Annotated in this window: 61 protein-coding genes, 1 tRNA gene and 1 riboswitch (2 of these 63 cut by a window edge); of the genes, 35 read left to right on the top strand and 27 right to left on the bottom strand. The window is 48.5% G+C overall.

Annotation, left to right across the window (positions count from 1 at the left end; all coding sequences use genetic code 11):
* Positions 1-349, bottom strand: partial view of an NAD(P)H-hydrate dehydratase gene (locus IPL17_RS19100; RefSeq protein WP_345308676.1) — the 5' portion only. Its footprint begins 1,271 nt before the window's first position; the window shows 349 of its 1,620 coding nt (coding positions 1-349); it begins with the start codon at positions 347-349; the stop codon falls past the left edge of the window.
* A gap of 113 nt (positions 350-462) precedes the next feature.
* On the opposite strand from IPL17_RS19100, the gene IPL17_RS19095 reads away from it, so the two are divergent.
* Positions 463-936, top strand: a complete 474-nt coding sequence (locus IPL17_RS19095) for a toll/interleukin-1 receptor domain-containing protein (protein WP_345308675.1) — start codon at positions 463-465, stop codon at positions 934-936.
* A 67-nt stretch (positions 937-1,003) separates the two neighbouring features.
* On the opposite strand, the gene IPL17_RS19090 is transcribed toward IPL17_RS19095, so the two are convergent.
* From IPL17_RS19090 to IPL17_RS19080, 3 genes are all read right to left on the bottom strand, one after another.
* Positions 1,004-1,402, bottom strand: coding sequence for a hypothetical protein (locus IPL17_RS19090; protein WP_345308674.1), 399 nt, complete (start codon positions 1,400-1,402; stop codon positions 1,004-1,006).
* A gap of 166 nt (positions 1,403-1,568) precedes the next feature.
* Positions 1,569-3,512 (bottom strand): aldehyde ferredoxin oxidoreductase family protein, encoded by a 1,944-nt coding sequence (locus IPL17_RS19085; protein WP_345308673.1) that lies wholly within the window; start codon positions 3,510-3,512, stop codon positions 1,569-1,571.
* Positions 3,513-3,589: 77 nt separating this feature from the next.
* Complete coding sequence (locus IPL17_RS19080) at positions 3,590-4,000, bottom strand: SCP2 sterol-binding domain-containing protein (protein WP_345308672.1); 411 nt, start codon at positions 3,998-4,000, stop codon at positions 3,590-3,592.
* Positions 4,001-4,165: 165 nt separating this feature from the next.
* Here IPL17_RS19080 and IPL17_RS19075 point away from each other — a divergent pair, with 165 nt between their 5' ends.
* From IPL17_RS19075 to IPL17_RS19060, 4 genes are all read left to right on the top strand, one after another.
* Positions 4,166-5,074: a transporter substrate-binding domain-containing protein gene (locus tag IPL17_RS19075; protein WP_345308671.1), complete on the top strand. Its 909-nt coding sequence runs from the start codon at positions 4,166-4,168 to the stop codon at positions 5,072-5,074.
* Positions 5,075-5,151: 77 nt separating this feature from the next.
* A complete protein-coding gene (locus IPL17_RS19070; RefSeq protein WP_345308670.1) occupies positions 5,152-6,000 on the top strand; it encodes an amino acid ABC transporter permease in 849 nt (282 codons plus the stop codon).
* A gap of 1 nt (position 6,001) precedes the next feature.
* Positions 6,002-6,763, top strand: a complete 762-nt coding sequence (locus IPL17_RS19065; protein WP_345308669.1) for an amino acid ABC transporter ATP-binding protein — start codon at positions 6,002-6,004, stop codon at positions 6,761-6,763.
* Complete coding sequence (locus IPL17_RS19060) at positions 6,764-7,528, top strand: arginine deiminase family protein (RefSeq protein WP_345308668.1); 765 nt, start codon at positions 6,764-6,766, stop codon at positions 7,526-7,528. It abuts the gene before it with no gap.
* Between the two features lie 88 nt (positions 7,529-7,616).
* On the opposite strand, the gene IPL17_RS19055 is transcribed toward IPL17_RS19060, so the two are convergent.
* Positions 7,617-7,698, bottom strand: a tRNA-Leu gene (locus IPL17_RS19055).
* Positions 7,699-7,762: 64 nt separating this feature from the next.
* Between IPL17_RS19055 and plsX the strand changes: the two genes are divergently transcribed.
* The 4 genes from plsX to IPL17_RS19035 all read left to right on the top strand — a co-directional run bounded on the left by plsX (position 7,763) and on the right by IPL17_RS19035 (position 13,450).
* On the top strand, positions 7,763-8,782 hold the full coding sequence (gene plsX / locus IPL17_RS19050; protein ID WP_345308667.1) for a phosphate acyltransferase PlsX: 1,020 nt from the start codon (positions 7,763-7,765) through the stop codon (positions 8,780-8,782).
* Positions 8,783-8,887: 105 nt separating this feature from the next.
* A complete protein-coding gene (locus IPL17_RS19045; RefSeq protein ID WP_345308666.1) occupies positions 8,888-9,583 on the top strand; it encodes a hypothetical protein in 696 nt (231 codons plus the stop codon).
* 202 nt (positions 9,584-9,785) lie between these two features.
* Positions 9,786-12,581: a helicase C-terminal domain-containing protein gene (locus IPL17_RS19040; protein ID WP_345308665.1), complete on the top strand. Its 2,796-nt coding sequence runs from the start codon at positions 9,786-9,788 to the stop codon at positions 12,579-12,581.
* A gap of 5 nt (positions 12,582-12,586) precedes the next feature.
* The gene (locus tag IPL17_RS19035) at positions 12,587-13,450 is read left to right on the top strand and encodes a carotenoid biosynthesis protein (RefSeq protein WP_345308664.1); all 864 of its coding nucleotides are present in this window, start codon (positions 12,587-12,589) and stop codon (positions 13,448-13,450) included.
* 105 nt (positions 13,451-13,555) lie between these two features.
* Here IPL17_RS19035 and dcd read toward each other — a convergent pair whose 3' ends face one another.
* Positions 13,556-14,110, bottom strand: coding sequence for a dCTP deaminase (dcd, locus tag IPL17_RS19030; protein ID WP_345308663.1), 555 nt, complete (start codon positions 14,108-14,110; stop codon positions 13,556-13,558).
* Between the two features lie 148 nt (positions 14,111-14,258).
* Between dcd and IPL17_RS19025 the strand changes: the two genes are divergently transcribed.
* Together IPL17_RS19025 and IPL17_RS19020 are read left to right on the top strand one after the other, a co-directional pair.
* A complete protein-coding gene (locus tag IPL17_RS19025) occupies positions 14,259-14,849 on the top strand; it encodes a hypothetical protein (RefSeq protein WP_345308662.1) in 591 nt (196 codons plus the stop codon).
* 90 nt (positions 14,850-14,939) lie between these two features.
* Positions 14,940-15,761 (top strand): DUF1684 domain-containing protein, encoded by an 822-nt coding sequence (locus tag IPL17_RS19020; RefSeq protein ID WP_345308661.1) that lies wholly within the window; start codon positions 14,940-14,942, stop codon positions 15,759-15,761.
* Positions 15,762-15,840: 79 nt separating this feature from the next.
* Here the strand turns inward: IPL17_RS19020 and IPL17_RS19015 are convergent, their stop codons facing one another.
* The 5 genes from IPL17_RS19015 to thrC all read right to left on the bottom strand — a co-directional run bounded on the left by IPL17_RS19015 (position 15,841) and on the right by thrC (position 20,783).
* Positions 15,841-16,710, bottom strand: a complete 870-nt coding sequence (locus IPL17_RS19015) for an energy-coupling factor transporter transmembrane component T (protein WP_345308660.1) — start codon at positions 16,708-16,710, stop codon at positions 15,841-15,843.
* A 61-nt stretch (positions 16,711-16,771) separates the two neighbouring features.
* Positions 16,772-17,722 carry an ECF transporter S component gene (locus IPL17_RS19010; RefSeq protein WP_345308659.1) on the bottom strand — a complete coding sequence of 317 codons (951 nt, stop codon included), beginning with the start codon at positions 17,720-17,722 and terminating at the stop codon, positions 16,772-16,774.
* 80 nt (positions 17,723-17,802) lie between these two features.
* Complete coding sequence (locus tag IPL17_RS19005) at positions 17,803-19,425, bottom strand: ABC transporter ATP-binding protein (protein WP_345308658.1); 1,623 nt, start codon at positions 19,423-19,425, stop codon at positions 17,803-17,805.
* A 108-nt stretch (positions 19,426-19,533) separates the two neighbouring features.
* Positions 19,534-19,698: a YqaE/Pmp3 family membrane protein gene (locus IPL17_RS19000; RefSeq protein ID WP_345308657.1), complete on the bottom strand. Its 165-nt coding sequence runs from the start codon at positions 19,696-19,698 to the stop codon at positions 19,534-19,536.
* 53 nt (positions 19,699-19,751) lie between these two features.
* Complete coding sequence (gene thrC, locus IPL17_RS18995; protein WP_345308656.1) at positions 19,752-20,783, bottom strand: threonine synthase; 1,032 nt, start codon at positions 20,781-20,783, stop codon at positions 19,752-19,754.
* Between the two features lie 170 nt (positions 20,784-20,953).
* Between thrC and thrB the strand changes: the two genes are divergently transcribed.
* Positions 20,954-21,841: a homoserine kinase gene (gene thrB, locus IPL17_RS18990; RefSeq protein ID WP_345308655.1), complete on the top strand. Its 888-nt coding sequence runs from the start codon at positions 20,954-20,956 to the stop codon at positions 21,839-21,841.
* 47 nt (positions 21,842-21,888) lie between these two features.
* On the opposite strand, the gene IPL17_RS18985 is transcribed toward thrB, so the two are convergent.
* The 9 genes from IPL17_RS18985 to IPL17_RS18945 all read right to left on the bottom strand — a co-directional run bounded on the left by IPL17_RS18985 (position 21,889) and on the right by IPL17_RS18945 (position 31,644).
* Entirely contained in the window at positions 21,889-22,746 is an 858-nt protein-coding gene (locus tag IPL17_RS18985; RefSeq protein ID WP_345308654.1) for a TerC family protein, read from the bottom strand.
* Between the two features lie 117 nt (positions 22,747-22,863).
* The gene (locus IPL17_RS18980) at positions 22,864-23,190 is read right to left on the bottom strand and encodes an SCP2 sterol-binding domain-containing protein (RefSeq protein WP_345308653.1); all 327 of its coding nucleotides are present in this window, start codon (positions 23,188-23,190) and stop codon (positions 22,864-22,866) included.
* 22 nt (positions 23,191-23,212) lie between these two features.
* On the bottom strand, positions 23,213-24,394 hold the full coding sequence (locus tag IPL17_RS18975; RefSeq protein ID WP_345308652.1) for an acetyl-CoA C-acyltransferase: 1,182 nt from the start codon (positions 24,392-24,394) through the stop codon (positions 23,213-23,215).
* A gap of 75 nt (positions 24,395-24,469) precedes the next feature.
* A complete protein-coding gene (locus IPL17_RS18970; RefSeq protein WP_345308651.1) occupies positions 24,470-26,866 on the bottom strand; it encodes a 3-hydroxyacyl-CoA dehydrogenase/enoyl-CoA hydratase family protein in 2,397 nt (798 codons plus the stop codon).
* 2 nt (positions 26,867-26,868) lie between these two features.
* Positions 26,869-28,125, bottom strand: coding sequence for an acyl-CoA dehydrogenase family protein (locus tag IPL17_RS18965; RefSeq protein ID WP_345308650.1), 1,257 nt, complete (start codon positions 28,123-28,125; stop codon positions 26,869-26,871).
* A 14-nt stretch (positions 28,126-28,139) separates the two neighbouring features.
* On the bottom strand, positions 28,140-29,237 hold the full coding sequence (locus IPL17_RS18960; protein ID WP_345308649.1) for an acyl-CoA dehydrogenase family protein: 1,098 nt from the start codon (positions 29,235-29,237) through the stop codon (positions 28,140-28,142).
* Positions 29,238-29,271: 34 nt separating this feature from the next.
* A complete protein-coding gene (locus IPL17_RS18955) occupies positions 29,272-29,832 on the bottom strand; it encodes a TetR/AcrR family transcriptional regulator (protein WP_345308648.1) in 561 nt (186 codons plus the stop codon).
* A 124-nt stretch (positions 29,833-29,956) separates the two neighbouring features.
* A complete protein-coding gene (locus IPL17_RS18950; RefSeq protein WP_345308647.1) occupies positions 29,957-30,493 on the bottom strand; it encodes a hypothetical protein in 537 nt (178 codons plus the stop codon).
* A gap of 215 nt (positions 30,494-30,708) precedes the next feature.
* The gene (locus IPL17_RS18945) at positions 30,709-31,644 is read right to left on the bottom strand and encodes a hypothetical protein (RefSeq protein ID WP_345308646.1); all 936 of its coding nucleotides are present in this window, start codon (positions 31,642-31,644) and stop codon (positions 30,709-30,711) included.
* 172 nt (positions 31,645-31,816) lie between these two features.
* Between IPL17_RS18945 and IPL17_RS18940 the strand changes: the two genes are divergently transcribed.
* The 8 genes from IPL17_RS18940 (at position 31,817) to IPL17_RS18905 (ending at position 36,503) form a co-directional block, all read left to right on the top strand.
* Entirely contained in the window at positions 31,817-32,596 is a 780-nt protein-coding gene (locus tag IPL17_RS18940; RefSeq protein ID WP_345308645.1) for a prolipoprotein diacylglyceryl transferase family protein, read from the top strand.
* 61 nt (positions 32,597-32,657) lie between these two features.
* A complete protein-coding gene (locus tag IPL17_RS18935) occupies positions 32,658-33,122 on the top strand; it encodes a hypothetical protein (protein ID WP_345308644.1) in 465 nt (154 codons plus the stop codon).
* A 41-nt stretch (positions 33,123-33,163) separates the two neighbouring features.
* Positions 33,164-33,547, top strand: a complete 384-nt coding sequence (locus tag IPL17_RS18930; RefSeq protein WP_345308643.1) for a YtxH domain-containing protein — start codon at positions 33,164-33,166, stop codon at positions 33,545-33,547.
* A 74-nt stretch (positions 33,548-33,621) separates the two neighbouring features.
* The gene (locus IPL17_RS18925; protein ID WP_345308642.1) at positions 33,622-34,230 is read left to right on the top strand and encodes a methyltransferase domain-containing protein; all 609 of its coding nucleotides are present in this window, start codon (positions 33,622-33,624) and stop codon (positions 34,228-34,230) included.
* 1 nt (position 34,231) lies between these two features.
* Positions 34,232-34,873, top strand: a complete 642-nt coding sequence (locus IPL17_RS18920) for a hemolysin III family protein (protein ID WP_345308641.1) — start codon at positions 34,232-34,234, stop codon at positions 34,871-34,873.
* Positions 34,874-34,950: 77 nt separating this feature from the next.
* Positions 34,951-35,553 (top strand): hypothetical protein, encoded by a 603-nt coding sequence (locus tag IPL17_RS18915; protein ID WP_345308640.1) that lies wholly within the window; start codon positions 34,951-34,953, stop codon positions 35,551-35,553.
* Positions 35,550-36,332 carry a hypothetical protein gene (locus IPL17_RS18910; protein ID WP_345308639.1) on the top strand — a complete coding sequence of 261 codons (783 nt, stop codon included), beginning with the start codon at positions 35,550-35,552 and terminating at the stop codon, positions 36,330-36,332. The genes IPL17_RS18915 and IPL17_RS18910 overlap by 4 nt, the downstream gene beginning before the upstream one ends.
* 9 nt (positions 36,333-36,341) lie before the next feature.
* Positions 36,342-36,503, top strand: coding sequence for a hypothetical protein (locus tag IPL17_RS18905; RefSeq protein WP_345308638.1), 162 nt, complete (start codon positions 36,342-36,344; stop codon positions 36,501-36,503).
* Positions 36,504-36,583: 80 nt separating this feature from the next.
* Here the strand turns inward: IPL17_RS18905 and IPL17_RS18900 are convergent, their stop codons facing one another.
* Complete coding sequence (locus IPL17_RS18900) at positions 36,584-38,299, bottom strand: bifunctional metallophosphatase/5'-nucleotidase (protein ID WP_345308637.1); 1,716 nt, start codon at positions 38,297-38,299, stop codon at positions 36,584-36,586.
* Positions 38,300-38,453: 154 nt separating this feature from the next.
* Positions 38,454-38,536, bottom strand: a riboswitch (cyclic di-GMP riboswitch).
* A gap of 214 nt (positions 38,537-38,750) precedes the next feature.
* On the opposite strand from IPL17_RS18900, the gene IPL17_RS18895 reads away from it, so the two are divergent.
* Both IPL17_RS18895 and IPL17_RS18890 read left to right on the top strand, forming a co-directional pair.
* Entirely contained in the window at positions 38,751-39,368 is a 618-nt protein-coding gene (locus tag IPL17_RS18895; RefSeq protein WP_345308636.1) for a response regulator, read from the top strand.
* The gene (locus IPL17_RS18890) at positions 39,355-40,227 is read left to right on the top strand and encodes a DinB family protein (protein WP_345308635.1); all 873 of its coding nucleotides are present in this window, start codon (positions 39,355-39,357) and stop codon (positions 40,225-40,227) included. Before IPL17_RS18895 ends, IPL17_RS18890 begins: the two co-directional genes overlap by 14 nt.
* A 45-nt stretch (positions 40,228-40,272) precedes the next feature.
* Here the strand turns inward: IPL17_RS18890 and IPL17_RS18885 are convergent, their stop codons facing one another.
* Together IPL17_RS18885 and IPL17_RS18880 are read right to left on the bottom strand one after the other, a co-directional pair.
* Positions 40,273-41,244 (bottom strand): hypothetical protein, encoded by a 972-nt coding sequence (locus IPL17_RS18885; protein ID WP_345308634.1) that lies wholly within the window; start codon positions 41,242-41,244, stop codon positions 40,273-40,275.
* Positions 41,245-41,366: 122 nt separating this feature from the next.
* A complete protein-coding gene (locus IPL17_RS18880; RefSeq protein WP_345308633.1) occupies positions 41,367-42,404 on the bottom strand; it encodes an SIS domain-containing protein in 1,038 nt (345 codons plus the stop codon).
* A 118-nt stretch (positions 42,405-42,522) separates the two neighbouring features.
* On the opposite strand from IPL17_RS18880, the gene IPL17_RS18875 reads away from it, so the two are divergent.
* The 7 genes from IPL17_RS18875 (at position 42,523) to IPL17_RS18845 (ending at position 48,656) form a co-directional block, all read left to right on the top strand.
* Positions 42,523-43,194, top strand: a complete 672-nt coding sequence (locus IPL17_RS18875) for a metal-dependent transcriptional regulator (RefSeq protein ID WP_345308632.1) — start codon at positions 42,523-42,525, stop codon at positions 43,192-43,194.
* A gap of 14 nt (positions 43,195-43,208) precedes the next feature.
* Positions 43,209-43,799, top strand: coding sequence for an isoprenylcysteine carboxylmethyltransferase family protein (locus IPL17_RS18870; RefSeq protein ID WP_345308631.1), 591 nt, complete (start codon positions 43,209-43,211; stop codon positions 43,797-43,799).
* Positions 43,800-43,807: 8 nt separating this feature from the next.
* Positions 43,808-44,812, top strand: coding sequence for a FeoA domain-containing protein (locus IPL17_RS18865; protein ID WP_345308630.1), 1,005 nt, complete (start codon positions 43,808-43,810; stop codon positions 44,810-44,812).
* A 105-nt stretch (positions 44,813-44,917) separates the two neighbouring features.
* Entirely contained in the window at positions 44,918-45,754 is an 837-nt protein-coding gene (locus IPL17_RS18860) for a FeoB small GTPase domain-containing protein (protein ID WP_345308629.1), read from the top strand.
* 103 nt (positions 45,755-45,857) lie between these two features.
* Positions 45,858-47,255, top strand: coding sequence for a nucleoside recognition domain-containing protein (locus tag IPL17_RS18855; RefSeq protein WP_345308628.1), 1,398 nt, complete (start codon positions 45,858-45,860; stop codon positions 47,253-47,255).
* Between the two features lie 51 nt (positions 47,256-47,306).
* Positions 47,307-48,242 carry a cation diffusion facilitator family transporter gene (locus tag IPL17_RS18850; protein WP_345308627.1) on the top strand — a complete coding sequence of 312 codons (936 nt, stop codon included), beginning with the start codon at positions 47,307-47,309 and terminating at the stop codon, positions 48,240-48,242.
* Positions 48,243-48,245: 3 nt separating this feature from the next.
* Positions 48,246-48,656 (top strand): acyl-CoA thioesterase, encoded by a 411-nt coding sequence (locus IPL17_RS18845; protein ID WP_345308626.1) that lies wholly within the window; start codon positions 48,246-48,248, stop codon positions 48,654-48,656.
* 36 nt (positions 48,657-48,692) lie between these two features.
* Here IPL17_RS18845 and IPL17_RS18840 read toward each other — a convergent pair whose 3' ends face one another.
* The 4 genes from IPL17_RS18840 to IPL17_RS18825 all read right to left on the bottom strand — a co-directional run bounded on the left by IPL17_RS18840 (position 48,693) and on the right by IPL17_RS18825 (position 51,914).
* Positions 48,693-49,625 (bottom strand): alpha/beta hydrolase, encoded by a 933-nt coding sequence (locus IPL17_RS18840; protein ID WP_345308625.1) that lies wholly within the window; start codon positions 49,623-49,625, stop codon positions 48,693-48,695.
* A gap of 15 nt (positions 49,626-49,640) precedes the next feature.
* On the bottom strand, positions 49,641-50,615 hold the full coding sequence (locus IPL17_RS18835; RefSeq protein ID WP_345308624.1) for an aldo/keto reductase: 975 nt from the start codon (positions 50,613-50,615) through the stop codon (positions 49,641-49,643).
* Positions 50,616-50,698: 83 nt separating this feature from the next.
* A complete protein-coding gene (locus IPL17_RS18830) occupies positions 50,699-51,118 on the bottom strand; it encodes a hypothetical protein (RefSeq protein ID WP_345308623.1) in 420 nt (139 codons plus the stop codon).
* A 76-nt stretch (positions 51,119-51,194) separates the two neighbouring features.
* Positions 51,195-51,914, bottom strand: a complete 720-nt coding sequence (locus tag IPL17_RS18825) for an alanyl-tRNA editing protein (RefSeq protein WP_345308622.1) — start codon at positions 51,912-51,914, stop codon at positions 51,195-51,197.
* 180 nt (positions 51,915-52,094) lie between these two features.
* Here IPL17_RS18825 and IPL17_RS18820 point away from each other — a divergent pair, with 180 nt between their 5' ends.
* The 6 genes from IPL17_RS18820 to IPL17_RS18795 form a co-directional block, all read left to right on the top strand.
* Positions 52,095-53,021, top strand: coding sequence for an ATP-binding cassette domain-containing protein (locus IPL17_RS18820; protein WP_345308621.1), 927 nt, complete (start codon positions 52,095-52,097; stop codon positions 53,019-53,021).
* An 11-nt stretch (positions 53,022-53,032) separates the two neighbouring features.
* Positions 53,033-53,779, top strand: a complete 747-nt coding sequence (locus tag IPL17_RS18815; protein WP_345308620.1) for an ABC transporter permease — start codon at positions 53,033-53,035, stop codon at positions 53,777-53,779.
* Positions 53,779-54,684 (top strand): GldG family protein, encoded by a 906-nt coding sequence (locus IPL17_RS18810; RefSeq protein ID WP_345308619.1) that lies wholly within the window; start codon positions 53,779-53,781, stop codon positions 54,682-54,684. Before IPL17_RS18815 ends, IPL17_RS18810 begins: the two co-directional genes overlap by 1 nt.
* A gap of 23 nt (positions 54,685-54,707) precedes the next feature.
* Positions 54,708-55,376 carry a hypothetical protein gene (locus IPL17_RS18805; RefSeq protein ID WP_345308618.1) on the top strand — a complete coding sequence of 223 codons (669 nt, stop codon included), beginning with the start codon at positions 54,708-54,710 and terminating at the stop codon, positions 55,374-55,376.
* A gap of 3 nt (positions 55,377-55,379) precedes the next feature.
* Positions 55,380-56,039 carry a DUF4340 domain-containing protein gene (locus IPL17_RS18800; RefSeq protein WP_345308617.1) on the top strand — a complete coding sequence of 220 codons (660 nt, stop codon included), beginning with the start codon at positions 55,380-55,382 and terminating at the stop codon, positions 56,037-56,039.
* Between the two features lie 174 nt (positions 56,040-56,213).
* Positions 56,214-56,909, top strand: partial view of a sigma-70 family RNA polymerase sigma factor gene (locus tag IPL17_RS18795; RefSeq protein WP_345308616.1) — the 5' portion only. Its footprint extends 522 nt past the window's final position; the window shows 696 of its 1,218 coding nt (coding positions 1-696); it begins with the start codon at positions 56,214-56,216; its stop codon lies beyond the right edge, outside the window.

The raw sequence follows: 56,909 nt of genomic DNA, 5'->3' as shown, positions 1-56,909 counted from the left end.
AGCACATGCCCAGCGCGGAAAAGTCCTTATCAGTTTCCGCGAAGGTCACTTCCCCACCCGCCTCAACGAAACGAGTCACCAGGTCATCCTTCTTCTTGCGCTTGACCACATACGCGCGCGCATGCCAGCCTTCCTCCACAAGATGAGTCAACGCGACAAGCGTATCGCCGCCATTGTTGCCAGGACCGACAAGACCCAGCACTTCCTCCCACTCATCATCGAACGCGATCTCGTTGACAATTTCCGCAAGCCCGCGGCCTGCGTTTTCCATCATCTCGGCATAAGGCAAGCCGTTTGCATCTGCTTCTTTTTCAATCTCGCGCATCTGCGCGACGGTTACGAGTTTCATGAAACTCTCCTCAAAAGATGAAATAAAATCCAAAAAGTGCAACGTTATTATAATCGCAGGGAATGAATGGAATTGCTGTATAATTCGTGCAATCCTTTTCGCGGGAAAATCTCATGCTCACCCCCCAACCCTTGCGTGTTTTTCTATGTCATGCCTCTGCGGACAAGCCTGCTGTCCGCAAACTTCACCGTTATTTAAAACAACGAGGCATCATTCCATGGCTAGATGAACTTGACCTGTTGCCAGGTCAAAAGTGGGAGATCGAAATTCCCAAAGCATTGTTTTCATCAGACGTCATACTTGTTTGTCTGTCAAAAAATTCAGTGACAAAAGAAGGTTACGTTCAAAAAGAAATCACTTTTGCGTTGGATAAAGCCAGCGAAAAATTAGAAGAAACAATTTTTATCATTCCAACAAAGTTGGAAGAATGCGAAGTCCCGCAACGCTTGAGAGACTATCAATGGGTGGATTTATTCCGCAATGACGGCTACAAGCGATTAATGCAAAGCCTGAAAAAACGCGCTATTGATCTAGGCCCAAGTGTACTGCCGATAATAGATGATACACAAAAATCAAACCGATTGTAAATCAAGAGGAGCAACCAGCATATCTCTCTGAAAAAAATCGCAGGGAGATTTCCAGCCCAATTTCACTTCAAGTTGAAATAGATAAACCCCAAGACCTTTTAGAAAGCAATTTAGAAGAGAAACGTTTAACGAGAGAGAAAATTGAATTGGAACAAAAAGCTGAAGAGGAGCACAATAAAAGAGAGGGTGTGATAGTACCTGCAACAGAGGGCAAAAAGTCGCCAATCTCGCAAATTAACGCTGCAGCAAAAAGCCAGCCACTTAAAGTGACCTTGAAAAGGACACTAAAAACTAATGCCATCATTCCGGCGATTGTTGTTATTCTGGTTTTGTTTTGTGCTTTTGGCGTTATATATTTTGGCTCCCTTGCTCCTGAAACTTCTTTAAGCACGCTGCCGTCAATGGTCTCAAATATATACACATCAACTGGAACTACTTGCAATATAAGAAAAACTACTTTTTCCACTAATGAAGATGTTTATGTATGTATAGACCTGGCATATACACAATTAAACACTAAATTTGAATCAAGATGGTATTACCAACAAAAATTTTTGGGTAAAATATTGCATTTTCAGATCACAAAATTAACCAATACAATCGACAGTAATCAGCAGTTTACCTATTTTTACTTAAACAATCTCGCTATAGCTGGAACCTACAGAGTGGATATCTATATGGGGCAGAAAATAATAGGTACTAGATATTACTACGTAGAAAAATAAGAGAGATAAACCAAAAAGTTGCAACCTAAATCTTACTTTCCAAATATCATTCGCCACATCAACCAATCCCAACTCAATCAACTTCTCTTTGGATGGTTTCCCACTTTCCTTATCCCATCCGCGCGCTTCATAATACGCATTCAGCATTTCAGGGAAATCAGGGACAAATCCTTCCGCGCCGCCTTCCTTGTATGGTTCAAGAAAAGCCTTGGGCAATTTATCATTCGCGCGAGTTAATCCCATGCGATTATTGATGGCGCGTTTGAGATTCCAGCCGCGTTCGCCTGAGCGCATCATATCCTCGAGAGTCCATTCGTAACCGCAGGCCGCGTTGACCAGGTCCACTTGCATTTGCGGGTCAACATTGGCGAAGATGCACATCACAAAGGAATTAAAGAATGTCCGCCAGTTTTGATGACGCGCCACATTCGCGGCTTTCTCGGCCTGCGCGTGACGGTCAAAGTAGGTGATGCCGATGCTCTCCTGAGTATTGCCCCAATCCACGAGGAAATAATCAGATTGGTTATGGCACGCACCGCGCGGACTTGTCGCATACGCAAGCGCCATGCCCGAAACGCCGCGCGGATCGTGATACGCGACTTCGAGTCCATTCACCTGCACGGCTTCATCTTCCGCGTTGAACGCTTTTCCAAATTGACGCGACCCGCGCGAAAGCAAGTCACCGATCCCTTCACGCTTTGCGATCATGTGGATCAACTGCCGCACCGCCATGAAATTTCCCCATGTCAGTTCAATGCCGCCAGTATCCTGTTTGGTCAACTTGCCCATTTCATACAGATGAAATGCGAGGCCGATCGTGTTGGCCGTGCTGATGACATCCATGCCATATTTATCGCACAACTCGCCGAGCCGCGTCACTTCAACGAGATCATCGATTAAAAGATTTGGGCCAAAGCCAACGATCGTTTCGTATTCAGGCCCCTTGCGTTTTTTGCCGTCGCCAATATTCACCACACGCCCGCACGCGATCACACAGCCCTGGCAAGCACTGTATCCCACCAAAATACTTTCAGACATCTTCGAACCAGAGACATTATCCACGTTTGCGAACGAACCCTGGTGATAATACTTCGACGGCATTTGCCCAAGATATTCTGCAAAATTCGCCGCGCTCGCCGAACCAAGTTCGTGAATGATCCTCGCCTGATTGTCCTGTTTGAGGGTGCGGTTCGCCTCGGAACGCAAAGCCGAATAACGTTCTGCATCCACAAGTTCAATTTTCTTTTTTCCATATACAGCAATTGCTTTGAGATTCTTCGAGCCCATCACCGCGCCGAGGCCAGTGCGCCCCGCCATGCGGCCGTGGTCACAGCAAATGGATGAATACAACACTCCGCGCTCCCCCGCTTCACCGATCACTGCGACTCTTGCACCTTTGACTCCGACTTCCGCCCTGACAAGTTCCTGCGTCTCGTAGACATCCCTGCCCCAAACACTCGCCGCATTTCTGACCTCAAGCCTGCCTTCTTCGATCCAGAGATAGACGGGGCTTTGAGATTTTCCTGTCACCCACAAACCATCGTATCCAGCCGCCCGCAGCTCAGGCCCCCAAAATCCGCCAATATTGGATTCGGCCCACAATTGAGTCGCTGGGCTTTTACCGCAGATCACAAAGCGACCAGTCGTTGGTCCCGAAGTTCCAGTGAGCGGCCCATTGATAAATAACAAAGGCGACTCAGGTGATAGCGGGTCAAGTTCCTTTGTGAGATACGGATACAGAATCCGCGCCGCAAGAGATGCGCCGCCGAGGAAGTCACGCTCCCATTCTTTGGGGATGATGAATTCTTCAGTTGTGGCTGTTGTGAGATTTATTTTGAGGATGGGTTGCATTTGAGTTTACAAGTTTTAAAGTTGGCAAGTTTACAAGTTAACCTTCAAACTTTCAAACCTGCCAACCTGCAACTGAATTATAAAATTTCTTCCGTCGCTTCACTCGCCACGCGGACAAAGTCCAGCACGGTTGGAACATTGCGCATCATATAACCCATGCTGCCCTGAACTTTTAGTTTCATGGTCATCATGGCTGTCATGGGATTCATTCTGCCTGTCAGGATTGCAGTGATGTTGTTGTAGGTCGCGGCTAATGTGAAAGCAGGTTTTGGGTAGGCAGATGCATCAGGCTTGTATTCTGCCTTTCGGCATTTCCCATGCCACAGGTCCAGATAGAACGTGAGTTCCTCTTTCAGGTTACCCTCCGCTTCGATACGGAAAAACAAATCCCCTTCCCAATTCTTGGCGATGTCGGCATATTTTTCATCAGAGTTGAGTTTTGTTTCGAGCCCCTTTAACCATTCTTCACTTGGAAACACAGCAGTCATAAAAAAACCTCCACATCAAAGATATTGGTATTGTACCATTATGGAATTATGTATAAAATTCCTTGCACAAATGAAAAAAATAGTCTATGCTTAACACCACGGGATGAAGTTCATCCCGTGGCAATTTAATTATTGCCCAATATTTCATGTCTCTTGGAGGAGCAAATGAAAAAACTGTTTACACTGGCCAGCCTGCTTGTTCTGGCCTCCCTCGTCCTTTCTGCTTGTGGCGGGGGCGCTGCAAAAGCGGACAACGTGCTTGATGACGTTATGAACCGCGGATACATTTTGATCTCAACTGATCCAAACTATGCCCCACAATCATTCCTTGACACAACCGCCAAACGACCGGATGACACCAAATGCCCGTCTGACGCTTTAACCACTGCCGAAATGCAAGGCTTCGATGTGGATGTTGCCAAAGCCATCGGCACCGCCCTCGGTGTTGAAACTTGTTTCGCCACCCCCGGCTGGGATCTACTCACCGCCGGTAACTGGGCCGACAAATGGGATATGAGCGTAGGCTCAATGACCATCACCACCACACGTCAAACCGTTCTTGATTTCAGCGTGCCCTACTACTACACTCCCGCAGTTGTAGCAGTTGCCGCAGACTCCAGCTATGACACACTTGAAAGCCTCGCTGGTCAGGCTCTTTGCGCTGGTGTTTCCACCACCTACGAATCATGGCTGAACAATGACATGGACGCTCTCGGCTTGCCCGAATCTTCCATTTACGCCAAAGTTCCAGAAGGCGTGACCGTTGTCCCGCTCGATAGCGATCAGGAATGCGCGCAGTCCATCGCCGCTGGCCGCACCGACTTCGTTGGTTATGTCACATCCGGTACCGTTGTGGATGCGAACCTCGCTGCTGGTTTGCCCGTGAGAAAACTCGAAGGCGTTGTGTACTCTGAAGACCTCGCCGCCGCGTTCGACAAGGCTTCCACACTTGACACCACTTCCCTGCGCGCCAAAGTGGACGAGATCTTTACCGCCATGCACGCTGACGGCACCCTCTCTGCCCTCTCCATCAAATGGCTCGATGGTCAGGATCTGACTCAAGCTCCCAAATAAATTTTTGCAGATACAAAAGGGAAGCGGCTCGCGCAGCGTGTCGCTTCCCTTATTTTTTATATTCAAGGGAGATCGGCATGAATATGTTTTCAAAAAAACAGGATGCACCCAAATCACAAGCCGAATTGATCTATGAAGCCCAGGCGCGCAAAGAGCGCCATTTCCGCGCCAATGTAGGACTCTCCTGGTTTGTTTTGCTTTTTATTCTCGTCTTCACTTTCAGCGGTCAGGAAATCACTATTGGGTCAACCACCTTCAGCGGTATTCAGGTGGACACAGAGTTCATGAAAAACAACCTGACCTTTATTGCCGGTGGGGTGAGTGAAACAATAAAGATCTCGATCCTGTCGATTGCGCTCGCGATGACCCTCGCGCTGTTGGCGGCTCTTGGACGGCTCTCGACTTTCCCGCCGATCTATGCGCTTAGTACTTTTTATGTCTCGCTCATTCGCGGGACTCCCCTTTATTTACAGATCTTCTTTTTCTTTCTGGCACTGCCGCAACTGGGCATAATTTTGCCAGGCCTGGTCGCTGGCGTATTGGCTCTTGGTCTTAATTATGGAGCTTATATGTCCGAAGTATTTCGTGCCGCATTAAGCTCAGTAGGCAAAGGTCAGCGCGAGGCAGCCATAGCGCTCGGCATGACACCAAACCAAACCATGCGGCGCATTATTCTTCCACAAGCCCTGCGCTTCGCCATTCCACCCATCGGCAACGATTTCATCGCCATGACCAAGGATTCGGCGCTGGTATCAGCTACAGGCTTCGTACACGAACTGATGTGGCGCTCCACAAAAGTTGGGCGCGCGCAATTCCACAATCTCGAAGCGTTGATCATGGCCGCTCTTTTTTACTGGGGCATGACCTTGATCCTGACCTACATCCAAAGCATCATCGAAAAGCGCCTTGCCAAAGGAGACCGATAACATGGTTCCCATTGTAAGAATCTCCAACCTTGATAAATATTTCGGCCGCCTGCATGTGTTAAAAAATATCAGCCTCGATATAATGCAGCGCGAAGTGGTCTGTCTTATTGGACGCAGCGGCTCAGGCAAAAGCACCCTGTTACGATGCATCAACTTCCTTGAAGAACCTTCACATGGCAGCATTGAAGTGGATGGCGTCAAAGTTGACGGCGGAGAGAAAGGCGCGCGTCATCGCCAGCTCATTCACGATGTGCGTTTGAAAACAGGCATGGTGTTTCAGGAATTCAATTTATTCCCGCACATGTCGGTGCTCGAAAATGTGATCGAAGGTCCTGTGATCGTCAAAGGGATGGATAAGAAAAAAGCAATTGAACTCGGCGAGGAAAACCTGGATCGAGTTGGTTTGTTATTTAAAAAAGATGAATACCCCATGCGTCTCTCCGGCGGACAAAAACAACGCGTTGCCATCGCACGCGCGCTGACCATGGAACCACGCGTCATGCTTTTTGATGAACCCACTTCCGCGCTTGACCCTGAGCTGATCGGTGAAGTATTGAACGTGATGAAAAAGGTCGCTACGGAAGGCATGACCATGATCGTGGTTACACACGAAATGGGTTTCGCCCGCGAAGTTGCCGACCGCGTGCTGGTGATGGGCGACGGTGAATTGATCGAAGACGCGAAGCCTGCCGATCTATTCAACAGCCCCAAAGATCCACGCACAAAAGCCTTGATCGACCGCTATCGCTCTGGAGAACAATAAATGACCGTTGCAATTACACGCGATGTCAGTCCGCGCTTTAACGAATGCGAGATCACGCACATCGACCGCACACCGATAGATGTTGAAGTCGCGCGTGCTCAACACCACGAATATGTCAATGCGCTGGCGTCGCTTGGATGCCAGATCGTGGAATTATCCGCCGAAGCCGATTTGCCAGATTCAGTATTCGTTGAGGACACAGCATTCATCCTGCCTGAAGTGGCGGTCATTACGCGGCCCGGAGCTGATTCTCGCAAACCAGAGACAGAGTCCATCATCCGGGCATTGTCGCCCCACCGTGCGCTGGTGCATGTCGCTGCGCCCGCCACAGTGGATGGCGGCGATGTGCTTGTGCTTGGACACGATATTTATGTCGGCATCTCAACACGCAGCAATGCCGCAGCCATTGAGCAACTGCGGGAGTTACTTGATGTTTATGGTTATAAAGTGACTGGGGTAATGATGCATGATTGCCTTCACCTCAAAACCGCCTTAACAAAAGTTGACGACAACACTGTTCTTATCAACCCAAACTGGGTGGACACTTCCCACTTCAAGGATTTTGATTGGATCGAAGTCGATCCATCCGAACCTTTTGCGGCAAATTGTTTACCGGTGAATGGTCAGATCATTTACCCCACATCATTTCCAAAAACACGCGCCAAGCTTGAAGCACGCGGATACAAAATTCAAGCGGTTACTGTGGATGAACTCGCAAAAGCTGAAGGCGCGGTCACCTGTTGCAGTTTGATCATTTCACAGTAAACAGAATCAATTCCAGGTTAAGCGCGAAGCGGGTTCTTCATCCAAAAAAGAAAAATCCCCGAAATACATCGGGGATTTTCATTGCTTGTGCGCTGGAGAGGACTTGAACCTCCACGTCTTACGACACACGCACCTCAAGCGTGCCTGTCTGCCAATTCCAGCACCAGCGCAAGCAGGCCGTATTATAATCGGCTTGCTTTTCTTGTCAAGCACAGAAATCACAGGAGATATGTCATGGTCCGAATCGTAGTAGATGCAATGGGAAGCGATAATTTTCCAGTACCAGATGTTGAAGGCGCAGTACAGGCCGCGCGCGAATATGGTGTGGAAATTATTTTGGTGGGAGACGAATCTATCATCAAGCCGGTGCTTGAAAAACAAGATACCACGGGATTAAACATCCGTATTGTGGATGCGCCTGAAATGTTGACGATGGAAGATAAGGGCGAAAAGTTGGTTTTGAAAGCGCGCAGTAAAGACGCGAAGAATTCAATGGCCGTTGGGATTGACCTTGTTAAAAAAGGCGAAGCAGATGCATTTGTCAGCGCGGGCAACACAGGCGCAGGCATGGTGACCGCATTGTTCCGCCTGGGACGTATTCGCGGCGTTGACCGCCCTGCGTTGGCTCCGATCTTCCCCACCGCAACTGGCACATGTGTTGTACTTGACATTGGCGCAAACCCAGATTGCAAACCTGAAAATCTTTTGCAATTCGGTATTTTGGGAAGTATCTATGCCGAGAAAGTACGCGGCGTGAAGAATCCCAAAGTTGGTTTGATCTCGAATGGCGAAGAAGAAGGCAAAGGCAATGAACTGGTGAAAGGCGCATCACCTTTGTTCAAAGCGTCGAAGTTGAATTACTTCGGGAACGTGGAAGGCAAGGAAGTGATCGGCGGCAAAGTGGATGTGGCTGTCACGGACGGATTTACAGGCAACGTCATGCTAAAATCATCTGAGGCCGTTGCAAAATTGATCACAGACAGAATCCGCGAGATCATTAAGAACGGCAGTATCGCCACAAAGATCGGCGGCTTGCTGGTAAAGCCTGCACTCGGTGCGATCAAAAAGTTACTTGACCCAAGCGAACAAGGCGCGGCTCCCCTGCTTGGCATCAATGGATTGGTATTTATCGGTCATGGCCGCTCGGATGCTTTTGCCATGAAAAATGCAGTCCGCGTGGCAAAACATGCCGTGGATGTAAAAGTGTTGGACGCAATGAAATCTGCAATCGAAGAGAGTTTGAAAAACGCCTGATAATGTCATTGCGAGAGCAGCAATACCGCTCGAAGCAATCCCCTTATTCATAAATTTCAACCCGCTTCCCATGCCGTCCCCGGCATGGGAGCATTATAGGAAAACATGAAAATCATCAAGAATGAAAAATTAATATCCCGAAACGGCAAGATCGGTCAATATACAAGCCTCGGCGCTTTGGTTGTGCTTGGACTAGGCATGTATATCTCGTTCACAAAGCCAGATCTTTTCACATACTCGGTCGTTTGTCTGCTGATCGGATTCATTATGACCCAGGTCGGCATGTATATGGGCAATCGCTGGGGACGATCTCCGCGCCCCGATGAAAAATTTGATGCAGGACTTAAAGGTCTGCACAGCGATTTCAGCATGTATCATTATTCAACTCCTGTATCACATCTGCTGGTCGGGCCATCAGGTGCGTGGGTACTGCTCCCCTATCACCAAAAGGGAAAAGTGGAATTCAAAAAGAACCGCTGGAAGATGAGCGGCGGCGGGTTTATGCAAGCCTACATGCGCATCTTCGGGCAGGAAAGCATTGGCCGCCCAGATATTGACGCGGAAACAGAAGTACAAACGCTCAGAAAGTTCTTTGCAAAAAATCTGGACGAGTCATTTGCGCCAGAGATCAAACCTATTTTGGTGTTTACCAGCGATGAAGTTGAATTGGAACCAAACGATTCCCCCATCCCCGCAATGAAACTGAAGCAACTCAAAGAGTTCATGCGGCAAGGCGTAAAGAACCGCGCATTAACCAGTGACCAGATCGCTAAGATCACCGGCTTGTTTGCGCAAGAATAAATAGGAAATAGTAATACTCGTCATGTCGTTGCGAGGAGGGCTCTTGCTCTTTCCGACGAAGCAATCTTCTATTATTTGGAGACTGCTTCGGCAGAGAACAAGAGCGCCTCGCAGCGACATTATTGATATGGTACACTTGTTCTATATTTGAAATCACCAAAAATCAAATTCTAAATTTAGTAATTACGAGATACCCTGCAATATGAAATCCATTGTTTCAATTGACATAGAAACTACCGGCCTCGACGAAAACCGTGAAGCCATTATTGAAATTGCCGCTGTTAAATTCAATGGCCGCCGCGTGGAAGATGAATTCTCGACACTCATCAATCCGGGCAAGGCGATTCCCGAATTCATTACCGGGCTAACCGGCATCGACAACGCGATGGTGCGTCAGGCTCCGCGCCTGATTGATATTAAGCAGGAACTTTTAGCCTTTGTCGGTGATGCGCCCATTCTCGGTCACAACGTCAAATTTGACATTGGTTTTCTGCGCAAGGCGGGATTATTTCCATATCATCAAACCATCGACACCTACGAACTCGCATCCGTGTTGATGCCGACTGCCAGCCGCTACAATCTCGGATCGCTTGGCCAACAGTTAAACATTCCACTGCCTGCCACACACCGCGCGCTCGATGATGCGCGTGTTACGCAAGCCGCGTATGTGCGCCTGCTCGATATCGCCAGGGAACTTCCGCTGGAAGTTTTGCAGGAGATCGTAGAGCTTAGCAACTTTGTGGATTGGGATGCGGGCTGGGCATTTGAGCAGGCACTTCAAGCGCGCGCCAAAGAAGGGATCAAATCCAAATCGACTACGAGCGCTTCAATTCCAAAGCCGAAATTTGATTCAGCGAAAAAAGATTTTTCTCCGATTGAGAAGAACGAAGAGCCAACTCCGCTTGACCCAGAAGAGGCCGCATCTGTTCTGGAGTACGGCGGACCGTTTGCGCAATACTTTGAATCTTACGAGCATCGCCCCGAACAGGTGGACATGCTCAAAGCTGTGACCAATGCCCTTTCAAACGGCAACCATCTCCTCGTCGAGGCTGGAACCGGTGTTGGTAAATCGTTTGCGTATCTTGTGCCGGCGGCCATGTTCGCAGTCCAGAACAATACCCGTGTGGTCGTATCCACCAACACCATCAACCTGCAAGATCAACTCATCAAAAAAGATATTCCCGATCTGCAAGCCGCGTTGAATTTGGATGTGCGCGCCGCTGTGCTCAAAGGCCGCTCGAATTATCTTTGTCCGCGCAGACTGCAATTTATGCGCACACACGGCCCGAAGGACGCGAACGAAATGCGCGTGCTGGCCAAGATCATCGTTTGGAAGTTGGACAATAACAGCGGCGACAGAAACGAATTAAACCTGACCGGCCCGATCGAACGCGAAGTGTGGGGCAGGCTCTCGGCAGAAGATGACAATTGCACAACCGAAACCTGCCTCGGACGAATGAGCGGTACGTGCCCGTTCCATCGCGCCAAACAAGCCGCGCTGAGTTCGCATTTGTTGATCGTCAATCACGCGCTCCTGCTATCGGATGTTTCCACGGGCAGCAAGGTTTTGCCTGAATACGATTACGTGATCGTGGATGAAGCGCATCACATGGAAAATGCCGTGACTGGCGCGCTCTCGTTCCGCATGACTCAAAATGATCTGGAGCGGATGCTAAAAGAATTGGGCGGATCGTCTGCGGGCTTGCTCGGCAGAATGCTGACAGAAACTCACGACGCGCTTCGCCCCTCTGACTTTGGACTGCTTCAACAAAAAGCAAAACATGCCACCGACCAGGCATTTCGCCTCGAACAAATTACGCACGAATTTTTCAAAGTATTGGGTGACTTCATTGCGCGTCAGCGCGAGGGACAACCTGTCAGCAATTACTCGTGGCAAATGCGCGTGATCCCTTCCACACGCACCATGCCCGGCTGGGACGATGTTGAGATCATGTGGAGTCAGATCAGCGAGACGATGGGCTTGCTGATGAAGACTCTCGATGAAATTTATAAAGCGCTGGGTGATGTCTACGCGGAAGGTCACGAGAACGTACAGGATGTGATGGGAACCCTGAGCAATCTGATGCGTCGCATGGGCGAAGCCGAAGCCGCATCTTCAGGCATGATGCACAAACCGTCCAATGATTCGATCTACTGGGTCGAAGTTAATCCGCGCGGCGAGAGACTCTCGCTCAATGCCGCGCCGCTGCGCGTTGGTCCGCTGGTGCAGGAACACTTATGGCATAAAAAAGCCGCAGTCATCATGGCATCGGCTACGCTGACCACACATGGAGAGTTTCGTTATCTGCGCAATACACTCTCTGCTGATGAAGTGGACACACTCGCACTCGGCTCACCATTTGATTACGAATCAAGCACTTTGCTTTATGTCGCCAATGACATCCCAGAGCCGAATGCGCAAGGCTATCAGCAGGCGCTTGACCGCGCCATTATCACCACTGCCAAAGCCACCGGCGGACGAATGCTCGTATTGTTCACATCTTATGCGGCGCTTAAGAAAACGGCGCAAGCCATTACCGGTCCGCTGGGGCGTGAGGATATCTTCGTCTTTGAACAGGGCGAAGGCGCGTCACCAAACGCGTTGCTTGAATCGTTCAAGTCCACTGAGCGGGCTGTGCTGCTTGGCACACGTTCCTTCTGGGAAGGCGTGGATGTACCGGGTGATTCACTCTCCGTTGTTGTTATCACCAAGCTCCCGTTTGGAGTCCCCTCCGACCCGATCATTGCGGCTCGCTCCGAACTGTATGAGGATTCCTTCAACGAATATTATCTACCCGAATCGATTCTAAAATTCCGCCAGGGATTTGGCCGCCTGATCCGCTCCGCATCTGACCGTGGCATTGTCGCGATCTTTGACAGGCGTGTGCTGACAAAGCAATACGGAAAATTATTTTTGGAATCACTTCCGCAATGTACGGCGCGTCAAGGCGCGGCGGCGGGATTGGCAAAAATGGCAGGCGACTGGCTGGGCGTTTAGCAGCTATGCCGAACACATACTTCATTCTTTTTGAAATCGTCATCTATATTCAATTTGCGCTGTGTCTGCGCCACGCAATAAAGCATGGCACAGCCAATCTGCTTAAACTATTTGCTGGTATCGCATTCGGGGTTTTACTTGAACTTGCCACCATCCGTCAGTTGAACGCGTATCAATATGGTCAATTCATGTTGATGGTGCTGGATGTTCCGCTATGCATTGGCGTGGCGTGGAGCTGCATCATCTACGCTGTGATGGAATTTTCAGATGGAAGCACCCTGCCCTATTTCACCCGCCCCGTTCTTGACGGTCTGCTCGCGCTGAATATTGATCTGGCGATGGATACCATTGCCATCCGCCTCGGCTTTTGGGATTGGGGACAAGGCTTGAAGTTCCAATATTTCGGCGTGCCTTATGCCAACTTTTGGGCGTGGTTCTGGGTGGTTTCATCCTTCTCGCTTGGCTATCGGCTGGTTGCGCTCCGCAGTGACTGGATCGGAAAATGGCTTGCTCCCTTATCTGGCATCGTTGTTGGATTAGCCTGTGTTTTGTTCACCAATGCATTCATTACTTATATTATCCCGTTTGATTATCACACGCTGACGATAGCCCCGGTATTGCTCAGCGCTCTATTTATTGTGATCGTCTCACGTCCGCGCTTTTACCAGACTGAGGTTGATCCTTTGGCGTTGTGGGTTCCGTTCCTGTCTCATTTTTACTTATTGGCGGCAGGTCTGATCTCAGGTGTTATTCTTGATCCTCCCGCGTTATTGTGGATCGCCCTGTCCATGTTCATTCTTGCGCTGATTTTACATAAGCCATCCATTCAACACATCTTTTTCCAAAACGTACAATCAGGACGCAGATGAACGCAGAAAACGCGGATTTTTTCAGCGTGAATCAGCGTTGATCTGCGTCCAAATGATTTTTGTGTTTGAAAAAGAGCTGCCTCTTTGCGAAGCAGCTCTTTTTCATTACAACTTGGGCAAAACAATCGATTGTTGGTATTGATACTTCCCCTTTTTATCTGCATAAGAAGTATCGCATTCTTCATCAGCCTCGAAGAAAAGAACTTGTGCCAGCCCTTCATTGGCATAGATCTTCGCTGGCAACGGAGTGGTATTTGAAATTTCAAGGGTCACAAATCCCTCCCACTCAGGCTCAAACGGCGTCACGTTGACAATGATCCCGCACCTCGCGTAAGTGGACTTCCCCAGACAGATCGTCAACACCTTGCGCGGAATTCGAAAATATTCAATTGTGCGCGCCAGAGCAAACGAATTCGGCGGGACCACACACACATCCCCGACAAAATCCACCATGGATTTTGTGTCAAAGTTTTTCGGATCAACCGTCGCCGAGAAAACGTTCGTAAAAATCTTAAACTCATTTGCAACACGCACATCATATCCGTACGATGAGACGCCGTAGGAGATCACACCTTCGCGGACTTGATTTTCCACGAAAGGTTCGATCATCTTTTGTTCGTGCGCCATCTTGCGGATCCAGTGGTCAGGCTTTAATCCCATATTTCTCTCCTTGGTGAACTGTGTATTGGACTTATAAACTATCACCATTTTATAACAAAAATGTAAACCTACAATCCCCAAATTCTGTTATAGTTTCGCCCGCACAGTCTTTTGACTGATTTTGATTATTACGAGGAGAGAAATAGAAATGAAGAAAGTTGTTATTTTTTTGGGTAATGAGATACTACTCGGCATGTTGATCACCGTATTAAGTATTTTTACAGCCATAGCCAGCTTTCAGGGCGCTTTATCAGATGGCAACCAGAATGACGCCGAGATCCAAGGTATGCAAGCACTGAATGACGGCAATGCGGAATATCTCACGGAAAACCAAAATATTTCACAGGACTACAATTACTATGATAACTGGTATATAAATCAAGATACAAATCTTGAAGCAGCAGACTATTACCAGTTTAATTTCTCGCAACAATTGCAGGACGCCATTGCCCGCGACCCTAACACGGTCTGGGACGATCAATATTACGAAGAAATGTCAGCCACATCCGCTGAGTTATTTGAAAGTTCAGAGGCTAGTTTTATTCTCGCAACAGACTGGAACGAGCGTGGTGATCACCTTCAACTGGTACTGACAATCATGGCAATTGGGCTTGCCTTTGCGGGCTGGGCATCCATCAACAAGGAAGAAAGCAACCTGCGTGCATTCTTCTCACTATTTTCCATCATCACCCTGATCATCGGACTGTTCTCTTATTTCGCTACACCAATCGTTGGTTAAAACTAAATTGATTATAGACCCGCCTTGTGAAGGCGGGTCTCTTTTTTAACGAGACTTCCGAAGTCTTTTTAGTACAGGTATAATTCCAGCATGGCAAACAACACATACCAGCAATCCATCAACGAATGGCGCAAGGAACGAAACGAAACCATCCGCAAGGAAAATGGATGGCTCGCACTCGCTGGCCTCTACTGGCTAAAACTTGGAAAGAATCAACTTGGCTCAGATCCAAAATCTGAGATCGTACTGCCAGAACGCATCCCCTCCAATATTGGATATCTTGAATACAACGGCAAATCTGTCTCCCTGCGCACTCCCACTGCACAGAAAATAAACGTCAACGGCACAGAGACCGATTTTGCAGTTTTACAACCAGACATCTCCGAAAACCCAAGCTATATAAATTTACAGGATGTCCAGCTCGTTGTCATTCAGCGCGGAAACAAGGTTGGTGTACGCATTTGGGATAATCAGCGCGAAGAGCGACGGTCTTTCCCCGCCCGCACCTGGTTCGACATCGATGAAAAATTTCGCGTCCCTGCGGCATACACCGCCTACGACCGCCCCAAGATGTCCTACTTCCCAGATGTGGCAGGTGAGAGATCTGAATTTCCAGTGGATGGTTATTTATCCTTTGAATTCAATCAAAAGGAATATCAACTGGACATCAATAAAGAAGATGATGGCACTCTTTTTATTCGCTTCTCAGACCCAACCAGCAAGGAAAATACCTACCCCACCGGACGCTACCTTGTAGCAGATGTTGAAGCCGATGGCAAAATATTCATTGACTTCAACAAAGCCTATTGTCCGCCCTGCGCCTTCACAGATTTTGCCACCTGCGTCTTCGCCCCCGAGCAAAATCACCTGGATTTCAGGGTGACCGCCGGGGAAACACACTCACATCATTAAGCAAAATCCGCCGTTCAGCACGGCGGATTTTTTATTTAACATGTCGTTGCGAGGTTGGTGTTTTCCTACCAACACTTGACTAGAACATTCCCATCAAAGCTTCTGGCACCCAAAACTTACCTAACCCCATAAAAGCCAAAACAATCGAAGTAATCAATATCGCCACACCCACTGCGGTCAAAACTCGATCCCGCGTCTGATAGGTCAGCACATCCAGCCACGTGCGCGGACCAACGCCAAAGGCGCGCAGATCCATCGCGTCAATAATATCTTCGCTGCTGATAATCGCATGAATGGTCACAGGCACAAAAATGGGGCCTAATTTCCGTATTTGTGCGATCAAACCACCGCTGATCTTCTCGAGTTCGTAGCCGCGCGCGCGTTGAGCATCCATCGTCAGTTGGAAATCCCTGCCAAAGGTCGGAATGAAACGCATGGTCAGGTCCATGGCGTAGGCAAATTTATCGGGGAGTCCCAGCCCTTTGAAAGTGATCCCGTAATGAGCAGGGTTGAGCGAGTACGGAATCAAAATTGTCATCAAGGCAATACTGGCATAACGCACAAGTTGACTAACCGCATAGAAGGCACGTTCCACTGTCACCTTCAAAACAGGTGTCCAACCCAAAATGGAAAACGAAGCCCTAAACTCGCGGATAAGATGTTCCTGCTTGTACACCTCAGACCCACCGCGGCCTGTAAGAAACGTGAGAAGGGAAAAGAAGAAAACAAAGCCGACGATAAACAAAAACGCGCGGCGTATCTCATGCCACTTCACGCCAGATGTAAGTAAGACAAAGATCGCGATCGCCAGAAACGGGAGCAAAAAGCGCACGTCCCAAAATGAAAGCGTGGAAACAAAACAACACAAATAAAATCTAACCCACGCACGCGGATCAAAACTTTGGATGAAGGAATTTTCACGTTTACGATAACGCCAGGCAACAAGCATGATTCACCATAATGATGAAGACCCTAAAGGTTTTTGAAACCTTTAGGGTCTTTTAATTAAACTAACGACCAGACTGTCTGCGGGTGGATGCGTAGGCAACAACCAGCATCGGCACGAGGATGGCGGCAAAGATCAGGTTGGGACCAGCCGCAGGAAGGAATTCACCTACAATGGCGGCAGGAAGGCTAAAGCCGTTGATGACCATGTCAGAAAGTGAGGCAAAGAGAAGCCCAACGATATTGCCAAGCATAGCCCAAGTTACAGCCGTGGCGACATCTTCACTCTTGAAGAAATAACGCACACCAAAAACCAGCGCAAAGCCAATCAGGATCGCAATGCCTGCGAAGAGCGAAATTTGCGCGTCGCCGAAAATGCCGTTATCCACATCAAAGAATAAAGCATGTTGGGCAGTCCGATTCAAGAAGTACAGCAACGCGGTAATGACAGCCAATGCGCCGCTGATATAAAGCACGGTGTCCATGCTTTTCTTCTTGTCTGAGAACAGCATCCACATGCCAGAGACAAAGCCGATCAAGCCGTTGCCAATGCTCCATTGCGGAGAAAGCCCAAAGCCCGTGAGCGCGTCGCCGAACATGTTGCCTACTGCGCCGGTGAAGAATCCAACAACAGGACCAAAGGCAAAACCGAAAAACATGGGAATTGCGATTGCGGGACGAAGCGCAACCTGACTCGCGGAAGGCACAACAAATACGGTGCCATTGAACAGCCATGAGAACACAGCATACAACGCCGCACCGATGGCCATCCACACTACTTCGCGTGTTCCAACTTCCCAGGCTTTGTTGGCTTGTGTGGCAAAGTACACGCCGAACGCAATGGCGATGCCGACCACAACAAACACAAAGCGGGAAACCACACTAGCCTGATCCACTGAGAAGTTAAACAAAGCTCCTTCAGCAGGTTCTCCTGCGCCAAGCACGAACATAACAACAGCAAACAAGGCAAGTACTACAACTAATGAAATTAATACATTGGTGAATTTCTTATCCATCTTACTCTCTCCTTTTTGTATTTTTTTTCTGGACTGCTTGCCGTCGCTAGTGAAACGGCAAGCCATTTCACTCCAGAGTTTTAAATATGTGCCAATGCTTCGGCTCTCATGAAGCGCCCCGTCGTGCCGAGTCGCTTGAGGTTGAGAGCCAGCAACGAGGTCGGAATGATGCGGTTGGCTTTGAGTCGATCAAAGTCGCGGAGCACATCCTGCGGTTTGCCATCAGCAATGAGTCGTCCATCTGAAATGATCAAAACACGATTGGCGTAAATTGCCGCGAGGTCAACATCGTGCGTGATAAAAATGATGGCTTCAAAAGCGGGCATTTGCAAGATCGAATCCATGAAGTTCATGTAATTCTGATAATCCTGCCCGGCGGTCGGCTCATCCATCACAAGGATACGCGAACGCATTGCAAGAATGGCCGCAATGCTCACGCGCTTCTGCTGGCCGAATGAAAGCGCCAGCGGCGGGTCTTTCTCTTTTTCAATCAGGTTAACGATCTTTAGCGCCTCTTTCACCTCCAGCTCGATTTGTTCCTTTGTGTGTTTCATGTTCGTTGGACCAAACGCCAGTTCCTCACGAACCGTCGGCGCAAACAACATATGGCTCGGACTTTGAAACACATACCCCAACATACTTGCGATCTCCGCGACGCTTGCTTCACGCGTATCGCGGCCACCCACTAAAACCCTGCCAGACTTCGGCTTTAACAAACCGATGGCATGTTTTACAAAAGTAGTTTTACCAGCGCCATTCGGACCCAGCACTGCGATCACATCACCGCGATTGATTTGAAGATCGATCCCATGCAGGATCTCAACTTCGGATTCATATCCAAACGCGACATTCTCAAACTTGACAAGCGCATCCTGATTTAACTGTGAGCTGGTCACTCCGGGAAGAACCTTTATCTCCACTGGAGGCGGGTCCAACTTCGCGCGCTCGACGATATCTTCCGCGGGCAATTTCACCTCGCGATAATTCACTACTTTTGATAACCCCGATACGTCTCCAAGGTAACGTATCTCACCTTCGCTCATGAACATCACGCGCTCAGGCTTGATGCGCAAAACATCTTCAACGCGATGTTCAACCATCAAAATGGACAGACCTTGATCGGCCAGCAAACGTACCGCATCCAGGGTATCCTGTGCAGAGGCAGGGTCAAGGCTCGCGAGCGGCTCATCCAACAGCACAATGGACGGGCGCATCGCAAGAATCCCCGCCAAGGCCACTTTTTGTTTTTCGCCGCCAGAAAGACTGAACGTTTCGCGGCCGCGCAGATGTGGAATTTTCAAAAAGTTAAGCGCTTCATCCACACGAGCGTATATTTCCTCGCGCGGCATTCCAAGATTCTCAAGACCGAACGCAACCTCGTTCACCACTTTGGTTCCGAGGATCTGGCGCTCAGGGTCTTGAAGTACCGTCCCGATCTTTTGAGAAATTTGAGAAAGCTTCCAATCTTTGACTTCCTCGCCAAAAACCAGAATCTTTCCACTCATTTCCCCTTTATACGAACGCGGAATCAACCCATTAATACAGCGCACGAGCGTGGTCTTACCGCATCCGCTTGCACCTGCAATTAAAAGAACTTCACCGGGGTTGGCGGTGAATGAAAGATTATGGATCGCCGCCCCCTGGCGGTCACGATAGCGAAAGGATAAATTGTCAACAACAAGAGGAAATGAAGTGGATGTCATGGCGGGGGTATTATCCATTCGTCAATGAAGACTGTCAAGTAGGATATTCAAGGCAATTTAAATAAAAGCCGCCCTGAAAATCAGGGCGGCTGTCCTCAAAAAACTTTATTATTTCAAAACAACATATAACGCGTGAAGCACACCAGGAACGTCGAACATCATCGTCAAAACGATATTGAGCCAAAAAGTTCCATCAAACTTGCGGTTCTTCATATAAACAGCAAGGGGTGGAACGAGCAGAGCGGCGATCACTTGCAAAACTTTATTGTCCATAATTATTTCTCCTAAAAGTTGGATTGAATTACCAGATGCATTATACACACCTATCAGCCAACAAGCGAAATCAACGCTTCGTAATTCGCGGGGATAATTTTTGGGGATGTAAATGACTCGGTGATGATGGACGGATCCTTTAACCCATGTCCTGTGCAGACCACGACAATTCTCTTTCCGCGCGCATCAAACTTGCCGACAGCTGATTCTGCGATCAAACCAGCAAGTCCTGCCGCTGAAGCAGGTTCCACCCAAACCCCTTCGCTTGCAAGAATTTTCTGCGCTGACAATATTTCCGCATCTGAAACTGCGATGATCCTGCCATTGGATTGTTGGGCAGCTTCAAGTGCCTGCTCCCCGCGCGCGGGTCTGCCAATGCGAATGGCTGTCGCGATCGTCTCAGGGTTGTCAACAGGATGTCCCAACACCAGCGGAGCAGACCCTGCGGCCTGAACACCCAACACTTGCGGCAATCCTTTTTGATACTGCTTGAATCCCGCCCAATAGGACGTGATGTTGCCCGCATTTCCAACTGGCAGACATAACCAGTCAGGCGCATTGTCTAACACATCGCAAATCTCAAAGGCTGCGGTCTTTTGTCCCTCAACTCGATACGGATTGATCGAGTTGACCAATGCGATCGGCGTCTTCTGCGTGATCTCCACAACCAGCGATAGCGCATCATCAAATGAGCCTTGGATCTGGATGACTTCCGCGCCGTAAGCGATTGCGCCTGCCAACTTGCCCGCAGCCACCTTGCCCTCAGGAATCAACACAATCGAGCGCAGCCCCGCACGGGACGCATACGCCGCAGCAGAGGCGGCTGTGTTGCCTGTAGAGGCACATATCACCGTCTGTGCCCCGCGCCCAACAGCTTCGCTAATGGCGGCCGTCATGCCGCGGTCTTTGAACGAGCCTGTGGGATTCAAACCCTCAAATTTGACGAATAATTCACAGCCAAATTCCTTTCCCAAACGCGGCATGGGAATCAGCGGGGTATTCCCTTCGAGCAGGGAAATGTTCTGTGTGTGGGCAGGCAGGTCGAGCAAATGCCCATAGCGATGGATCAAGCCTTGATAGGTCATGTCAACTCCAAGTTAAAGAATGATGCGATTATATAATACCCACAGTCAAAAATTGCGCTTTCCACCTTCTAAAAAAAGCGCAATTTTTTGACTGAGTGCGGTATACCTATCGCGGCCACAAATTGCATAAAAAACACAATTTGTGGCCGCAGGTATTATATAATGTCCACATGATAAAAATCCGAGTCCCTGCCACATCTGCCAATTTAGGCCCAGGCTTTGATTGTCTGGGTCTTGCCTTGAATATTTGGAATGAAGTCACTTTTGAACCAGCCGACAAGCTCACATATCATGTAACAGGTGAAGGTTCAGAGAAGTTAAATAAAGGCACAAGAAATCTACTAACGAAGGCTTTTGCGTTCTTGCACGATACATGTGGAAAAAAAATGTCTGGTTTGAAAATCTGCGCACATAACGAGATCATTATGAGCAGCGGACTTGGTTCAAGCGCGGCGGCGATTGTCGCTGGTCTATTTGGCGCGAATGAAATGCTCGGCAGGCCATTGAATGAAAATGAATTATTAAAACTGGCGAATGAAATGGAAGGCCACCCCGATAATGTCGCACCTGCATTATTTGGCGGACTGGTTTCCTCGGTCCTGGCGGGCGATGAAATTATTTCACGCCGTTACGAGATCCCAGAATTCACCATTGTGATCGTCAAACCAAATGCTGACTGGCCGACACGTGTCGCGCGCGCAGTTTTGCCAAAATCAGTTTCCCGCACAGATGCAGTGTATAACATTGGGCGGGCAACTCTTGTGGTGGATGCACTGCGAAGCGGCGACCTTGAACTTCTGCAAAAAGTAATGGATGACCGTATTCATCAACCTTATCGCTTAAAACATATTGCCGGCGGAATGTCTGCCTACAAAACCGCAAAACGATTCGGCGCAGCGGCTTTATCAGGCGCAGGGCCATCCATTATTGTTTTTGTAGCTCCTGACAAAGCAGAGCAAACAAAAGCAGAGGTCATGTGGGCATTTGAAGAAAGAGGAATCATGACACAAGGTCTCATTACACAGCCAAGCATGATGGGCGTACATCGAGTTTCGTGAATGGCATAAAAAAGGACTTTGTTTTTCACAACAAAGTCCTTTTTTATCTACTTCTTTTTTGTTACACTTTTTTTCTTGTTCTTTGGCTTTGCGGCTGTGCCGACTTTTACTGCAGCAGCTACAGTCGCAGGTTCAAGTTGACCAATAGCCTTCGTTTCTTTATACGCATCGCGCAAATTGACAGGTTTGGTATGGCTGTCACGCACACGAAGGTTGATCATTTCCACAAAGATCGAGAAACCCATTGCGAAGTATACATATCCCTTTGGAATATGCTGATGCAGCCCTTCCACTACCAGCGTAAAGCCGATCATCAGCAGGAAACTGAGCGCCAGCATTTTTACTGTTGGATGCTTCTCGACAAATTCGCCGATCGGTCCTGACGTGAAGACCATAATTCCCGCAGCTACAACAACCGCGATGATCATGATCATCAATTCATCAACCATGCCTACAGCAGTGATAACAGAATCAAGAGAGAAGACTATATCCAGCAGCATGATCTGGATGATAACGCTCATAAAGGTTGCCCCGACCTTTGCGGTCGCATGGCCTTCCTTGCCCTCGAGTTTTTCGTGGATCTCAGTCGTGCTTTTCCAAAGCAGAAAAAGACCGCCGACCAGCAGGATCAGGTCACGGCCTGAAATACCGATATCGAAATAAGGCAGGGTGAAGAGTGCTTCCTCAAGACTGATGACCCAGGATAGTGAAAGCAGCAATAAAATACGAGTAACCACCGCCAGCATAATTCCCGTGCGGCGCGCACGTTGTTGATCAGCCTGCGGCAATTTGCCCGCGAGGATGGAAATAAAGATCACGTTATCCACACCCAATACCAATTCAAGCACGATGAGGGTAAGAAGTGCGATCCATGATTCGGGTTGTGATATCCAGCTAAAGTCCACGTTTACTACTCCTGAAAAAAGAATGTTCAAATTCTAATGGCAATTGCCAAAAATGGGGAAGCAAAACTCGGAAGTCTGTCAGACCTCCGAGTTTTGACCTGTTTGCTTTCTAGCTTTTTATTTGATCTTGAACATCTGTGTAAGCTTCATGGCAAGATTTAGATCGCCTGCCAGCTTCAGCTTACCCTGCATGAAGGCCTGCATGCCATCAATTTCACCAGTGAAAATTTTGACATAATCAGCAGAATCAGCGGTTAGAGTCATCTTGGGTGTGGCGAAAACCCCTTGAGAAACTTCCACTTTCCCGTCTTTGACTGTCGCGTACCAATCACCTGGTTCCGCGCCTGTAAATTTGAACTGGATGGTGGCATCAAGTCCCGCCGCTTTTTCAGGGATAAATGCTCCAGGCATTTTGGACATGAGGTCTGCAATTGTGAGTGCCATTTGTTATTTCTCCTTATTAATTTTATTGTAGATTTTCAAAGATCGCGGCCGCGCCCATTCCGCCGCCGATACACATGGTCACCATGCCATATTTGGATTTACGGCGACCCATTTCGTAGATGAGCTGCGTGGTCAGCTTTGAGCCTGTACAGCCAAGCGGATGTCCGAGGGCGATCGCGCCGCCGTTGACATTGACTTTGCTTTCGTCAATTTCCAAGGTACGCATGATCGCCAATCCCTGTGCCGCGAAGGCTTCATTCAATTCTATCAGGTCAATATCATTGAGGGATAAACCAGCCACCTTCAATGCCTTCGGAATGGCGGCGATCGGACCAATTCCCATTAGCTCGGGCGGAACTCCGCCAACTGCGAATGCGACAAAACGTGCCAACGGTTCAAGTCCCAATTGTCTGGCTTTATCTGAAGACATGACCATTACAACCGATGCGCCATCAGACATTTGTGAGGAGTTTCCAGCTGTGATCACACCACCTTCTTTGAAAGCAGGTTTTAGCTTGGCAAGTGCTTCCACAGTTGTATCTGCCCGCGGACCTTCATCCCGTTTCACTGTGAAGTTTTTCTTGACAAGTTTCTCATCTGCATCGAGTTCGGTCACTTCCACATCAATTGAAACCAATTCAGGATCAAAGAGTCCTGAGGTTACAGCTTTGGCGGCTTTTTGGTGACTCTTGAACGAGAATTCATCCTGGTCTTCACGGCTGATCCCATATTTGACTGAGACATTTTCAGCAGTGAGTCCCATGTTGGTGTAGTAGTGCGGAAGATCCATTGCAAAGTGCGGATTGGGCGAGAATTTATAACCCATCATCGGCACCATGGACATGGATTCAACGCCGCCGCCAATGCCGATCTCAATATCGCCTGACTTGATGGCATGTGCAATATGCGCAATGGATTGCACGCCGGATGAACAATAGCGATTAATCGTTTCGGCGGGAACAGTATCAGGCAAGCCTGCGCGCAGCGCGATCATTCGGGCGACGTTCATGCCCTGCTCCCCTTCAGGGAAGGCACAGCCGAGGACCACGTCTTCAATTTCAGCGGGGTCAAGATTCGGCGTCCGCTTGAGTAATTCTTTTATCGTGGTGGCAGCCATTTCGTCAGGACGAACCGTGGCAAGTCCTCCACGTTTGGCTTTTCCAACGGGCGTTCTAACTGCGGAAACAATAACAGCATCTTTCATATTATCTCTCCTTGTTACAAGCTAGATGGCTAACAAGTTAACTTTCAAACTTGCCAACTTTCCAACCTGACAACATTAGTTCCTCAAAGGTTTCCCTGTCTGCAACAACGACCACATTCTTGCCTGTGTCTTCTCTTCACCGCATAAGGACAGGAACGCTTCACGCTCAAGGTCAAGTATATATTGTTCCGAGACCCATTGCGGCTTGGTCAACTCGCCGCCAGCCATGATATACGCCAGTTTGGTGGCGATATGGGAATCATACTCTGTGATGTACTTGCCTTCCTTGAACGACCATGCGCCGATCTTCATCGCGCCATACATGTCACGTCCAGCAGCGTAGATCAACTCAGGCGCAGGCGGGCGATAACCAGCGGCGGCCATGTGCAAAACCTCACGCTTTGCCTCAGTGAGCAAATGATCGCGATTTAGAATGATACGATCCTGCGGACCGAGGATTCCCATGCTCCGCGCTTCTTCTGCAGACGTGGCCACTTTCGCCTGTCCAATTTGCAGGAAGGCGCGTTGTAAATATGGCAACACTTCCGCATTTTCAGTTCGCATGGCAGGGTTGACGATGCGCCGCATAAATTCTTTTGTACCCGCACCCGCAGGGATAACGCCCGCGCCAAGTTCAACCAGACCGATATATGTTTCAGAGGCCGCAACCACACGGCTGGCGTGCATCGTCACTTCACAGCCGCCGCCGAGCGCAAGACCTGCAGGCGCAACAACCACAGGCTTGGGGAAGTAACGCATACGCATGTTCATGTTCTGCAATTTGCGGATCGCGCCATCGAGCGTGTCCCACATGCCCTGTTGAGCCGCAACCACCACCATGAACAAATTCGCGCCTGCGCTGAAATTGTCCGCTTCGTTGCCGATCACCAAGCCGTCAAAATCTTTTTCAACACGGTCGAGCGCTTCAGATGTGATCTCAAAAATATCATCATCAAGCGCGTTCATCTTGGTATGGAATTCAACCAGCGCGACGCCATCACCAATGTCATATAAAGACGCGCCAGCATTCTCGTGGATTACTTTTTTGGCACGTTTGAAATCACTGAGCAAGACCATTCCCGCAGGGACTTTGATCTCAACATAATTCTTTTTCTGAACGTCGTACACGCCGACTTTGACGCCATCCTTGTATTGATAGAAAGTCTCACAGCCATTCTTCAACATCGCATCCACCCACTCTGCGGCTGGATAGCCTTCGGCATTCATGCGTTCGACTGTTTCTTTCACGCCGAGCATATCCCAAGTCTCGAACGGACCTGCTTCGTGCATGAATCCCCAACGGACTGCATCATCAATTGGTTTGGCTGAATCTGCGATCTCAGGCAATAACGTGGATGCGTATTGGAAACTTTGATAAGTCAACGCTTTGACAAGAGTCGCCGCTTTATCATCCGCACCCAACATGACCTTGAGCCTGTCACCCAATTCTGGGACATCTTTCGCCGCCTTGACAGAGTCAAAGCGCACCTTGGTCGGCGCGACGTGTTCAAGCGTATTCAGGTCAAGTGAATAGAATTCTTTCTTGCCATCCGCACCGCGAGATTCTTTATAGAAACCGACTTTGGTTTTATTCCCCAGCCATTTGCGCTCGATCATCGTCGCAATTAATTGATTGGGTTTCTCAGCCGCCAGATATTTTTGTCCCAGCGTATCATGCGGAATCAAGGGCGCGAGATTGCGTCCAACGTGATCCCACACGTCCAGCCCGACCAGATCTATCAGCCTGAAGGTTGCTGTTTTTGGCCGACCCATCAAAGGTCCAGTAAGAGCGTCGACTTCATCCACGGTGTAGCCATTCTTGATGATGAAATCCAATCCAAATGCGCCCGTGCCAAACGCCATGCGATTTCCTATGAAGTTGGGCGTATCCTTGCACAGCACAACACCTTTGCCCAAACGATATTCGCCAAAGTGACTGATGAACTCAACCACATCCGAAGATGTATCGGCGGTGGGAATGATCTCAAGCAATTTCAAATAGCGCGGCGGATTGAAGAAATGTGTGCCGAGGAAATGCTGCTTGAATCCCTCTGAACGGCCATTCGCAATATCCTTGACGGGAATGCCCGAAGTATTGGTACTGATGATGGTGGTTGGTTTGCGGATTTCATCAATGCGCGTCATCAAATCCACTTTGATCTTGAGGTTTTCAACGATGGCTTCGATGACCCAATCTGCTTCGGCGATCACGCCGAAATCATCTTCAAGATTTCCCAATTTAACCAGTGTCTTCAAATCCGCAGCCATCAGGTTGGCGGGCTTGGCTTTCAAACAGCGGTCCCAACCTTCATTGACGATCTTATTGCGCGCAGCTTTATCACCAGCAGGCGCATCCTTTGGAACGATATCCAACAGCGTGACAGGCACGCCTGCATTGGCAAGGTGCGCCGCCAACGCTGCACCCATTGTGCCAGAACCGATCACGACTGCTTTGTTGATCTGATATTTCATATTTACCTCAACTCTTTTCCGCTATACCCAAGGATATGGCGCGCCACAACCAGACGGTTGATCTGCCCGGTGCCTTCGTAGATATCAGTGATCTTCGCATCGCGGAACCATTTCTCGAACAGGAACTCGCGGCTGTAGCCCAGCGGTCCCATGATCTCAACAGCCTTCTGCGTGATCTTTGTGACGATATCACCCGCCCGCACCTTGCTCATGGACGATTCAAGGGCGTTCGATTTTTTATTATCCGCCATCCAAACCGCCTTGAGCACCAACAGCCACGCAGAGCGCAATTGGATTTCCATATCGATCACATCGCGTTCGATGGATGTCAGCTTATTGCGCGGAAGGCCATAACGGATCTCGACTCCCTGCTCGGTCAATTTTTCTTTGAGCGATTCAAGTGCGGCTCTTGCCACGCCGATACCTGATGCCGCTACCAGAGGGCGAGTCGCATCGAAAGTAGCCATCGCTCCCTTGAAGCCTGTTGTGGTCTTCTCGACAGTGGCATTGCCTAAGATGTTGTCGTAAGGAACACGCACATCAACCAAAGAGATCACAGCAGTATCACTGGCACGGATTCCAAGTTTATGTTCCAGCTTGACGATGCTCACACCCTTCGTGCCAGATTCAACAACGAACGCGCGCATGCCTGCGCGGCCAGCCGTCGGGTCAATGGATGCCCAGACTACGATAAAGCCTTTTCCAAACTGCTCATATTCAGTGAAAGATTTGTCACCACCTGTGACGAAGATCTTCTCACCATTGATGACCCATTCCTGAGCCGCTTCATCCAGCACAGCGCGCGTGCGGATAGCGGATGTGTCTGAGCCAGCGCCCGCTTCGGTCATACACATGGCGGCAAAGGTTGGTTTTTCACCAGCAAAACGCGCAAGGAATTTTGCACGCTGTTCAGGAGAACCAGCCGCCTGTACAGCCGCTGCGCCAAGTCCGCCGCCGGGGGTGATGAGATAAAAACCCACATCGCCCCACGCAAGCATTTCAATTTGAGCCGCGAGGGTTTGATACCCGATCGGCGGGCGCTTCTCAGCACCTTCTTTTGGTTTATCATCTTTCGGCGTCAGGCTTCCGCCGCCAGTGGACTTCATGGCGGTGTGCATGAATTCGATATAGCTAAACGGGATTTCGTGTTCGTTCTCGTCGAAGTGACGCGACTGTGAGCGCATCATTTCCTGCGCCACGGTCTTTAACACAAATTGGATCTGTGCAATTGGTTTGGGTGTTTCAAATTCAATAGTCATCTCAGCATCTCCCTTTAAACGATTGCCAGGCCAGTCAACATGGCAAAGCCGCGCCCATTGCGCATCCACATCTCAACGGGGTGCTCGCGGATGTAGCCATGCCCGCCGAGAATTTGCACACCACGGTCAGTGACCATCATGACCATGTCGGCCGCACCAGTGAAGGCAAGATAAGCTTGTTTGACGGCTTCATCATTGCCTGTGTCAAGCATCCACGCGGCCTCCCAAGTCAGCAGGCGGATGGCTTCGATCTCGGTTGCCATTTCAGCCAGCATGAAAGCGATGGCTTGTTTCTGCGCGATTTTGACACCAAAGGCTTCGCGTTCTTTTGCGTATGTTGTTGCATATTCCAGAGAGGCTTTTGCCACACCGAGAGCGGCTGAGGCGGAAGCAATGCGCATCGATGCCAGAGCCAGCTCAAAGTTATGTCCCGAAGCGCCGCCCAGTCGACTTGAAGCGGACACTTTTACATTATCCAATTTGACTCGATACATCGGAAGCGCGTTCAGGCTCATCAACATTTCACGTTCCTCTGAGACAGATAATCCAGCCGCGCCTTTGGGGACAATGAAGCCTTGCGTCATGCCGTCCAAATTGGCATACACGAGGATGGCTTCTGCATCTTTGGCATAAGGCACAAAGGCTTTCTCTCCGCTGAGCACATAATCACTGCCGTCTGCTTTGGCGATGGTGCGAAGATCGTTCGCATCAAAGTCGAATGCGTACTCGATCAGCGCCGCAGTGTACGGCGACCAATCGCCTTCGATAACTTTAGACAGAAATTCCTGCTTCTGCTCTTCACTGCCTGCCAGCAAAATAGGAGTTGCAAACAGCGACGGTGTCATTACTGCCAATGCACCCGCGAGATCGCCAAACGCCATTTCTTCAACAGCCAGAGCACCTGTTACAGCGGAGCGTTCACCAAAGCCGCCGTATGCTTCTGGAATGGAGGCTTGCAATAAACCGATCTCCCAGCCTTTGCTGACCAATTTCTTCGGCAGTTCACGGCCTTCTTCCGCATCGTGCGCGGCCGGACGAAGATCATTGTTCGCATATTTTCCCACCGCATCCACCAACATTTGTTGCTCTTCATTTGGTTCGAACGAATACATGTTTTGCTCTCCTTTTGCGTTTCTTCTCTTTGACTTACTTCAACATTCCGTGGAATAACAAGTCTGCATATTCATCGGCCACTTTCTCAATAGATTTGCCGCCTTCGGGACGATACCAGGTCAAGGTCCAGTTCATGACCCCCATCAATGCGCGGACTGCCATACCCGCATCGGGACAGTCAAATATCTTGGTGCGGATGCCCTCATTAACAACATCCCGCCATAACCCCTCAAACTTATCTCGTTGAGGAACATGGCGGGCATGGGATTTTTTATCAAGCGAACGATGTTCGAACAGCAATACTGAGGAAAGGTCGGAATTATCAGCCAGCGCAGAAAGGTACGCGCGGATCATAAGCCGCAGTTTTTGGTCGGCTGGCAAATCGTGATTGGCGATCCCCGCGATATGCTCGGTCAGCAGTCCAAGCGCACGCTCAAGCAGCGCCAACAAAATCTCCTGCTTGGATGAAACATGATGATACAGGCTTGCCTTTTGCAAATTCACTGCTTCGGCAATATTAGACATGGATGCGCCATGAAATCCCTTTTGGCGTATCACCTGTGCAGCAGCATCGAGAATGTCTTCTCTAGTCATGGGCTCTCCCTACCGAACGGTTGGTAGGGAGAGTTTACTACTCGAGTAAATAAAAGTCAAGAAAAAAGCACCTGCCCAAGAATGAGGGAGATGCTTTTGATTTAGAAAAATAAAAGCGACGATTTTAAGGCGACGATTGACTAGGAATGCCTACTGGCACGGTTGCGCTGGCACTGGCAGTGGCAGTATGGATTGTTTGTACTTTTTTCGCAAACGGAGCACATCCTTCCTGGGTGTCAGTACTGGTAAAAGTTCCTGTTACGATCGCCCTATCCGTCACTCCTCCGCCCACGATGTCTGCGGAGGTAACTGTATATTTGGCAGTGCATGTCACAGATTCGCCATTTGCTAATACCAGCTTTGGGCAAGAGATAGGGCTGTCCAATGGGGAATCGCTAATAGATATAGTCATTTCCGATACCGGGACCGCATTTTTTTGAAGATCAGGTTTGGCAGCCAAATAAGTAATCACATAAGTGTAATTTACCACTTCCCCAGCCTGGGTTATTGTTGACAGGCTTGCAGTTTTCTTTAAACTTACTTCTGACCCGCTTTCGATATAGAAATTGCCATTATTACCAACACAGGAAGCCAGGTTAAAGACGATCAGGATCATTAGACATGCAAATATAAAGATACGGAGTACTTTGTTTTGTAACATAATTTCATTCCTCATTTTTACATCCACTTGAATATGATTTATCGAGAATAACGAAATAACCGATTTTTTCCGCAGATTACCAAGATTTACGAAGATTTTTTTCTTGGAAAATTCAAATCTGCATAATCCGCAAAATCTGCAGATTATTTCAGATACTGCCTACTATATCAGAATTTATTCAGGATAATAAATATGCCAAACATTTCAGGACTTGCTCACGGAAGCGGCACGCAGATGAGGTCTGGAAGGAAGAGCGGATCACATATCGGCTGATCAGGAGCAGTGTTAGTGTTGTCATGGGGTATCTCAGGGACAACACAGGTCGCGCCGGAGAAGTCAAATTCGTTGACAATATTCCCATTCAGCGTTGCTTGAATGCTTGCAGGGAAAACAGTCGTCGGCGGGTACAGACAGGACAGAATGGTTGAATTCGCCTCGCTAACCTTACATCCCATCGGCGCTCCTCCTATCGTCAATTTGTGATTGAAATCGGTCGGGACGAATCCATCCACAAGGCGCAGGTTGATCGCGCGGGAAGACAGATCGCAATAAGGCGCATCACCCGTCAAGATCGGGACTTGCGGTTCGGGGTTTGCAGGAGGCGCAGGTTGGACAACTGGTGGAAGTTCCACATTGGATTGAGCGGGAACAGTTACTGAGACGGTCACACTGTCTGTGGCTTCTACAAAATGAAATGTTGTTGTAGTTTTTGTAGAAGTGAAGGAACAAGTCTCTTTTTTACCAAAGCTGGTAAAGGATCCCATTACTTTTGCCTTGTTCGTTACTCCACCAGCTGCGATATCTGTCTCGGTAACTGTATAGGTTGCAGTACATGTAACCGATTCCCCGTTGGCCAGTACGGTCTTCGGACATACGATGGGTCCATCAAGAGGTGAATCGCTAATAGAAATATCCGCTCTGGACAGTGTGACAGAATTGACCAGAGTTGGCTGGTATTTAACTTTATATGTATAAGTGATCACTTCACCTGCTTTCGTCACCGTGGATGGAACGGCGGTTTTATCCAAACTCACCTCAGATCCAGTTTGCTGGTACATAGTATTATTACCATCACAAGACGCCAGACTCGATACGACAAGGACCGTTAGACATGCGAAAATAAAAATTCGGATCATTCTATACTTTTTCATAATTCCTCTCCGTTGTGCCTTTTATAATTGATTCGCCTGCCCAAATCTTGCGCGCCAGCCTTTAATGCAATCGAATTTGCTGAAATAAGTTGGCGTGAACTACGCGAGCATTATATATTAAAAGGTAAAATAAAAGAAAACACTAGTCTCATTTGCATTCTTCGGAGGTTTTATGTTCCCATTACTTGTTGATATCGGAGACCTGCAATTTCGATTTTCAACTTTAATCTTTATGATCCTGGGATTGGCAGTTGGGACAGCGGTTGCAGGCTGGGAATATAAAAGACTTGGATTCAACCATCAAAGACGCAACCAACTCTACTGGACACTAGCTCTGCCGCTCACATTTTTAATAAGCATGTTCAGCGCTTTTCTTCTCAATCTCAGCGGCTGGGATCTTTTTGAGAATTTGGAGAATGCGCTTTCCTTCGGATTCAGCTCCTTTGGCGCAATCCTCGGCGTTTTATTTTTGGGATATGTACAATCAAAGCTACTCAAAGAGCCGACCGCGGGCAAACGGCTGGATTTTATATCCTCGATCCTGCCGCTTAGTTTGGGAATTTACCGCATCGGATGCCTGCTCAATGGCTGCTGCTACGGCGAAGTAACGGATGGCCCTTTGGGAGTATATCTACCCGATGTACACGGCGTTTGGGCATACCGTTACCCAACTCAGATCTTGTTGATGTTTCTTGATTTTTGGCTATTCTATTGGCTTTGGCGGCGCAGGGATAAACAACCTTTTGATGGTAAATTGACTCTCTCTTTTCTGATCATCTTCGGAGCGGGCCGATTCCTGATCGACGGCTTGCGTAATCTGCCCGCCGCGCTGGGACCGTTCAATCTGCTCCAGTTAACCTCCTTTTGTATTATTACCATCGCACTTTATATTGTTTACGAATTCAGAAATGAGAGCAACTTGAAATGGACGCGAACGATCAAAGGACAATAAATGGTAAAAATCCATCAACTGGACACGAAAATTAATTAATTTGCTGTGCTATAATATTTTTATGGCGATACCAATTCCTCAACAACAGCCGACAACTCCACCGCCCCCCACCCCCGAAGAACTCGCGGCAATTCGCGAGGCGGAGCGGAAACAAAAAACGATCACTGCAACAGTCATCGCAGGCATTGTGGTCTTTCTTGCCTTGCTTGGTGCGGCGATTTACTTCCTGCTGCAACCCGCCACCCCCACAGACAAGATCCGCGATATATTCATCATTGTGGTTGCGCTTGAGTCCCTCGTGATAGGTGTGGCGTTGATCGTGCTTGTCGTTCAACTCGCCAGCCTCATCAATCTGCTTCAGAACGAAGTCCGCCCGATCCTGCAAGCCACCAACGAAACGGTCAACACCCTGCGCGGCACAGCGGAATTTTTAGGTGAAAACGTTGTCGAACCTGTTATCAAGTTGAATGGCTATCTGGCAGGCTTGACTCGTATGTTAGAATTAATTGGCGTTAAAAAGAAATAATCACTTCAAAAAGTATAATCATTCAAAAAAGGAGTAATATCATGTCTGACCGAGATGAATTTGGTGCTTTCCTTGTAGGCTTTATCGTCGGTGGGCTCACCGGTGCCGTCGTATCCCTGCTTTTCGCTCCGCAATCCGGCGAAGAGACCCGCGCACTAATTAAAGACAAAAGCATTGAACTGCGCGATAAAGCACAGGTCACCGGCGAAGAAGCTCTCGCACGCGCAGAAGCACTCGCCGCCGATGCCCGTCGTCGCGCTGAAGAACTCACCCATGAAGCCAAAATCCGTGCCGAACAACTTGCCGGTGAAGCCCGCACACGCACAGAGCACCTGACCACCGAGATCCGCGAACGCAGCAAGAGCGCCATCGAAGCCGTCCGCAAAACCAAGAAGGGCGACAGCGGCGAAACACCAGCCGTTTAGTCAAATTGTCCACTGGAAGGGTTTGACGTTCTCGTCAAACCCTTTTTTTATTGATGCGTCTCATCCAGCGCTTTATGCGCGCCTTTTTTCACCTCCTGTATCATCCATTCGCCTTTGCGTATGATCTTGTCGCCGCGGCTGTTTCTTTTGGCAAGTGGAATGACTGGACAAAGGAAGTGATCCCATTTATCAAAGGAACTCGCATCCTTGAGATCGGGCATGGTCCCGGTCATTTGCAGCGCAGCCTGCTGGACCTAAAGCTTGCTCCCGTTGCAATAGACGAATCAGCGCAGATGGGTATTCTTGTAAAACATAAGCTGGGCACAAAGCACAAACTCACCCGCGGATTGGCACAGCAACTTCCTTTTACAGGCGACTGTTTTGACAGCGTAGTCTCCACATTCCCAACCGAATATATCTTCAACGCGCAAACACTCTCCGAGATAGGCAGATGCCTTTCGGACGGAGGCAGGCTCATCGTCATGCCTGCGGCGTGGCCCAAGAGTGGATTCCTCAAATGGCTGTATAAGATCACAGGCGAGAGTCCTGCTGACGGGCAGACATCGCTCAAATCAAGAATATCGCAGCCGTTCCTCAATGCTGGTTTTGAAACAAAAATTGAAATTGTTGAATTACAATCGGTGAAACTAATGATCATCGTTGCACATAAGAAAAGGAAATGACATGCTAAAAAAATTACGGGAACCCGTTAACAGCCTGACCCATTGGGTGGGCGCAGTCCTAGCATTGGCTGGGCTGATCGCCTTATTGATCGTCGGTTGGGGAACTCCCCTAAAAGTTTTCTCACTCATTGTTTATGGCGCGAGTTTGATATTTTTATTTTCCGCCAGCGCCACTTATCATATGGTGCAGGTGAAAGACAAAGCGTTGGAAATCTTCCGCAAGGTGGATCACGCCGCGATCTATTGTTTGATCGCTGGGACATACACGCCCTTCTGCATCAACGCCTTCAGCGGCTTCTGGAAATGGGGCATGTTGAGCATCATCTGGTCGCTTGCGATCATTGGCATATTGATCAAGGTATTCTTCATCCGCTCACCGCGCTGGTTGAACGCCGGCATTTATGTGGCGATGGGTTGGTTGTGCGTCGGCGCCAGCGGACAGTTACTGGCGGCGCTCCCCGCCTGGGTGCTTACCTGGCTCATCATCGGCGGCGTGACCTACACGCTTGGCGCAGTTGTTTACAGCACCAAACTGTTCAACTTTAAACCGGGTGTATTTGGTTTTCATGAGGTCTGGCACATTTTTGTCTTACTCGCCGCCGCTGCCCACTTTGTGGCAGTGATGGGCATTGCTGTATATTAGAAACTATGCTGTCAAAGTGTCATACAGAGTAAACCCTGTGAGACACTTTTCATATTTAAAACTGGGAAGGAAAAACCATGCGCCTGCTTGAGATCGTTATTCCGCTTCTACTCGCAGTTTATTTACTCTGGCCGCACCCGCGTTTACGAACCATTCGTCTCGCGCCCTCAATTGCACTCATCCTCACATTTTTACATTTAGCTGTCGAAGGCTATCGCTGGCAGATGATTCCCCTTTACGCGCTGACTCTCCTGCTTACCATCAGCAGCCTGATAAAAATAAAACTTCAAACCGACTGGTCCAGAGCCGCTTCGTACCTGACCGTTATCCTGCTGGCTGTTTCGACAGCATTGCCTGCCCTGCTGCCTGTTCCTGCCATCACCAAACCGAGCGGATCACTGGAAGTCGGCACAATCATCTTTGAACTGACCGACGAATCGCGCAAGGAAATATATTCAGGCAAAGATGAAGCACGCTCTTTTATGGTGCAGGTCTGGTATCCTGCCAATCCCCTGCCTGAAAGCAAAAAAGCGCCCTGGATGTCACGCTCCGATGTCTACGCGCCTGCCATCTCATCTTTTCTAAACATGCCAACTTTTTTCCTTGACCATCTTGCTTTGGCAAAAACTCCAGCTTACATGGATGCGCCAATTGCCGAAACAAGCACCCGTTTCCCGTGATCTTGTTCTCGCACGGCTGGAACGGATTCAACGCCCAAAATTCCGAGCAAATGATCCTGCTTGCAAGCCGTGGATACGTTGTCGCCGCGATCAACCACACATACGGGGCAGTTGCGACCGTTTTCCCCGACGGTAGGATCGCCTACAACAACCCGCAAGCTCTCCCCGAAGGCGCTCCAGATGCCGAATACGAGATCGCAGCCCGCAAACTCGTGGATCAATGGTCGCACGATCTTGGCTACACGCTTGACCATCTAAATAAACGAAATAATGAAGTTGGAGACTCGTTCTACTCAAAATTAGACTTTGAGCGCATCGGCGTGTACGGACATTCCACGGGCGGAGGCGCGGCGATCCAATTCTGCGGCACAGACTCGCGCTGTAAAGCCCTGCTCGGCATGGATCCATTCATGCGTCCTGTCTCTGCTAAAGTGATAGAGAACGGCGTTTCACAGCCGTCATTTTTCATGTTCAGCCAGGGCTGGGCAGAACTTGTAGACAGTAAGAACAACCAACTCTTTGACCTGTTCCGACCTAATGTCAGAGACAGCAAAGGCGCGATCAGCATTAATGGCACCAAACATTACGACTTCAGCGACCTGCCGTTGCTATCCCCGATTGCCCCACAGCTCGGGTTGAAAGGCCCGCTGAACGGTCCGCGCGTGACCGAGATCGTGAATGCATATCTGATCGACTTCTTTGAAATGACACTTAACCGAAAACCATCCGAGCTTTTCAAAGGTGATTTTCTAGATTTCACTGAAGTACAGATAAGGTAGGAAATTAAAATGAACAAGCGTAATATTTCCATGGTATTCCTGATCCTTGGCATGGCATTTATCACCATCGGCATCAGCACAGACAATGAAACTTTTTCATTTATCGCAATTGCCTTTGTAGTCATTTCACTGATGGCCAGTATTAACAGGAAGAAGTCCGGTAAAAAATAATTTCCGGTAATATTCTTTAACACAACAAAAAAGCAGCCGACCTTTCAGCCGGCTGCTTTTTATTTAACATTCAGACAATATTACGGGAGTACAGTTATGCGGTTTTGAGGGCCAGGAGCAACGAGCGGGAAGGCGACAAAGTATTTCTCCAAAGCGTCGGTATCCACTGCGCCGCCAAGGCGGTCAGTCCCGTCTTTGAATGCGAAGAAATTGTCACCGCCGTCGGCAAGGAAGCTATTCACTGTCACACGGTATGTGGAGGTATCACTGATCGCAACACCATTAAGCATCATGTTCGAGATCTTGCTTCCAACAGGCGCAGACAGGCTCCAGCTATATGTAAATCCATTGGAGATCTGCAAGATACGATTTTGGCCTGCAGCGGGATTGTTAAACTGCTGTTCCAAGACCGCCTTGATCTGAGTTCCCGTCATGGTAATGGTCGTCAAATTATTACCGAATGGCTGGACCGCGAACGATTCGCCGTAGGTAACCTTCCCATCGCCTTCACCGGCCGTACTGCCCGCAAAATTCAGGTCAGTACGGATTCCGCCCGGATTCATAAAAGCGATCACAGCCCCGCCGTTGGCTGGATCTGCCGTGGCATACAATTGCGCATCTGCGATCACATCACCCAAAGCCGACTCGCCTGCGGCATTATTGGTACGTGTGATCGTGGCAGTAATCACTCCAATAACACGGTTGGCAAGCGGGGCGGCAATTGCATTATATTTAGCGATGAGCGCGGTGATGAAACCATCCTTTGCGACATCACGAGTAACAATATTGTTATTGGCAGACATGCTGACAACTTCACCTGACTTGCGATTGATCGTCAGGTCAACATCGGTCACAACACGTCCAAAGGATGCGGCACTCGTAACGAGCATATTATTGATCGTACAGTTATACGCATTGTGAGTATGTCCGCTGATGACCACATCCACTTCCGGGTCAAAGCGATTGACGATATCTACAATGGCACCGGAAATACCCTCACAGCCATTGTAAGGAGCGGGAGCCACCTGGGCGCCGCCTTCATGGATCAGAACTACAATGGTTTGGACACCTTCTTTCTTAAGCTCAGGGATCAGAGCATTGACGGTATCAGCTTCGTCCAAAAAGGTAAGACCGGCAACACCTGAAGGCGTAACAATACTCGGCGTACCCTCGAGCGTCATGCCAATAAAGGCAACCTTGACACTATTAAATTCACGGATCTTATAGGCAGGGAAGAGAGTCTTGAGATCTTCGTCTTTGTTTTTCTTACTGTCATCATCATCTTCATCATCGCTATCATTAAAAACAACATTGGCAGCCAGATATTTAAACTTTGCTCCCGCAAAATCATCGCCGTCCAAACAACCATCAACAGGATGGCAACCGCCTTTTTGCATGCGTAACAACTCAACAAAACCTTCATCGAATTCGTGATTGCCAACAGCATTAAAATCCAGACCCATCGCATTGAAAGCTTCAATGCTTGGTTCATCATGGAAAAGTGCAGAAAGCAGCGGGCTTGCGCCGATCATATCGCCAGCGGATACCACAACAGTATTCGGATTGAGGGCGCGCAAGGTATTGATGTGAGTGGCAAGATATTCCGCGCCGCCAGCATTGATCGTTCCAATACGCCCGGACGAACCAGCTGGTGGTTCAAGGTTTCCATGAAAGTCATTAACAGCTAAGATTTGAACATCGACAGTCGGAGAAGGCTTGGCTGAAACAGTTGATACGATCAGGGTCGAAAGCAGAACCAGCAAAAGCAATATTGAGAAAACTTTTTTATTCTTCATTGGTGAAAAATCCTTTCCTTTGGCAAGTGAGAATTTGATTGTTAATTTGAAAAAGCATGTTCAAAATATCAGGACATTGGCAACAATGGTTTTATTATTTGTTTTCCATTCCTCCATTCCTATTAAATAAACACTGCCAAAGGGGTAAAAATCCTTCGGCAGTCTGGCGATCTGTATCACAACCACAGATCCATGACTTTGCGACACCACCTCACGATGGATTTGCCCATTTTTTCGTATCAGGTAATGTTGACAAACTATATCATAATTCATTGTTGATTTACAATGAATTTGTATAATACTTAAGTCCCATTGCTTTTTAACTTCGGTATATGCAAAAGTAAGGATCGTGAACTTAAGTTAAACAATATCCGCATGAGTTAATAGAAGTGTAATGGAATAAAAACATTTTTCCCATATACAAAGTGTCAAGAAGAGATAAAATAAAAGCATGGACACACAATCTGGTTATCTGTTAGTCGTGGAAGATATTCCCGACATCTTAAAATTATTGGATGCAACCCTAAAATTCAAAGGCTACCGGGTTCTTACTGCGCGAAACGGTGAAGAGGCACTGGAAGTTATTCAAAAGGAACGCCCGTTACTGGTCATCACCGATATCCTGATGCCCAAGATGGACGGATTCAGCCTTGTTCACAGATTAAGAATACATTCAGAAACACGCGCTATCCCGGTGATATTTTTATCAGCAACCTATGTCGCACCAGAAGATAAGGCATTTGCATTGAATATCGGAGCGACGCGTTTCATCGAAAAGCCGATCGACCTTGAACAGTTCATGCAAACGATCTCAGAACTTCTAAAAAAAGGAATCCCTGCTTCACAAGAGCCGCTTACTGAGCCTGATTTTTATAAAGGTTATCGGAAACGCCTTCAGATCAAACTCGACCAAAAAAATGCACAGATCGCCCGCACTGAACGCCTTCTAGAAACTCTTTCAGAAGAGGAAAAACTATCCTTCCAGGCATCACTTCAAATGGCTATTCAGGAACGCGAAGAGATTCAAAAACTGTTGAACCAGATACACGAGCATTTTGAAAAAAAATAACCTCCCCATGTTCAATTCTGAATTAATCAATGCTGTCGAAAACTTCTCAGCGCTCATGCTTCCACTTTCCGAAAAAGAACTAGACCGTAAATGGACATGGAAAGATCACGATGAAGAAGGAATCCGTTTTGCCTTCTTTGTGACGATTCAAGAACTACGGCAACTGGCTGTTCTGCTGACATCGACCCGCACACCGCTGACACAGGCGCAACATATCCTTGGTCAATACCATAAACAATACCTGGGTTTACAGGCTGTGGTCATTGGGGTTTCAAAAGAAGTTTCAGAACGCATACCAAATGATGGCGAATGGGCTATCCGCCAGGCTTATGCGCACATCCTTGGCGCTGAATTCTCCTTCCGCACGGTTATCCGTTACGCATTAGAACGTCACCGTGTTGCCCAATGGACGCCTGAAAGAATCCCCAAGCCCGAATATCCACGCCTATACGGCATAAACGAAAGTGAGTATGAATTTCTGATGGAGGGTCCGCTTGATGCAATGCTGGCATATCACCACGAACTGCATCCTTCGATCATTCAGGAATTTTCCAATATCACGGATCAGGAACTGGATTTGCCAGCCGCCTTTTGGGAAGAAACCCGCTTCCCCATTCGCCACCGCCTGCATCGTTTTGAAGCGCACATCATTCAGCACACCGTTCAAATCGACAAAACGCTAACCGCGGTCAGCCAAACCCCGAGCGAATCCAAACGGTTGATCCGGTATTTATTTTCTGCGCTGGCTGAAGTAAATGCGAAAATGATCAGCAGCGATAATTATCCGACAAGCAGTTCAGAATTGGCCAAGAATATAAATTTGAGAGTACGGGAAATTCAATCTGCGCTAGAGAATTAAACACTATAACAAAAGGACCGCGAAGTTTAATCGCGGTCCTTTCACTTATTTTGCAAATCTCATTTTGTGCCTAAAGTGCGCTGCACGGAAAATTCGGTCAAAGAATCCTTTATACCCATCCGCATCATACAAAATCATATAATCGGCGGGACCATAGTCAGAAGGCGGCAGCATAATGGCAGGATTGGGATTAATTTCCAAAATAAACAACTCCCCTTTTTCATTCATGCGAATGTCACAGCGTCCGTATCCCACCAACCCCATGGCAAGATACATCCGTTTTGCAATATCATGAAGGCGCGCAACCAATTCCGGGTCAATGACCCGCTTAAAATCAAACGGCACATCATAATTCCATTTTATATCCACATGCCAGAATTCTTCGTTGGGAGGAAATATCAATTCCGCTGGAGGATAGGCCACGGGATCGCTCAAATCATCCACATTGTCAACGACAAGGACATTGAACTCCTTGCCTACTATAAACTCTTCCATGCGAGCCGCGCCAAATTCGGAGCAAATCCTAGCCACCTGAGTCTTAACTTCTTCTAACGTGTCTGCGCGGGAATCCTTTGTCATACCGGTACTGCCGTAGCTCTTCGGATGTTTGATCATGATCGGGTAGCGAAGATTCTTAACTAGCTCTTCCGCCTCCAGAACATTTTTAACTTGATAGCCTCTTGCAAACCCAATCCTATTTGCATCGGCAACAGCCTGCATTTCCTCACGGGTGGGATCAAAACAATTGGAATGCGCACCAGTAAAAGGCAATTCCAATTCTTCCAGTGCCCGAACAACCTCTATGGCATCATAGCCTAATTCATCATCCTGCATATCTTCGAATTCGTAGCCCTCGCAGATGTTTAAAAAAACATCGAAATCTTTTCTGTCTGCCAACGCGCGAATCCTGTCTTTGACAGGCGAAGTCATGGTGATCATTTGCCAATCAAAATCCTTTATATATGGAGCTGGGTTAAAGTCAGCGATCACTTCGTCGGAAAGAATACACACGCGCATTGGAATACTCCTAGTTTAGGATAAAATATAATTTGCATTATGACATAAATCCACGCAAATACAAGATGAGCTATTCTTAATAATTTTTAGATAAAAAAACACAGACGAATGTCTGCGTTTTTTTATCTCGTTTCCGTAACTTTGCGAATACTGCGTGGCCGTTCAGTGTTGTACCCTTTTGCCTGCGTCAGGCGGTAAGCAAACATCTGCGCAGGGAGAATGCATATCAAAGGCGATAGCCATTCAGGCACATCAGTAGGAATTGTCAACGGAAGACTCGCAAGCGCCAAAGCTTTTTTATCGTTCGAGATCACGACAAGTTCGGCAAAGAGCTCTTTGCGTAAACGCTTCAACATCTCATACATGGAATTAAATACTTTGCCTTTGGGGGCAACCCCAAGAACAGGAAACCCGCTTTCCAGCATCGCAATCGGGCCATGCTGGAAATCAGCCGAAGAATAAGGTTCAGCCTTTACATATGCGAGTTCCTTTAATTTTAAAGCCCACTCAAAAGCAGTGGAGTAATTGAAACCGCGCCCCAACACAACAGTCTGGTCCATGTATCGATATCGCTCTGCGGATTGTGAAATTGCCGAGTCATGTTTCAAAACATTCTTCATCCAACCGGAAACGCCACCCAACTCCGCCCAACGTTTTTTGTCTCCGCTTAGCGCGGTTGAAAGCATGGCGATGGACATTAACTCGGTTGTATATGTTTTTGTCGCCGCAACGGCCTTCTCCTTACCAGCCTGAATGTCCAGTAAAAAATCTGCGGCTTTCGTGAGCGGAGATCTGGCATCATTAGTGATCGAAAGCGTCAAACAGTTCTGTTTTCTTCCCTCCTCCAACACACTGACAATATCAGGAGATTGTCCTGATTGTGAAATACCGATCACCAGTGCATTTTTTAGTTTCGGAGGTTGTTTGTAATATGTAAACAGAGAAGGAGTTGCCAGCGCAAGTGGAAGACCGTTCAACGCACCCAACAGGTAATTTGCATATCGTCCTGCATTGTCTGATGTCCCGCGTGCGGCAAGAAATACATACTGAATATCCCGCTTGCGGATCTCAGCAGCAATATTCTCCACATTCTTTTTCTGCGACATAAGCAAGGAATCAATACGATCAGGTTGTTCAATAATTTCAGTGTGTAGTGACATATCATTATTTTACAACGAAAATAAGAGAAACAGGCTTGACATATAAAATAATTTAAGCTATTATAAATTTAGGATAACCTAAATTTATAATTATTAATCCTAAAAAGGACGAAACAGAATGACTGAGTTAATGACTCAATCGATTCAAGATTACCTCAAACATATATATGAGTTGAACGGGCAAGGCGGCGCTGCCAGCACAAATGATATTGCAGCACGGCTTAACATTGCGCCGGCCTCTGTGACTGGCATGCTCCAAAAACTTGCCAGTTCCAAGCCCCCTCTGGTCGTTTACAAAAAACATCAAGGGGTCACACTCACCAACAATGGAGAAAAGGCGGCACTCGAAGTGATCCGCCATCATCGCTTGCTAGAAACTTTTCTCGTCAATACACTTGGTTATTCATGGGATGAAGTCCATTGCGAAGCGGACAAACTCGAACATGTGATCTCTGAGGATTTTGAGGCACGCATGGCTGCGGCATTGGGGCACCCAACCCGTGATCCACATGGTGAATTAATTCCCACAGCAGATCTGGTTATGCCTGCCGACAAATCATGCCCGCTCGCTTCATTGCGGACCGACGATATTGCCACCGTTCGACGAGTATCAGACGATGACCCGGCCTTGCTCCGACACCTACACAAGATCGGCGTTGTGCCTGAAGTGAAAATTACGGTAACGAATTATTCCGAATTCGATGGAAATCTCACAATTAAAGTTGAAGGCCAAAAGTCAAACTTGGTCCTTGGTATAGCTGTCACAAGTCAGGTATTTGTAGACAAATAATTTAGAGGTAAAACATGAACGAGAACATATTTCGAATATTTGCAGTAGTAATATTTCTATCCAGCATATCCATCTCCTCTTATTTCCGCCTTAATGCAGACAGGCTCACTGGTGAAAAAGTTCCGTGGAAAGACGAGGGTATCGCGATGATACTTCTCCTTCGCACCGGCGGTTCGATTTTGTGGCTAAGTATTATCGGGTACTTAATTTACCCGCCTGCATTGGCATGGTCAAAAGTTGACTTCCCCACTTTGGTGCGTTGGATCGGAGTCGGAACGGGCTTCATTTGCGTACTCCTCATCTATTGGTTATTCAGCAGCATTGGTACAAACATCAGTCCAACAGTTAGTACTCGCAAAGAGCATAAATTAGTCACGCGCGGAATCTATCGCTGGGTGCGACATCCGCTTTATTCGGTTGGGACGTTGCTCTTTCTGTCCTTTGCTGTTATTGCGAGTAATTGGTTCATAGCCGCAATGGCGAGTCTGTCATTCATCCTACTCGCCGTCAGACTTCCAAATGAGGAAGCCCATCTCATCGAAAAATTTGGCGATGAATATCGAAAGTATATGAAAACAACCGGGGCGTTCCTGCCCAAATTCTAGGAGCAAAAATGACTTCAATAACCTGGATACTTATCACAGTTTCACTCCTCATCATCACCTTCCTACCGCGCGTAGGTTTGATCGCGATCTATAAAACTTATCGAGCCGCCCATGAACGCGAACAAGTGGAAGATGCGCTTAAACATTTACTTGACCGCGAACAACAAGGACGACATGCGTCACCCGAGTCACTGGCAGGCACGTTGGATGTTCAAAGAAACCAGGTGATGCATTTGATCGAAACAATGGAAACACAAGGCTTGCTCGAATCACGCGACGCGATATTAAACCTTACCACCGAGGGTGAACGCTGGGCCATGCATGTTGTGCGCGCGCATCGTTTGTGGGAACGCTACCTTACCGATGAAGCGCGCATGCCGTTGGAAAAAGTCCATGGCGAATCCGAGCGGCGCGAACACTCGCTCACGGAAGCTCAACTCAACGACCTGGACGCGGCTCTGGGTCATCCGATGCGTGATCCACACGGCGATCCCATCCCAACCCGTGAGGGGACTCTGCTCAAGGCGGAGGGAATGCCGTTGACGTCGTGGCAGTCTGAAGGTCCAGCACGGATCGTGCACCTTGAGGATGAACCTGCCTTAGCGTTTGAACAGATCCTGGCGGCGGGACTCCGTTTGGGTCAAACCATCCGAATCCTAGATCGAAACTCACAGCGAATTTTATTGACAGACGGCGAGACCGAATACCGACTTGCGCCCGCAGTGGCGGCAAATGTGAGTGTGTCTGCGCTGCCTGAAAGTGAAATTGCAAAAGCAAGCGCCATCCCGCTGGTGGAGTTGCAGCATGACCAACGCGGAGAAATCGTGATCCTGGATGACGCGGTGCAGGGTTTTACTCGCAGACGATTTTTGGACCTGGGACTCACGCCTGGAACCACGATCTACCCTGAACTGCAAAACTTTTTTGGCGACCCGCGCGCCTATCGCGTGCGCGGAACATTGATCGCGTTGCGAAAAGATCAGGCGGCACAGATTTGGGTGAAGCCCGTATAAATTTTACGTCATTGCGAGCGCACCTTGCGAAGCAATCTACTTTTAACACGAGATTGCTTCGGGCGAAGAACAGGAGCGACCTCGCAATGACAGATAAGAGGAAAAATGACAAACACTAAAACCGTACTCCCCACCGAACATTGCGAAACCTGCCCCGCATTCACGCAATTGGAGCAGATGGGAATCAAAGTTGGCGATTTCGACCGTGTGATCGCGCTGGCTGGAAACCCGAACACAGGAAAATCCACTTTATTTAATGCGCTGACTGGTTTAAAGCAGCATACAGGCAATTGGCCTGGAAAAACAGTGACTCGCGCAGAAGGTGGATTTGAATTCAACAAGATGCGCTACAAGCTGGTTGACCTGCCTGGAACGTATTCACTGCTTTCAGCTTCGCAAGATGAAGAGGTGGCGCGTGATTTTATACTTTTTGGACAGCCAAGCTGCACCATCGTCGTGACGGACGCGACCTCGTTGGAAAGAAATTTAAATCTTGTTTTACAGGTTATGGAGATCACAGAGAATGTTGTGGTTGCCATCAACTTAATGGATGAAGCAAAAAGAAAAGGGCTCGAGGTTGATCCGCGTTCCTTGAGCCGCGATCTGGGCATCCCAGCGATTGCGATCACCGCCCGAACAGGCGAAGGGATTCATACTTTACTGGGTGCTGTCGCAGATGTGATCGAAGGAAATATAGTGACCAAACCCTTGCGCGTGAGCGGCACACCCGAATTCCAAAAAGCCGTAAACGAACTCGTACCGATGATCGAAGAAATGGCACCTGGCATTCCAAACGCACGCTGGCTTGCGATACGTCTACTGGACGGCGATGCGCGGGTGCAGAAAGCACTTTCCACGGGCGAGTTGGGCGATATTGTCTCACGCCAACAACGCGCGGATGTACAGTTCAGCGGCAAGATGTCAGTTGAAGGAAGGCAGTGAGAAAGTAGGAAAGTAAGTGTCAAAGTAATAATATGTCGAAAGTGTCGCTGTTCAATGACACCTTTGACACTACGACACATCGACACTTTTTATGAGGTATCAAATGAATAATATACAACCAAACGACATATTAGCAAAAGCAGAATCTTTACGAAACAATCTCTCCACAGGGTTTAGAGATGAGATCGTGAAGTCACTTTATACAGAAGCTGAAAATATTGCGAAGCGCGCGGTAAAGAGTACAACGGATAAAAAATATGATTTCGATCAAAAGATAGACCGCCTCGTCACATCACCATATACGGGTTTACCCATTATGCTGCTACTGCTAGGCCTGATCATCTGGCTGACAGTTTCAGGCGCGAATGTGGTTTCGGGGTGGATCGCAGTTGTGTTATTTGGCATCGGCGATTATGGACGCGCGCTCTTTAATCAAATCGGAATGCCGTGGTGGATCACAGGCTTCCTTTGGGATGGGGTCTATCTCGGACTGGCATGGGTTGTCAGTGTGATGCTGCCGCCGATGATGATCTTCTTCCCCGCCTTCACATTTTTAGAAGACCTCGGCTACCTGCCGCGCGTGGCATTCAACATGGATTGGATGTTCAAGAAAACAGGCGCACACGGCAAACAATCCCTGACCATGGCAATGGGCTTCGGATGCAACGCGGCAGGCGTGATCGCAACGCGTGTGATCGACTCTCCGCGTGAAAGATTGATCGCCATCCTGACCAATAACTTTGTCCCGTGCAACGGGCGCTTCCCGACTTTAATTATGCTTGCTACTGTTTTCGTGGCAGCGTCCTTCCCCCCAGCCTTGACCTCCCTGATCGCTGCGGCAACAGTTGTCGGCGTGGTGTTGATCGGTGTGATGTTCACATTCATCGCCTCGTGGGTCTTATCCAGAACCGTCTTGAAAGGCGAAGCATCCGCATTCACATTGGAACTGCCTCCCTACCGCAGACCGAATGTCAGCCGCATTTTATACACATCCATTATTGACCGCACCATTTTTGTATTGTGGCGCGCCATGCAAACCGCTGCTCCCGCGGGTGCGCTCATTTGGGTTTTAGCCAACATAACCATTGGCGATTCAAATTTAGCGCGCGCAATCGCAGATTGGTTAAATCCATTTGGATTGTTATTGGGACTTGATGGCGTGATCATCCTTGCATACATCATCGCCATTCCCGCGAATGAAATTGTCGTCCCGACCATGATGATGGTTTACATGGGCGCAGGTATGATGATCAACGGACCCACCAGTAACACCGAAATTTTCGACCTGCTCGTAAACGGCAACGGCTGGACCATGCTGACGGCGGTCAACCTGATGTTGTTCGCGCTACTGCATAATCCTTGCGCCACAACGATCATGACCATTTATAAAGAAACCAAGTCACTGAAATGGGCAACCTTGAGCGTGGTGATGACTCTCGGCACAGCGATCATTGTCACTTTCCTCACTGCAAGCATCGCAAGATTACTGGGCTGGGTATAACAACCAAAGTGACAGTCACCCAAAAGGTGACTGTCACTTTATAATGTCGACATGCAGCACAATCACTCACATATCGGCGACCTCGCCAACCAGACCACCAAACGCCTTGCCCTTTCGCTTGGACTAACAGCTGCGTTCGTGATCGTTGAGATCGCCGCAGGCATCTTAGGCAACAGCCTCGCCCTGCTGACCGATGCGGCGCATAATTTTACCGATGTCATCGCGCTCGGCTTAAGCTGGTATGCCGTAAAACTTGCCACACAGCCCGCCCATTCAGAAAAAACTTTTGGCTATCATCGTGTTGGAATCCTGGTCGCGCTGGTGAATTCGACGACACTGGTTTTGATCGCGCTTGGGATTTTTTACGAAGCCTGGCATCGCTTCCTGGCTCCGCCCGAAGTTGATTCGGCGATCCTGATCGGAGTCGGTGCTTTGGCATTTTTGATCAATGCAGGTACAGCCTGGCTGGTCAAAAGCGGGAGCGAACACGATCTAAACTTACGCAGCACGTTCCTGCATTTGATGGGAGATGTGCTATCCACGCTTGGTGCGGTCATCGCTGGCATCATCATCGCCTTCACGAATTGGAACTGGCTCGATCCGCTGGTGAGCGTTTTGATCGGCGCATTTATTTTATGGAACGCGTGGGGCATTCTGCGTCAGTCCATTCACATTTTATTGGAGAGCACTCCTGAAAGCATAAACATGGACGCAATGGTCACTGACCTGCTCAACGTGGAAGGCGTGCGAGATATTCACGATCTGCACGTGTGGAGCATCAACGAGAACTTGCGCGCTCTCTCCGCCCACATCGTCACAGACGACGTGCTGGTCAGCGCGGGATCGCCGATTCAACACAACCTGAATGAAATCCTCGCACACAAGTACAACATCCGCCATGCGACTTTGCAGTTGGAATGTGATTGTGGCGGACAAAAGTTATTGTATTGCGACATACAGGATGCAATTTCCACACACCAACATTAAGATATGAGTCCCGCCTCCCCCGTTTACTCAAAAATACTCATCGTTCCTGAGTCCGCAATTGACGAAAACAGCCACGTCAACAACGTGATGTATGTGCAATGGATGCAGGACATTGCCGTCGAGCATTATGCATCCATCGGTGGAATCGCAGCACAGGGAGCAGACTCAACCTGGGTGGTGCGCGAACATAGAATCGAATACTTCCTGCCCGCATTTCTTGGCGAGGAAATTGAGATCAAAACCTGGGTGGAAAATATCCGCCGTGTCAGGTCGCTCCGCAAATATGAATTTATCAGAAAAGCGAACGGGAAAGTTTTGGTCAAAGGAGAAACAGACTGGGTCTTTGTGGATGTAAAAACTGGCCGTCCGCTGGCTATCCCCGCGGAAGTGTCAAACGTGTTTAGATTGGAGTAAAAAAATGGAAGACGTTGGTCTTCCATTTTTTTGGATTTACTTAAGCGGCTTGACAAGAAAATCTGCAAGTATTTTTGTGTATTCCGATGCTCGATTTAAATACGGAAAATGACCAACTCCTGAAAAGATCTGCACTTCGGCGGTTGGATAAACCGCCTTCAATTGTTCACGCAAAGCCAACTCAACCAGCGGGTCATTATCTGCCTCAACGATCAGTACGGGGATTCCGAGCGTATTCAAATCTGGCGCTTCAAATTTCTCAACTACACAGTGAAAACGTCCCACCACCTGCGCCTTGCTCATTCTTCCATAACTGATCTCGTTTAGAAAAGCCAAAGTCAGTTCATCGTTACCCGAAGCTGGATATACACTGCTTGCAAAACTGCCGCGCAGCACATCGATCACCAACCATTCGGGCAGGAATGGCAATGCCGTCCCAATTGTCTTATTCTTTTCGGCGATCAGATCATTCGGGGGGAAAGTGTTCGAGAAAACAGCACGCAGGATTCGGTCAGGGTGATGCGCGACCAAATATTGCGCGAAGTATCCGCCAAGGGATGTCCCCACCACATTGAATTTATCCACGCCCTCGGCTTCCAAAATGGACATTACACCTGCGTCCAATTCAGCAAGCGTATTCACTGCTGGATATGTCACTGCAATCACGCGATAATCAGATTGAAGCGCTTCAAGTTGATGCCACCAAATATCATACGCGCCGGTCATGCCATGCAGAAAGAGGATCGTTTCTTCTCCCTCACCCATTGCAAGATATTCCCACTCCACGCCATTTACTTCCAACAAACTCGGCGGATAGTTAATGCGAAACGCAGATAATGAAACCGATTCAGACTCTTCTGCCTTTGCATATACCTCGTTAAAAGGCACGCGCGGAATAGGATACAAATACAATCCTGCAACAATTAAAACCAGTAAGAACAGAATGACCCATTTCATTTTTGAACGCATATTTTCCTCGTCCGTTTATTCGTCCGCATCAGTCCATGCGGTCAACTTGTTGAGAGAAGCTATCTCGTCTTCACCCAACTTCACCTTCAACGAACCCAGGTTTTCTTCCAATTGCTCAATAGAGGTTGCCCCAATAATGGGGCTGGTAATGATGGGATCAGCCAGCATCCACGCAAGCGCAATTTGCGAAATGGTTGCCTCATGGCGTAATGCGATCACTTCCATTTCATCGATTAATGCAAAATTCTTATCAGTCATTTCACGTTTGCGGCCTTCCGCGCGTTTGCTTTCAGGTAATGGCGCGTTCTTTCTATACTTGCCCGTCAGGAATCCACCCGCCAGCGGACTGTAGGGAATCACTGCGATCCCATAAGACACGCAAACAGCACGCAACTCACGCTCGAATTCATCGCGATGAAGCAGGTTGTAGTGCGGCTGAATCGAATCATAGCGCACAAGATTATTTTTATCCGAAGTCCATAGCGCCTGCATCAACTCCCACGCAGCATAATTAGACGCGCCAGCATAACGGACCTTGCCCTGCTTCAACAGATCATCAAAGGCTCGTAAGGTTTCTTCAACTGGAGTGTCATCATCAGTCCAGTGGGACTGATACAGATCAATATAATCTGTCTGCAAACGGCGCAGGGATGCCTCAACTGCGTTCACGATATGCACACGGCTCAAGCCTTGATCATTCGGGCCTTTTCCCATTTCACCGCGCACTTTTGTAGCCAGAACGATCTGGTCACGCGGAATCTTATTCTGTTTCATCCAATTCCCAATGAAGGTTTCAGAAACACCGCCCGGGTTACCGACCACCCACTTGGAATAAACATCCGCAGTATCAATAAAATTAATGCCAGCATCCAGTGTTGCAGAAAGTATTTTATGTGTATCCGATTCGTTCACAGACCAGCCGAATTGCATAGTACCCATACACAGAGGGGAAACTTTTAAACCTGTCCTGCCAAGCTTTTTATAATCCACAATAACCTCCCAGTATCATTCAGAATTTTCAAAAAAGATCCACCCCTATCATGCAGGCGGATCTTTTTGGTACTATTCAGTAATTATTGAACGCTATATTCTGCGCTGGTGATCAGAACATTGTTGAAGAGTATCTCAACCTTATATGTTCCAACGGGCCAGCCGCCCTCAGGTGGATCAAAATTAAAAAAGATCGTACCTGTGAAAGAATCCTCTTCGATCGTAATATCAACTTCATCGATCAAAAAATTCGGTTCGACATCAGGAACATCCACAGCGTACCATCGGGAAAGAACCACGTTCCCCTTTACGCCATTTGAAAGGTCACTCACCGCATAAATGGTCTCGTTTGACCCAAAGACCGACGAGGGCTGAGCGCCGTCCTCATCTTTGGCAGTGCGGACATTGCTAAGTGTGGGTTCCCCGCCGCCGAAGGCGCATGCCAGGGTTGAAATGAACAAGGCAATAACAGCAAGCAGGATGGATAATTTATTCAGTTTCATGTCTATTTATATCTCCTTATATTTTCCAAATTGAACATCATGTCAAAACCTGATGGATTATAAAGCAATGCCTCGATTATTCAATTTCAATATAAATCCTCTTGTTGATCGCGCCTTTACTTTTATAATCGACAACTTTTATTCTGCCAACTTCAGAAGTGTTCTTCACATGGGTACCGCCATCGGCTTGCAGATCCAGTCCAACGATCTCAACTGTCCGCACCTGCATGATGCCTTCTGGAAGCAGGTTGATCTTCGTGCGGATCAAGTCTGGGATCTGGAATGCTTCGTCCCTGGGAAGGATCTTCACCCGTATATCGCGTCCCTGCTGGACCTCGAGATTGGTCGCTGTTTCGATGGCATTGACCAGCTCTGCGCGCATATTCTCAAATTCAAAGTCCATGCGCCCCTTGAGCGGATCCATATCACCACCAGTGACCTTTGCCCCGTGATCACGGAAAACCGTTCCGCACAGGATGTGCAGAGCTGTATGGGTGCGCATCAACTGGTATCGCCGTGCCCAGTCCAAAGTCCCGTGCGAAGCGGAGTTGACAGCTGGCAGGGGTTCTGTGCCGCCAAGAAAATGCAAAACGTCATCGCCCTGCTTCTTCACCTTTTCCACAGGATACATAACACCTGCGACTTCCAAAGTTCCAAAGTCACAGGGCTGCCCGCCTCCGCCAGGGTAAAAAGCGGACTGGTCAAGCACAACGGCGCGAGTTTCGGCATCTACTGCGGTAATGATCGCTGAAAACTCTTTTAGGTAAGAATCGGTTTGGTAAAGGAGTGTGGTCATAAATCAATTATAGCTGAGTGCCTCGAATATTAGTATTAGATTAGAGAAAGATTACCCGCTTGACTTTGCGAGTCTGAATATTGTATAGTAATCAGCGGCAGAAAACAAAAGGCACCGCCCCCGGGCTGTGTTTTTTGTTTGCCACAAACCCATTTATCAATTTAATTGCAAGGAGATGCAATGATCAAAGTCAGTGGTCTTACCAAGGACTACGGCGCGCGCCGCGCCATTCATAATCTAAATTTCGACGCCCAACAGGGTGAGATCGTGGGCTTCCTCGGCCCCAACGGCGCCGGAAAAACCACCACCTTGCGCATCCTGACGGGATACATGCCACCCACGGATGGTGAAGCCATCGTGGCTGGATACGACGTGGTGGAAGAGTCGCTTGAGGTTCGCAAACGTGTGGGCTATTTGCCCGAGACGGTTCCGCTTTATACGGACATGGTAGTTTTTGATTATTTAAAGTTCATGGGCGACCTGAGAAAGATCCCAAATGTGGACGCCCGAGTTGATGAAGTTTTGGATATGGTCGGCTTGAGCGACCGATCGAATGGATATATTGGCAATCTGTCTAAAGGCATGCGCCAAAGAGTCGGACTGGCGCAAGCGTTAATGCACAGACCAGAAGTTTTGATCCTCGACGAACCAACCATTGGCCTTGACCCAGGTCAGGTAGTGGAAGTCCGTGCGTTGATCCGCGAGATCGGTAAAGATCGGACAGTTTTACTTTCCACACATCTTTTAAACGAAGCGCAAAATATCTGCGACCGTGTGTTGATCATCAACAAGGGCAAGATCGTCGCAGAAGATACAACTGAAAACCTGCAAGCCCGCCTGATCGGAGCCGAACGGGTCATTATCCGCGTGCGGGGCGAATCAGACGAACTCGCCGCCACTGTTAAAAAAGTAAAAGGTGTGCAAGGCGTGGAAACCAAATCCGACGGTACTGTGGAATTTGAATTCGCTTCCGGCAAAGACGTACGCCCTGAGGTGGCCAAACAGGTCATTAGCGCTGGCTATGAACTGCTTGAACTACGTCCGCTTGGAATGAGCCTTGAGGAGATCTTCCTCGAACTCACTGGCGCCGATTCCAAAAAGAAATAAAGAGGAATTCCATGAGAAATATTTGGACGATCGCAAAACGCGAATACGACAATTACTATAACAGTCCCATCGCTTACGTGGTGGCGTTTGCCATCCTGCTTGTACTGGGCATCATCTTTGGACTGAATGTTTTCTTCTTCGCACAAAACTCATTCCAAAACTTTGGCCAGGCTCCGGATATCAGCGGTATTACCGGCGCATTTGTTTTCATGCTGGTGCTTTCCGTACCCGCCTTAACCATGCGCCTGATTTCAGATGAGACCCGCATGGGCACAATGGAATTAATGCTGACCGCACCGGTGCGCGACGCGGAATTGGTCATCGGCAAATGGCTGGGAGCATTTTTATATCTTCTATCACTAATTGCTGTGACGCTGGTCTTTCCCATCATTTTAAATAATCTGGTGTCGCCGGGCATTGACCTGCGCGTAATGTTATCGGCATATCTTGGCGTGATCCTGCTCTCCGCCGCATTCCTGGGTATCGGCGTGGGCATTTCTGCCGTATTCAGCAATCAGATCGCCGCGTTCTTCGTCACACTGATCACCTTCGTGTTTTTATGGTGGCTGGTTGGGTTCCCCGCCAGTGTTGTCCCCGCTGGCGGCGATGTCTTCACCTATTTGGATATGAAATCCCACTTCTATAACACGCTGAATGTCGGTGTCATCCAATTGGGGGATCTGGCCTATTACATTAGTATCACTGCGTTGGGCTTGTTCGTCGGCACCACCGCAATTGAGATTCGGAGATGGCGCTAATGGAAGAGAAAAAGAGAAAACCAATTGCGCAATACGCCTTCATCGGCCTGATTGTCGCAAGTATCGCCTGTCTTTCAACGGGCTTGCTCGGCGTCACAAAAGGACTCGTGGCGCTGCAAATGTTCACGCCGCAAAATCCTGACACGCTCAACCTCGCATTACAGATCAGCGCAGGCGTATTGATCCTTGGATTAGCCGCATACGCATTCATGGCGCCCGACAAAGTACGCCGCTTCTTTACTGGTCGTCAGGCACGATACGGTTCGAATTCATTGATCATGACCGTGGCATTTGTCGGCATCGTCTTTGTGGCAAATTACATTGTTTATCAAAATCCCAAATCATGGGATCTGACCGAAGATAAATCACACACGCTCGCGCCAGAAACTTTGCAGGCGCTCGCAACCCTGCCCGAGAATGTTACAGCAACGGCATTCTTTTCCGCCAGTCTGGATTCAACCAATGCCCAGCAGATCCTGCAGGATTTCAAAGCCAACAGCAGCGGGAAATTCGATTTTCGCTTTGTAGACCCCGATCTTGACCCGGTTTCTGCGCGCACCGCAGGCATCACCGGTGACGGAAAGATCATGCTGACCATGGGAGAGCGTAAAGAGATCGCGGCAAACGTCAGCGAAACAGAATTGACCACCACCTTAATCCGCTTGATCAACCCTGATCCGCGGGTTGTGTATTTTCTTGAAGGTCATGGCGAATCAGGAATTGAAGCGGGAACGGACTTAAGTTTCTCGATCGCATCAAGCACATTACAAAGCAAGAACTACACCGTCAATACCCTTAACCTGCTGGTCACAAATAACATCCCTGAAGACGCGCTTTCGATCATCATCGCGGGACCAAAAAAACCGCTTTCAAAAGATGAAGTAAATTTATTGAAAAATATGTAGATGCCGGCGGTTCTCTTTTCGTCATGGAAAATTCCCTGCTCCTGACTGAGTTTGGCGATTCGCCCGACCCGCTTGCTGATTATCTCGCGAAAGATTGGGGCATCACCCTGCAGAATGACATTATCGTTGACCTGTCCACACAGCAGCCGTTGAATGCAGTTTCTGCAGCATTTAGTTCTGCGCATCCCATCACCCAAAACTTGAGCTCGAAATACTCTGTCATCCTGCCCCAAGCTCGCAGTATTGGCATGGCAGAAACGCCGGTAACGGATGTTCAGCTCATGCCATTGATCCTCACCGCTGATAACTCGTGGGGAGAAACCGTATTGGGCGCTGACAGCTCCGCAGAATTCAATGAAGGCGTTGATTTCCAAGGTCCGCTCAATATGGCAGTAGCTGGTGAAAACACAACCACCAAGGGAAGAGTGGTTGTATTCGGAAATTCGCTCTTCGCCATTGACGAGAATTTTGACGCTTATGGAAATGGAAATATTTTCGTCAATTCAGTGGATTGGGCAGCCGAACAGGAAAACTTGCTTAACATCACACCGCGCACGCCAATCACCCGCTCCTTTGTCGCGCCGTCACCTGTGGCACTGGTGATCATCTTGATATTCTCAATCATCGTGCTGCCAGGCTTGATCGTGTTCGCAGGCATATCCGCGTGGCTCACGCGCCGCAAGAGAGGTTAAAGCATGGCAGCAAAGAAAACAACAGACACACCGAAAAAAAGAACTGTCAGCAAGCCGAAACAGGAAGCGTATAAGCCAAAACCAGTCAAAGCTAAATTCAACGCCGGCACGTGGATCACAGTATTGATTTTCATTGGATTGGTCGCCGCCGCAGTTTACATCAACCGTCAAAAAGAAACCGCCGCGGCAGAAGCAACTCCTGTAAGCGGACCAAGTTATCTATTTTCTGCGAGTGTCGAGGGCAATCCGACCAGTATTGAGGTCGCCCCTGCAGAGGGAGAAGCTGTTAAATTGCTACGGAATGCAGAAAATATCTGGGCACTGGAACTGCCCAGGGAAGCCGAAGCAGATCAAGGTTTGGCTGAAGCGGCGGCAACTCAATTATCGGCTTTGGAGATCCTTTCTGAAGTTGATTCAGACCCGGCTATTTTCGGGCTTGATACACCCTCCCACGTGATTTCTTTGGAGTTCGCAAATGGAAAAAAACATACGCTTGAGGTCGGAGACAGCACCCCCACAAATAGCGGATATTATGTCCGCCTGGATAAAGACAAAATGATGATCGTGGACTTAAGCGGAATAGACTCTCTGGTACAACTCGCAGCGACTCCTCCCTATTTGCCCACTCCCACACTGGAAGTAACCGTAACCCCAACACCATAAAGGGTTTATACAGGAACAATCATCATTTTAATATACCAAGTTGAATTGGACGACGTTTGTCCGAGTAATACAAACACATTGCAAATCATCTAAAAAACGACAGGGTATTGCTTTTGAATGTGAAAACGTGTATCCTGATTTTGTTGGAAAAATCCCTGAAAGTTGGAAGCATAAATGGATGTAGAAAAAATATTGATCGTTGACGACGAAGAAGAATTTCCTGCCATAGCGCGGCTCGTGGAACTGGGCCGCCAAAAGTCATATGTAACATTGGATGATATCCTGCACTTCTTCCCTGAGGCTGAGCAGGATGTTGAGCAGCTTGAAGAAGCCTTTTCCGCTCTCTTGAGTGCTGGGATTCCGTTTCAGGAAGATACCATCACACCTGAACCAACAGAGGACGAACTTGTTGCTGTTGAAGAAAGCGGTGAAGTAGAAGAGCCGGAGATCGACCCTTCGCTTGACGATTATCTTGCCAACATCGACACTGACGATACCATCGGCTTGTACCTCAAAGAAGTCAGCCGCGTACCTCTGTTGACTGCGGTCGAAGAAGTACAACTCGCGCAGCGCATTGAGCGCGGCCGCTCCGCGCGCGAGGAACTAGCCCAGGGAAATGTCACTCCCAAACACAGGCTTGATCTGCGCCACTCGATCGAAGACGGCTGGGGGGCGCGTGAACATCTTATCACCGCCAATTCCCGCCTTGTGATCTCTGTAGCCAAGAAATATATGGGGCGCGGCGTGCCATTCCTCGATTTGATCCAGGAAGGCAATATTGGCTTGATCCGCGCCACGAAAAAATTCGATTATCGCCGTGGGCATAAATTCTCCACCTACGCAACGTGGTGGATCCGCCAGGCCGTTACC

It is taken from the genome of Candidatus Villigracilis saccharophilus, from assembly GCF_016711665.1.
This window is presented reverse-complemented; position numbering and strand designations above follow the sequence as displayed.

Excerpts from the sequence above, each read along its gene's own strand:
- IPL17_RS19095 (WP_345308675.1), top strand. The coding sequence starts at position 463 with ATGCTCACCCCCCAACCCTTGCGTGTTTTTCTATGTCATGCCTCTGCG.
- IPL17_RS19085 (WP_345308673.1), bottom strand. The coding sequence starts at position 3,512 with ATGCAACCCATCCTCAAAATAAATCTCACAACAGCCACAACTGAAGAA.
- IPL17_RS19080 (WP_345308672.1), bottom strand. The coding sequence starts at position 4,000 with ATGACTGCTGTGTTTCCAAGTGAAGAATGGTTAAAGGGGCTCGAAACA.
- IPL17_RS19075 (WP_345308671.1), top strand. The coding sequence starts at position 4,166 with ATGAAAAAACTGTTTACACTGGCCAGCCTGCTTGTTCTGGCCTCCCTC.
- IPL17_RS19070 (WP_345308670.1), top strand. The coding sequence starts at position 5,152 with ATGAATATGTTTTCAAAAAAACAGGATGCACCCAAATCACAAGCCGAA.
- IPL17_RS19065 (WP_345308669.1), top strand. The coding sequence starts at position 6,002 with ATGGTTCCCATTGTAAGAATCTCCAACCTTGATAAATATTTCGGCCGC.
- IPL17_RS19060 (WP_345308668.1), top strand. The coding sequence starts at position 6,764 with ATGACCGTTGCAATTACACGCGATGTCAGTCCGCGCTTTAACGAATGC.
- plsX (WP_345308667.1), top strand. The coding sequence starts at position 7,763 with ATGGTCCGAATCGTAGTAGATGCAATGGGAAGCGATAATTTTCCAGTA.
- IPL17_RS19045 (WP_345308666.1), top strand. The coding sequence starts at position 8,888 with ATGAAAATCATCAAGAATGAAAAATTAATATCCCGAAACGGCAAGATC.
- IPL17_RS19040 (WP_345308665.1), top strand. The coding sequence starts at position 9,786 with ATGAAATCCATTGTTTCAATTGACATAGAAACTACCGGCCTCGACGAA.
- IPL17_RS19035 (WP_345308664.1), top strand. The coding sequence starts at position 12,587 with ATGCCGAACACATACTTCATTCTTTTTGAAATCGTCATCTATATTCAA.
- dcd (WP_345308663.1), bottom strand. The coding sequence starts at position 14,110 with ATGGGATTAAAGCCTGACCACTGGATCCGCAAGATGGCGCACGAACAA.
- IPL17_RS19025 (WP_345308662.1), top strand. The coding sequence starts at position 14,259 with ATGAAGAAAGTTGTTATTTTTTTGGGTAATGAGATACTACTCGGCATG.
- IPL17_RS19020 (WP_345308661.1), top strand. The coding sequence starts at position 14,940 with ATGGCAAACAACACATACCAGCAATCCATCAACGAATGGCGCAAGGAA.
- IPL17_RS19015 (WP_345308660.1), bottom strand. The coding sequence starts at position 16,710 with ATGCTTGTTGCCTGGCGTTATCGTAAACGTGAAAATTCCTTCATCCAA.
- IPL17_RS19010 (WP_345308659.1), bottom strand. The coding sequence starts at position 17,722 with ATGGATAAGAAATTCACCAATGTATTAATTTCATTAGTTGTAGTACTT.
- IPL17_RS19005 (WP_345308658.1), bottom strand. The coding sequence starts at position 19,425 with ATGACATCCACTTCATTTCCTCTTGTTGTTGACAATTTATCCTTTCGC.
- IPL17_RS19000 (WP_345308657.1), bottom strand. The coding sequence starts at position 19,698 with ATGGACAATAAAGTTTTGCAAGTGATCGCCGCTCTGCTCGTTCCACCC.
- thrC (WP_345308656.1), bottom strand. The coding sequence starts at position 20,783 with ATGACCTATCAAGGCTTGATCCATCGCTATGGGCATTTGCTCGACCTG.
- thrB (WP_345308655.1), top strand. The coding sequence starts at position 20,954 with ATGATAAAAATCCGAGTCCCTGCCACATCTGCCAATTTAGGCCCAGGC.
- IPL17_RS18980 (WP_345308653.1), bottom strand. The coding sequence starts at position 23,190 with ATGGCACTCACAATTGCAGACCTCATGTCCAAAATGCCTGGAGCATTT.
- IPL17_RS18975 (WP_345308652.1), bottom strand. The coding sequence starts at position 24,394 with ATGAAAGATGCTGTTATTGTTTCCGCAGTTAGAACGCCCGTTGGAAAA.
- IPL17_RS18970 (WP_345308651.1), bottom strand. The coding sequence starts at position 26,866 with ATGAAATATCAGATCAACAAAGCAGTCGTGATCGGTTCTGGCACAATG.
- IPL17_RS18965 (WP_345308650.1), bottom strand. The coding sequence starts at position 28,125 with ATGACTATTGAATTTGAAACACCCAAACCAATTGCACAGATCCAATTT.
- IPL17_RS18960 (WP_345308649.1), bottom strand. The coding sequence starts at position 29,237 with ATGTATTCGTTCGAACCAAATGAAGAGCAACAAATGTTGGTGGATGCG.
- IPL17_RS18955 (WP_345308648.1), bottom strand. The coding sequence starts at position 29,832 with ATGACTAGAGAAGACATTCTCGATGCTGCTGCACAGGTGATACGCCAA.
- IPL17_RS18950 (WP_345308647.1), bottom strand. The coding sequence starts at position 30,493 with ATGTTACAAAACAAAGTACTCCGTATCTTTATATTTGCATGTCTAATG.
- IPL17_RS18945 (WP_345308646.1), bottom strand. The coding sequence starts at position 31,644 with ATGAAAAAGTATAGAATGATCCGAATTTTTATTTTCGCATGTCTAACG.
- IPL17_RS18940 (WP_345308645.1), top strand. The coding sequence starts at position 31,817 with ATGTTCCCATTACTTGTTGATATCGGAGACCTGCAATTTCGATTTTCA.
- IPL17_RS18935 (WP_345308644.1), top strand. The coding sequence starts at position 32,658 with ATGGCGATACCAATTCCTCAACAACAGCCGACAACTCCACCGCCCCCC.
- IPL17_RS18930 (WP_345308643.1), top strand. The coding sequence starts at position 33,164 with ATGTCTGACCGAGATGAATTTGGTGCTTTCCTTGTAGGCTTTATCGTC.
- IPL17_RS18925 (WP_345308642.1), top strand. The coding sequence starts at position 33,622 with ATGCGCGCCTTTTTTCACCTCCTGTATCATCCATTCGCCTTTGCGTAT.
- IPL17_RS18920 (WP_345308641.1), top strand. The coding sequence starts at position 34,232 with ATGCTAAAAAAATTACGGGAACCCGTTAACAGCCTGACCCATTGGGTG.
- IPL17_RS18915 (WP_345308640.1), top strand. The coding sequence starts at position 34,951 with ATGCGCCTGCTTGAGATCGTTATTCCGCTTCTACTCGCAGTTTATTTA.
- IPL17_RS18905 (WP_345308638.1), top strand. The coding sequence starts at position 36,342 with ATGAACAAGCGTAATATTTCCATGGTATTCCTGATCCTTGGCATGGCA.
- IPL17_RS18900 (WP_345308637.1), bottom strand. The coding sequence starts at position 38,299 with ATGAAGAATAAAAAAGTTTTCTCAATATTGCTTTTGCTGGTTCTGCTT.
- IPL17_RS18895 (WP_345308636.1), top strand. The coding sequence starts at position 38,751 with ATGGACACACAATCTGGTTATCTGTTAGTCGTGGAAGATATTCCCGAC.
- IPL17_RS18885 (WP_345308634.1), bottom strand. The coding sequence starts at position 41,244 with ATGCGCGTGTGTATTCTTTCCGACGAAGTGATCGCTGACTTTAACCCA.
- IPL17_RS18880 (WP_345308633.1), bottom strand. The coding sequence starts at position 42,404 with ATGTCACTACACACTGAAATTATTGAACAACCTGATCGTATTGATTCC.
- IPL17_RS18875 (WP_345308632.1), top strand. The coding sequence starts at position 42,523 with ATGACTGAGTTAATGACTCAATCGATTCAAGATTACCTCAAACATATA.
- IPL17_RS18870 (WP_345308631.1), top strand. The coding sequence starts at position 43,209 with ATGAACGAGAACATATTTCGAATATTTGCAGTAGTAATATTTCTATCC.
- IPL17_RS18865 (WP_345308630.1), top strand. The coding sequence starts at position 43,808 with ATGACTTCAATAACCTGGATACTTATCACAGTTTCACTCCTCATCATC.
- IPL17_RS18860 (WP_345308629.1), top strand. The coding sequence starts at position 44,918 with ATGACAAACACTAAAACCGTACTCCCCACCGAACATTGCGAAACCTGC.
- IPL17_RS18855 (WP_345308628.1), top strand. The coding sequence starts at position 45,858 with ATGAATAATATACAACCAAACGACATATTAGCAAAAGCAGAATCTTTA.
- IPL17_RS18850 (WP_345308627.1), top strand. The coding sequence starts at position 47,307 with ATGCAGCACAATCACTCACATATCGGCGACCTCGCCAACCAGACCACC.
- IPL17_RS18845 (WP_345308626.1), top strand. The coding sequence starts at position 48,246 with ATGAGTCCCGCCTCCCCCGTTTACTCAAAAATACTCATCGTTCCTGAG.
- IPL17_RS18840 (WP_345308625.1), bottom strand. The coding sequence starts at position 49,625 with ATGCGTTCAAAAATGAAATGGGTCATTCTGTTCTTACTGGTTTTAATT.
- IPL17_RS18830 (WP_345308623.1), bottom strand. The coding sequence starts at position 51,118 with ATGAAACTGAATAAATTATCCATCCTGCTTGCTGTTATTGCCTTGTTC.
- IPL17_RS18825 (WP_345308622.1), bottom strand. The coding sequence starts at position 51,914 with ATGACCACACTCCTTTACCAAACCGATTCTTACCTAAAAGAGTTTTCA.
- IPL17_RS18820 (WP_345308621.1), top strand. The coding sequence starts at position 52,095 with ATGATCAAAGTCAGTGGTCTTACCAAGGACTACGGCGCGCGCCGCGCC.
- IPL17_RS18815 (WP_345308620.1), top strand. The coding sequence starts at position 53,033 with ATGAGAAATATTTGGACGATCGCAAAACGCGAATACGACAATTACTAT.
- IPL17_RS18810 (WP_345308619.1), top strand. The coding sequence starts at position 53,779 with ATGGAAGAGAAAAAGAGAAAACCAATTGCGCAATACGCCTTCATCGGC.
- IPL17_RS18805 (WP_345308618.1), top strand. The coding sequence starts at position 54,708 with ATGGAAAATTCCCTGCTCCTGACTGAGTTTGGCGATTCGCCCGACCCG.
- IPL17_RS18800 (WP_345308617.1), top strand. The coding sequence starts at position 55,380 with ATGGCAGCAAAGAAAACAACAGACACACCGAAAAAAAGAACTGTCAGC.